Annotated in this window: 52 protein-coding genes and 1 tRNA gene (1 of these 53 only partly in view); 12 read left to right on the forward strand and 41 right to left on the reverse strand. The window is 73.9% G+C overall.

Annotated features, from left to right (window positions below; translation table 11 throughout):
* Positions 1-57 precede the first annotated feature (57 nt).
* From ACFVQ3_RS05775 to ACFVQ3_RS05800, 6 genes are all read right to left on the reverse strand, one after another.
* Entirely contained in the window at positions 58-2145 is a 2088-nt protein-coding gene (locus tag ACFVQ3_RS05775; RefSeq protein ID WP_387636203.1) for a M3 family metallopeptidase, read from the reverse strand.
* 54 nt (positions 2146-2199) lie between these two features.
* Positions 2200-2823: a GNAT family N-acetyltransferase gene (locus tag ACFVQ3_RS05780; RefSeq protein ID WP_387636205.1), complete on the reverse strand. Its 624-nt coding sequence runs from the start codon at positions 2821-2823 to the stop codon at positions 2200-2202.
* Positions 2824-2949: 126 nt separating this feature from the next.
* Positions 2950-4065, reverse strand: a complete 1116-nt coding sequence (gene ald / locus ACFVQ3_RS05785; protein WP_387636207.1) for an alanine dehydrogenase — start codon at positions 4063-4065, stop codon at positions 2950-2952.
* 207 nt (positions 4066-4272) lie between these two features.
* The gene (locus ACFVQ3_RS05790; protein ID WP_387636209.1) at positions 4273-5478 is read right to left on the reverse strand and encodes an RtcB family protein; all 1206 of its coding nucleotides are present in this window, start codon (positions 5476-5478) and stop codon (positions 4273-4275) included.
* Positions 5479-5614: 136 nt separating this feature from the next.
* The gene (locus tag ACFVQ3_RS05795; RefSeq protein ID WP_387636212.1) at positions 5615-6829 is read right to left on the reverse strand and encodes a lipase family protein; all 1215 of its coding nucleotides are present in this window, start codon (positions 6827-6829) and stop codon (positions 5615-5617) included.
* A 134-nt stretch (positions 6830-6963) separates the two neighbouring features.
* Entirely contained in the window at positions 6964-8181 is a 1218-nt protein-coding gene (locus tag ACFVQ3_RS05800) for an AI-2E family transporter (protein ID WP_387636451.1), read from the reverse strand.
* A 277-nt stretch (positions 8182-8458) separates the two neighbouring features.
* Here ACFVQ3_RS05800 and ACFVQ3_RS05805 point away from each other — a divergent pair.
* A tRNA-Leu gene (locus tag ACFVQ3_RS05805) sits at positions 8459-8543 on the forward strand.
* A gap of 99 nt (positions 8544-8642) precedes the next feature.
* Here the strand turns inward: ACFVQ3_RS05805 and ACFVQ3_RS05810 are convergent.
* The 7 genes from ACFVQ3_RS05810 to ACFVQ3_RS05840 all read right to left on the reverse strand — a co-directional run bounded on the left by ACFVQ3_RS05810 (position 8643) and on the right by ACFVQ3_RS05840 (position 14057).
* Complete coding sequence (locus ACFVQ3_RS05810) at positions 8643-9203, reverse strand: D-alanyl-D-alanine carboxypeptidase family protein (protein WP_387636215.1); 561 nt, start codon at positions 9201-9203, stop codon at positions 8643-8645.
* Positions 9204-9395: 192 nt separating this feature from the next.
* Positions 9396-10844 (reverse strand): LssY C-terminal domain-containing protein, encoded by a 1449-nt coding sequence (locus ACFVQ3_RS05815; RefSeq protein WP_387636217.1) that lies wholly within the window; start codon positions 10842-10844, stop codon positions 9396-9398.
* A gap of 86 nt (positions 10845-10930) precedes the next feature.
* The gene (locus ACFVQ3_RS05820; protein ID WP_387636220.1) at positions 10931-11167 is read right to left on the reverse strand and encodes a hypothetical protein; all 237 of its coding nucleotides are present in this window, start codon (positions 11165-11167) and stop codon (positions 10931-10933) included.
* Positions 11164-12177 carry a DNA-3-methyladenine glycosylase family protein gene (locus ACFVQ3_RS05825; protein WP_387636222.1) on the reverse strand — a complete coding sequence of 338 codons (1014 nt, stop codon included), beginning with the start codon at positions 12175-12177 and terminating at the stop codon, positions 11164-11166. Before ACFVQ3_RS05825 ends, ACFVQ3_RS05820 begins: the two co-directional genes overlap by 4 nt.
* Entirely contained in the window at positions 12174-12824 is a 651-nt protein-coding gene (locus ACFVQ3_RS05830) for a methylated-DNA--[protein]-cysteine S-methyltransferase (protein ID WP_387636225.1), read from the reverse strand. Before ACFVQ3_RS05830 ends, ACFVQ3_RS05825 begins: the two co-directional genes overlap by 4 nt.
* On the reverse strand, positions 12821-13351 hold the full coding sequence (locus ACFVQ3_RS05835; RefSeq protein WP_387636227.1) for an RNA polymerase sigma factor: 531 nt from the start codon (positions 13349-13351) through the stop codon (positions 12821-12823). The genes ACFVQ3_RS05830 and ACFVQ3_RS05835 overlap by 4 nt, the downstream gene beginning before the upstream one ends.
* A 73-nt stretch (positions 13352-13424) precedes the next feature.
* Positions 13425-14057, reverse strand: a complete 633-nt coding sequence (locus ACFVQ3_RS05840; protein ID WP_387636229.1) for a methylated-DNA--[protein]-cysteine S-methyltransferase — start codon at positions 14055-14057, stop codon at positions 13425-13427.
* 134 nt (positions 14058-14191) lie between these two features.
* Here ACFVQ3_RS05840 and ACFVQ3_RS05845 point away from each other — a divergent pair, with 134 nt between their 5' ends.
* The 4 genes from ACFVQ3_RS05845 to ACFVQ3_RS05860 all read left to right on the forward strand — a co-directional run bounded on the left by ACFVQ3_RS05845 (position 14192) and on the right by ACFVQ3_RS05860 (position 17599).
* Entirely contained in the window at positions 14192-15001 is an 810-nt protein-coding gene (locus ACFVQ3_RS05845; protein ID WP_387636231.1) for a metal-dependent hydrolase, read from the forward strand.
* 249 nt (positions 15002-15250) lie between these two features.
* Positions 15251-16231 carry a serine protein kinase RIO gene (locus ACFVQ3_RS05850; protein WP_387636233.1) on the forward strand — a complete coding sequence of 327 codons (981 nt, stop codon included), beginning with the start codon at positions 15251-15253 and terminating at the stop codon, positions 16229-16231.
* A 27-nt stretch (positions 16232-16258) separates the two neighbouring features.
* Entirely contained in the window at positions 16259-17173 is a 915-nt protein-coding gene (locus tag ACFVQ3_RS05855; protein ID WP_387636236.1) for a Gfo/Idh/MocA family oxidoreductase, read from the forward strand.
* 9 nt (positions 17174-17182) lie between these two features.
* Positions 17183-17599, forward strand: coding sequence for a hypothetical protein (locus tag ACFVQ3_RS05860; RefSeq protein WP_387636238.1), 417 nt, complete (start codon positions 17183-17185; stop codon positions 17597-17599).
* Positions 17600-17678: 79 nt separating this feature from the next.
* Here the strand turns inward: ACFVQ3_RS05860 and ACFVQ3_RS05865 are convergent, their stop codons facing one another.
* Positions 17679-17810, reverse strand: coding sequence for a hypothetical protein (locus ACFVQ3_RS05865; protein WP_387636241.1), 132 nt, complete (start codon positions 17808-17810; stop codon positions 17679-17681).
* An 83-nt stretch (positions 17811-17893) separates the two neighbouring features.
* Between ACFVQ3_RS05865 and ACFVQ3_RS05870 the strand changes: the two genes are divergently transcribed.
* Together ACFVQ3_RS05870 and ACFVQ3_RS05875 are read left to right on the forward strand one after the other, a co-directional pair.
* Entirely contained in the window at positions 17894-18358 is a 465-nt protein-coding gene (locus ACFVQ3_RS05870) for a GNAT family N-acetyltransferase (protein ID WP_387636243.1), read from the forward strand.
* An 88-nt stretch (positions 18359-18446) separates the two neighbouring features.
* Positions 18447-18917 (forward strand): hypothetical protein, encoded by a 471-nt coding sequence (locus tag ACFVQ3_RS05875; protein WP_387636246.1) that lies wholly within the window; start codon positions 18447-18449, stop codon positions 18915-18917.
* Positions 18918-19015: 98 nt separating this feature from the next.
* On the opposite strand, the gene ACFVQ3_RS05880 is transcribed toward ACFVQ3_RS05875, so the two are convergent.
* Genes ACFVQ3_RS05880 through ACFVQ3_RS05890 form a run of 3 tightly spaced genes read right to left on the reverse strand, consistent with a single transcriptional unit; the run spans position 19016 to position 25168 of the window.
* A complete protein-coding gene (locus tag ACFVQ3_RS05880) occupies positions 19016-22738 on the reverse strand; it encodes an error-prone DNA polymerase (RefSeq protein WP_387636249.1) in 3723 nt (1240 codons plus the stop codon).
* Positions 22731-24407 carry a DNA polymerase Y family protein gene (locus ACFVQ3_RS05885; protein WP_387636252.1) on the reverse strand — a complete coding sequence of 559 codons (1677 nt, stop codon included), beginning with the start codon at positions 24405-24407 and terminating at the stop codon, positions 22731-22733. Before ACFVQ3_RS05885 ends, ACFVQ3_RS05880 begins: the two co-directional genes overlap by 8 nt.
* Positions 24404-25168, reverse strand: coding sequence for a hypothetical protein (locus tag ACFVQ3_RS05890; RefSeq protein WP_387636254.1), 765 nt, complete (start codon positions 25166-25168; stop codon positions 24404-24406). Before ACFVQ3_RS05890 ends, ACFVQ3_RS05885 begins: the two co-directional genes overlap by 4 nt.
* 317 nt (positions 25169-25485) lie before the next feature.
* Between ACFVQ3_RS05890 and ACFVQ3_RS05895 the strand changes: the two genes are divergently transcribed.
* On the forward strand, positions 25486-26031 hold the full coding sequence (locus ACFVQ3_RS05895; protein ID WP_387636257.1) for a YbhB/YbcL family Raf kinase inhibitor-like protein: 546 nt from the start codon (positions 25486-25488) through the stop codon (positions 26029-26031).
* Positions 26028-26621: a YbaK/EbsC family protein gene (locus ACFVQ3_RS05900; protein WP_387636259.1), complete on the forward strand. Its 594-nt coding sequence runs from the start codon at positions 26028-26030 to the stop codon at positions 26619-26621. Before ACFVQ3_RS05895 ends, ACFVQ3_RS05900 begins: the two co-directional genes overlap by 4 nt.
* Positions 26622-26713: 92 nt before the next feature.
* Here the strand turns inward: ACFVQ3_RS05900 and ACFVQ3_RS05905 are convergent, their stop codons facing one another.
* From ACFVQ3_RS05905 to ACFVQ3_RS05970, 14 genes are all read right to left on the reverse strand, one after another.
* Entirely contained in the window at positions 26714-27664 is a 951-nt protein-coding gene (locus ACFVQ3_RS05905) for a siderophore-interacting protein (RefSeq protein WP_387636454.1), read from the reverse strand.
* A gap of 117 nt (positions 27665-27781) precedes the next feature.
* Positions 27782-29944, reverse strand: coding sequence for an iron ABC transporter permease (locus ACFVQ3_RS05910; RefSeq protein WP_387636262.1), 2163 nt, complete (start codon positions 29942-29944; stop codon positions 27782-27784).
* On the reverse strand, positions 29941-30930 hold the full coding sequence (locus ACFVQ3_RS05915) for an ABC transporter substrate-binding protein (protein WP_387636265.1): 990 nt from the start codon (positions 30928-30930) through the stop codon (positions 29941-29943). The genes ACFVQ3_RS05910 and ACFVQ3_RS05915 overlap by 4 nt, the downstream gene beginning before the upstream one ends.
* 98 nt (positions 30931-31028) lie before the next feature.
* A complete protein-coding gene (locus ACFVQ3_RS05920; RefSeq protein WP_387636268.1) occupies positions 31029-31895 on the reverse strand; it encodes an ABC transporter ATP-binding protein in 867 nt (288 codons plus the stop codon).
* A gap of 100 nt (positions 31896-31995) precedes the next feature.
* On the reverse strand, positions 31996-32865 hold the full coding sequence (locus ACFVQ3_RS05925) for a universal stress protein (RefSeq protein ID WP_387636270.1): 870 nt from the start codon (positions 32863-32865) through the stop codon (positions 31996-31998).
* Between the two features lie 107 nt (positions 32866-32972).
* Positions 32973-35576, reverse strand: coding sequence for an FtsX-like permease family protein (locus ACFVQ3_RS05930; protein ID WP_387636273.1), 2604 nt, complete (start codon positions 35574-35576; stop codon positions 32973-32975).
* Positions 35573-36361 (reverse strand): ABC transporter ATP-binding protein, encoded by a 789-nt coding sequence (locus ACFVQ3_RS05935; RefSeq protein ID WP_387636276.1) that lies wholly within the window; start codon positions 36359-36361, stop codon positions 35573-35575. Before ACFVQ3_RS05935 ends, ACFVQ3_RS05930 begins: the two co-directional genes overlap by 4 nt.
* Before the next feature lie 124 nt (positions 36362-36485).
* Positions 36486-37799: an aspartate--tRNA(Asn) ligase gene (aspS, locus tag ACFVQ3_RS05940; protein WP_387636279.1), complete on the reverse strand. Its 1314-nt coding sequence runs from the start codon at positions 37797-37799 to the stop codon at positions 36486-36488.
* Positions 37800-38077: 278 nt separating this feature from the next.
* Positions 38078-39547: a cation acetate symporter gene (locus tag ACFVQ3_RS05945; protein WP_387636281.1), complete on the reverse strand. Its 1470-nt coding sequence runs from the start codon at positions 39545-39547 to the stop codon at positions 38078-38080.
* Positions 39544-39981 (reverse strand): heavy metal transporter, encoded by a 438-nt coding sequence (locus tag ACFVQ3_RS05950; protein WP_387636283.1) that lies wholly within the window; start codon positions 39979-39981, stop codon positions 39544-39546. The genes ACFVQ3_RS05945 and ACFVQ3_RS05950 overlap by 4 nt, the downstream gene beginning before the upstream one ends.
* A complete protein-coding gene (locus ACFVQ3_RS05955) occupies positions 39978-40775 on the reverse strand; it encodes a LytR/AlgR family response regulator transcription factor (protein WP_387636457.1) in 798 nt (265 codons plus the stop codon). Before ACFVQ3_RS05955 ends, ACFVQ3_RS05950 begins: the two co-directional genes overlap by 4 nt.
* Before the next feature lie 92 nt (positions 40776-40867).
* Positions 40868-42058, reverse strand: a complete 1191-nt coding sequence (locus ACFVQ3_RS05960; protein WP_387636285.1) for a sensor histidine kinase — start codon at positions 42056-42058, stop codon at positions 40868-40870.
* A 476-nt stretch (positions 42059-42534) separates the two neighbouring features.
* Entirely contained in the window at positions 42535-42732 is a 198-nt protein-coding gene (locus ACFVQ3_RS05965) for a YbdD/YjiX family protein (RefSeq protein WP_372441189.1), read from the reverse strand.
* A 10-nt stretch (positions 42733-42742) separates the two neighbouring features.
* Entirely contained in the window at positions 42743-45028 is a 2286-nt protein-coding gene (locus ACFVQ3_RS05970; RefSeq protein WP_387636288.1) for a carbon starvation CstA family protein, read from the reverse strand.
* Between the two features lie 226 nt (positions 45029-45254).
* Here ACFVQ3_RS05970 and ACFVQ3_RS05975 point away from each other — a divergent pair, with 226 nt between their 5' ends.
* Positions 45255-46859 (forward strand): ABC-F family ATP-binding cassette domain-containing protein, encoded by a 1605-nt coding sequence (locus ACFVQ3_RS05975; protein ID WP_387636290.1) that lies wholly within the window; start codon positions 45255-45257, stop codon positions 46857-46859.
* Between the two features lies 1 nt (position 46860).
* Here ACFVQ3_RS05975 and ACFVQ3_RS05980 read toward each other — a convergent pair whose 3' ends face one another.
* Positions 46861-47187, reverse strand: coding sequence for a glycosyltransferase family 2 protein (locus ACFVQ3_RS05980; RefSeq protein ID WP_387636293.1), 327 nt, complete (start codon positions 47185-47187; stop codon positions 46861-46863).
* Between the two features lie 72 nt (positions 47188-47259).
* On the opposite strand from ACFVQ3_RS05980, the gene ACFVQ3_RS05985 reads away from it, so the two are divergent.
* The gene (locus tag ACFVQ3_RS05985; protein ID WP_387636296.1) at positions 47260-47883 is read left to right on the forward strand and encodes a DUF4240 domain-containing protein; all 624 of its coding nucleotides are present in this window, start codon (positions 47260-47262) and stop codon (positions 47881-47883) included.
* Between the two features lie 88 nt (positions 47884-47971).
* Here ACFVQ3_RS05985 and ACFVQ3_RS05990 read toward each other — a convergent pair whose 3' ends face one another.
* The gene (locus tag ACFVQ3_RS05990) at positions 47972-48520 is read right to left on the reverse strand and encodes a hypothetical protein (RefSeq protein ID WP_387636299.1); all 549 of its coding nucleotides are present in this window, start codon (positions 48518-48520) and stop codon (positions 47972-47974) included.
* A gap of 241 nt (positions 48521-48761) precedes the next feature.
* On the opposite strand from ACFVQ3_RS05990, the gene ACFVQ3_RS05995 reads away from it, so the two are divergent.
* A complete protein-coding gene (locus ACFVQ3_RS05995; RefSeq protein WP_387636302.1) occupies positions 48762-49685 on the forward strand; it encodes a ketopantoate reductase family protein in 924 nt (307 codons plus the stop codon).
* A 50-nt stretch (positions 49686-49735) separates the two neighbouring features.
* On the opposite strand, the gene ACFVQ3_RS06000 is transcribed toward ACFVQ3_RS05995, so the two are convergent.
* The 8 genes from ACFVQ3_RS06000 to ACFVQ3_RS06035 all read right to left on the reverse strand — a co-directional run.
* Positions 49736-50185 carry a hypothetical protein gene (locus ACFVQ3_RS06000; protein WP_387636305.1) on the reverse strand — a complete coding sequence of 150 codons (450 nt, stop codon included), beginning with the start codon at positions 50183-50185 and terminating at the stop codon, positions 49736-49738.
* Positions 50182-50436: a MoaD/ThiS family protein gene (locus tag ACFVQ3_RS06005; RefSeq protein ID WP_387636307.1), complete on the reverse strand. Its 255-nt coding sequence runs from the start codon at positions 50434-50436 to the stop codon at positions 50182-50184. The genes ACFVQ3_RS06000 and ACFVQ3_RS06005 overlap by 4 nt, the downstream gene beginning before the upstream one ends.
* Positions 50437-50483: 47 nt before the next feature.
* Entirely contained in the window at positions 50484-51476 is a 993-nt protein-coding gene (moaA, locus tag ACFVQ3_RS06010; protein WP_387636460.1) for a GTP 3',8-cyclase MoaA, read from the reverse strand.
* A 155-nt stretch (positions 51477-51631) separates the two neighbouring features.
* Complete coding sequence (locus ACFVQ3_RS06015; protein ID WP_387636310.1) at positions 51632-52069, reverse strand: molybdenum cofactor biosynthesis protein MoaE; 438 nt, start codon at positions 52067-52069, stop codon at positions 51632-51634.
* Entirely contained in the window at positions 52066-52773 is a 708-nt protein-coding gene (gene narI, locus ACFVQ3_RS06020; RefSeq protein WP_387636312.1) for a respiratory nitrate reductase subunit gamma, read from the reverse strand. Before narI ends, ACFVQ3_RS06015 begins: the two co-directional genes overlap by 4 nt.
* Positions 52774-52776: 3 nt before the next feature.
* A complete protein-coding gene (gene narJ / locus ACFVQ3_RS06025; RefSeq protein ID WP_387636314.1) occupies positions 52777-53535 on the reverse strand; it encodes a nitrate reductase molybdenum cofactor assembly chaperone in 759 nt (252 codons plus the stop codon).
* Positions 53532-55058 (reverse strand): nitrate reductase subunit beta, encoded by a 1527-nt coding sequence (narH, locus tag ACFVQ3_RS06030; RefSeq protein ID WP_387636317.1) that lies wholly within the window; start codon positions 55056-55058, stop codon positions 53532-53534. Before narH ends, narJ begins: the two co-directional genes overlap by 4 nt.
* A gap of 1 nt (position 55059) precedes the next feature.
* Positions 55060-56414, reverse strand: the 3' end of a protein-coding gene (locus ACFVQ3_RS06035; RefSeq protein ID WP_387636320.1) for a nitrate reductase subunit alpha. Its footprint extends 2434 nt past the window's final position; 1355 of the gene's 3789 nt are visible here — the last part of the coding sequence; its start codon lies off the right edge, out of view; its stop codon occupies positions 55060-55062.

Consider the following 56414-nt stretch of genomic DNA (forward strand, 5'->3'; position numbering starts at 1 on the left):
GCGCTCGGTAGTGCCCGCGAGTGCCCGGCCGGGCCGAACGGGTGCCGGTGGCCGGAACTACGCGTCGAGACCGCGACGCGTCAGGAGCGGCGTGATCTCCGGGTCGCGGCCACGCAGGTCCGCGAACGCGACCATGGGGTCGACCGAACCGCCGCGCGCGAGCAGCTTCTTGCGGAACGCGTCGCCGTTGGCCCGGTTGAGGCCGCCGTTCTCCTCGAACCAGGTCACGGTGTCGGCGTCGAGGACCTCGGACCAGATGTAGGAGTAGTAGCCGGCCGAGTAGCCGCCGCCGAACACGTGGTTGAAGTACGTCGTGCGGTAGCGCGGCGGCACGGGCGCGAACCCGACCCCGGCCGCGTCGAGGGCCGCGGCCTCGAACGGCAGGACCTCGTCGACGCTCGTGGGGACCTGCTCGGGGGCGAGCTGGTGCCAGGCCTGGTCGAGCAGCGCGGCCGCGAGGTACTCGGTCGTCCCGAAGCCCTCGTTGAACTGGCGCGAGGCGAGCATGGTCCGGGCCCACGCGGCGGGCATGGGCTCGCCCGTGACGTGGTGGACCGCGTAGGACGTGAGGATCGTCGGCTCCCAGGCCCACATCTCGTTGACCTGCGACGGGTACTCCACGAAGTCGCGCGGCACCTCGGTGCCCGACTGCGACGGGTAGCGCACGTCCGAGAACAGGCCGTGCAGCGCGTGGCCGAACTCGTGGAAGAGCGTGATGACCTCGTCCCACACGAGCAGCGTGGGCTCGCCCGCCGGGGGCTTGACGATGTTGAGGTTGTTCACGACGACGGGCGGCTGGTCGAGCAGGTGGTTCTGGTCGACCAGGTTGTTCATCCACGCGCCGCCCCGCTTGGACTCACGCGTGTAGAAGTCCGCGAGGAACAGCCCGAGGCCGTGGTCGGGCTCGCCGACCGGGCCGTCGAAGACCTCGAACACGCGGACGTCGGGGTGGTAGCCCACGAGGTCGGTGCGCTCGGCGAACGAGATGCCGTACAGCAGGTTCGCGGCCTTGAAGACACCGTCGGTCACGACGCGGTCGAGCTCGAGGTAGGGACGCAGCGCGGCGTCGTCGAGCGAGTAGCGCTCCTTGCGGACCTGCTCGGCGAGGTACGCCCAGTCGGACGCGCGCAGGTCGGCGCCCTCGCCGACCTCGCGGGCGAGCGCGACCTCGAGGTCGCCTGCCTCGCGGCGGGCGTTCGCGACGGCCGCCGGGGCCAGGCGCGAGAGCATCGCGTTGACGGCGTCGGTCGTCTTGGCCGTCGCGTCCTCGGCGATGTAGGCCGCGTGGTGGTCGTACCCGAGGAGCCGGGCGTGCTCGGCGCGCAGGCGCGCGAGGTCGATCACGATCTGGCGCGTGTCGTTGTCGTCGCCCGTCGCGCCGCGCGTCACGGACGCCTGCTGGACGCGCTCACGGGTCTCGCGGCGCGCGAGCGACGCGATGACGCCCTGCTGCGTGGGCAGCTGCATCTCGAGCAGGTACCTGCCCTCGTGCCCGCGCGTCGCGGCTGCCGCGGCGGCCGCCGCGATCGCGTCCTCGGGCAGGCCCTCGAGCTCGGCGGCGTCGTCGACCAGGACGCTCGCGGCGTTGGCGCCCGCGAGGAGCTTGCGCCCGAACGCGGCCTCGAGCGAGGTCAGCTTCCCGTTGAGCTCGCGCAGGCGGTCCTGGTCGGCGGCGTCGAGCTCGATGCCCGACCGGCGGAAGTCGACCAGCAGGGTGTGCAGGAGCCAGGCGGTGTCGGCCTCGAGCGTGAGCTCGCCGGCGTCGACGGCGTCCTGGAGCGCCCGGACGCGCGCGTACAGGCGGGCGTCCATGTAGATCGCGTCGTGGTGCGCCGAGAGCTCGGGGGCGACGACCTCCTCGATGTCCTCGAGGCCGGGCGTCGAGTCGGAGCTCGCGACGTTGTAGAAGACCGTGACCGCACGGGTCAGGAGCTGCCCCGCGGACTCGAGGGCATCGAGCGTGTTGGCGACCGTGGGCGCCTCGGGGTCGGTGACGATCTGCTCGACCTCCGCACGCTCGGCCTCCATGCCGGCGCGGAGGGCGGGGAGGTAGTGCTCCTCGCGGATCGTCGTGAAGTCGGGGAGCTGGTACGGGAGGGTGGACGCCGCGGCGAACGGGTTGGCCGGGTCGAGGGTGCTCGTCATGCGTCCTATCTTCACCCGCCGGGCGCCCGGCTCACGACATCATTCCCCCGCGGGTCAGCGTGCCCGCACCTGCCCCGCGTGGTCCCCCGCCTCGGCGGACGGCCACGGCTCGACCGGTTCGCGCGGGTCGTCGGCGAGCAGCGTCCCGATCCACGCGTCCCGACGCGCACCCCGCTGGACGCCGTGGCCCCGCACCGTGCCCTCGACGCGAAACCCGAGGCGCCATGCGACGCGACGCGAGGCCCAGTTGCCGGTGAACGCGGTCCACACGATGCGGGACAGCCCCAGCCCCTCGGGGTCGAACGCCCAGTCGACCACGAGCCGCGCCGCCTCCGACATGAGCCCCTCGCCGCGTGCCTCGGGCGCGAGCCAGTACCCGATCTCGGCCGACCTCTCGCGCGTCGGCGAGGAGTCGAGCGTGATCCCGACCATGCCGAGCACGGGCCCGTCGGGAGCGTCGGGGCGGCGGATCGCCCACGTGCTCCCGCGGCCCGTGCGCCACGCCTCGGGCACGATCTCCTCGATGAAGGACGCCGCGTCCGTGCGCGCGTACGGGCTGGGCACGGTGGTCCACGCGGCGATCTCCGCTCCCTGGCAGAGCTCGGTGATGCGGTCCACATCCGCAGCGGTGGGCATCGCGAGGTGGACGCGTTCGTTGGCGAGGACGAAAGGTTCCATCCGGACAGCATGCCACCGCACCGCCAGGGCCGACAGGGCATTTCGGGAGGCGGCCCCGCAGCCGGGCAGGATGGGCCGCGCACCCCGCAGCAGGTTCAGCGGCGCACGTCACGCCAGCTCGGCGCGCTACTTCCCCAGCACGTCCTCGACCCGCGACCACGCCAGCCCGAGCGCGACACCGACCTGCTCGTTGACGAGCGTCCCGGCCACGGTCGTCAGGCCGTTGCGGAGCAACGGCACGCTGCGCAGCGCGTCCGTCCCGCCGTCCGCGAGCAGCGCGAGGTACGGGAGGGTCGCGCTCGTGAGGGCGTGCGTGCTGGTCACGGGGACCGCGCCGGGCATGTTCGCGACGCAGTAGAACGTGGCGCCGTGCACCCGGAAGGTGGGGTCGTCGTGCGTGGTGGGGCGGGTGTCCTCGAAGCAGCCGCCCTGGTCGACGGCGATGTCGACGAGCACCGAGCCGGGCTTCATGCGGGACACGAGGTCGTTCGTGACCAGACGCGGCGCCCTGGCCCCCGCGACGAGGACGGCGCCGATCACGAGGTCGGCGGCGAGCACCTCCTGCTCGATCGCGTACGCGCTCGACGCGACGGTCCGCACGTGGCCCGCGAACTCCTGGTCGAGCGCGCGCAGCACGGGCAGCGACAGGTCGAGGACCGTGACCTCGGCGCGCATCCCGACCGCGATCTCGGCAGCGTGCCGCCCGGCGGTCCCGCCGCCGAGGATCACGACGCGTCCGGGCCTGCTGCCGGGGACGCCGCCGAGCAGCACGCCCGCGCCGCCCGCAGGACGCATGAGGTGGTACGCCCCGACCTGCGTCGCCATGCGCCCGGCCACCTCGCTCATGGGGGCCAGCAGGGGCAGGGAGCCGTCGGGGGCCTGGGCGGTCTCGTAGGCCACGGCCGTGGTCCCGGCGTCGAGCAGCGCGGCCGTGCCGAGGGGGTCGGCGGCCAGGTGGAGGTAGGCGAAGAGCAGCAGGTCGTCGCGCAGCAGCCCGTACTCGCTCGGCACGGGCTCCTTGACCTTGCACACGAGCTCGGCCCGCCCCCAGACCTCCTCGGCCGTCCCCAGGACGTGCGCGCCGGCGACGACGAAGTCCTCGTCGGAGATGGCCGATCCGGTCCCCGCACCGGCCTGCACGAGGACCTCGTGGCCCGCCGCGACCAGGTGGTGCGCGCCCGCGGGGGTCAGCGCGACGCGGAACTCGTTGTTCTTGACCTCGGCAGGTATCCCGATCCTCATGCCGTCAGCGTGTCGCGTGCACGCCGTTCGCGCGCGCCGAGGGTGCACGAGGTTCGCCCCCACCCCACCCGACCCGACGCGAAGGCGCCCTCCCACGGGACGGTGCGCTCCGCCGTCGGGCCGGTCCTTGGTGCCGAGAACGGGGTGGAGGTCGCCTCCAGGGCGGGGACGACCTGAACCCCGTTCTCGGCGGCCCGCAGGGGCCGGTCAGTCGCCCTTGACGTTGACGATCTGACGCAGGGTGTGGCGGACCTCGACGAGGTCCGCCGCGTCCTCCATGACCCGGTCGATCGGCTTGTACGCCGCCGGGATCTCGTCGATGAACGCGTCGGTGTCGCGGTACTCGATCCCGGACATGGCCTCACGGAGCTGGTCGTGCGTGAACGTCTTGCGCGCCTTGCTCCGCGAGTACTCGCGCCCCGCACCGTGCGGCGCGGAGTCGAGCGCGAGCGGGTGCCCCTTGCCCACGACGACGTACGACGCCGTGCCCATGGACCCCGGGATGAGCCCCGGGTCACCCTCGCGGGCACGGATCGCACCCTTGCGCGAGACCCACACGTCCTTGTGGAAGTGGTGCTCCTGCTCGGTGAAGTTGTGGTGGCAGTTGATGCGCTCGGCCTCCTCGACCGGGGCGAGCCCCGACCAGGCGTCGAACGCGGCCACGACGCGGTCCATCATCTCCTCGCGGTTGAGCAGCGCGAAGTGCTGGGCCCACCGCAGCTCGCGGATGTACGCCCAGAACTCGTCCGTGCCCTCGACGAGGTACGCGAGGTCCTTGTCCGGCAGGTCGATCCAGTACCGGGTCATGAGCTCGCGCGCGACCGCGATGTGGTGCTGCGCGATCTTGTTGCCCACGCCGCGAGACCCCGAGTGCAGGAAGAACCAGACCCGGTCGTCCTCGTCGAGGCTGACCTCGATGAAGTGGTTCCCGGACCCCAGCGACCCGAGCTGCAGACGCCAGTTCCCCGCGTACCGCGCCGGATCGAACCCGGCCTTGTCCGCGAGCGCCTCGAGCTCGGCGACACGGGTCGTCGCCGAGTCGGTCAGCTGCTGGTTGTAGGAGCCGGCGCTCGTGGGCACGGCCTTCTCGATCGCGAGCCGCAGGTCGCGCAGCGCGGACCCCGCGACGTCGGCCGCCGAGTACTGGGTGCGGACCGCGACCATGCCGCAGCCGATGTCCACACCGACCGCGGCGGGGATGATCGAGCGCAGCGTCGGGATCACGGAGCCGACGGTCGCGCCGAGGCCCAGGTGGGCGTCGGGCATGAGGGCCAGGTGCGGGTGGACGAACGGCATGGCCGACGTGCGCTCGGCCTGCTCACGGGCGCCGTCGTCGAGGATCGAGGCCCAGCTCCAGAGGGTCTTGGTCAGTCGGGTCGCCGTGGTCTTCGACGCCCGGGTGTTCGTGGTCATGGCGAGAACTGTGGCAGGTCGCGGGGTGCGGCGGCGAGCGATTTGCGCCGCTCGTCCGGGGCGGTCGCGCGGCTGCGCCGGGCAGTCGGGGGGTGCGCGGCCGTGCCGGGAGGCCGGGCAGTCGGGAGGCCGGGTGTCAGCAGGTCGACGGGCGCCGACCCGCCTCGACCTCGGCCAGCCAGAGGAACAGCTCGGGAAGGGACGCGTCGGCCGCGAGGGCGTGCGTGATGTCGGGGTAGGTGTGGAGCACGACGTCCGCCCCCTGCGCGCAGAGCAACCGCACGTAGCCCTCGGTGGCTGCCGGGACCACGAGCCGGTCGGCGAGCCCCTGCCCGACGAACACGGGCACGTCGATCGGCCGGCCACCCGCGCTGTTCTCGCGCAGGAGCGTCTGCCACGGCTCGGTCGTGGCCGGGTCGGCCGTGACGTAGCGGCCCACGAGCGGGTCGGCGATGGCGTGGATCGCGCGGGTCTCGGTCAGCAGGCACAGCGCAGCCATCCGCGGCGTCGCCGCCGCGCCGGCGGGCGTCAGGATCGCGTCGATCTCGGCCTTCGGGTAGCGGTCCGCGTACGCGGCCTCGTAGGCGGGGATCGCGAACGACGCGATCGTCGTGCCGGACAGGTTGACGATGTCGTCCGTCATGAGTGCGCTGAGGTTCGCTGCGGGTGCAGCCACCGCGACTCCCCCGAGATCAAGCTCGGGCGCGTAGGAGGCCGCCCGCTCGGCCGCGAAGAGGGCCGCCTGCCCGCCCTGCGAGTGGCCCCAGAGCAGCAGCCGGGCGCTCGCCCCGCTGCCCGGCAGCGACCGCGCGGCCCGTGCGGCGTCGAGCACGGCGTTCGCCTCGGGGACGCCGAGCAGGTACGACGACTCGCCGGCGACGCCGAGCCCCGGGTAGTCGGTCGCGGCGATCGCGAAGCCCGCCGCGAGCAGCTCGTGCAGCCCCTCGATCAGCTCGAAGGGGTCGAGCGCGAGCGACGGCGCGCACCTCGGCGCCGCGCCCGTGGTGGGGTGCGCCCACGACACGACGGTGCGGCCGCCCTCGGGAGCGGGCCGGTCGGGCACCACCACCACGCCCGACACCGCGACGTCCTCGCCCGCGAGGTCTCGCGAGTGGTAGAGGACGCGCCACGCGGTCGTCCCCTCAGGAGCGCTCGTGATCGGCTCGCTCCGGATGACCGTGCCCGGCGCCGCCTCGGTGAGCGGCGCGGGCGGCACGTAGAACGGCGCGTCCGTGGCCTGCTCGGCGCGGCCCTCGACGACCCGCCGGACCGCGTCCGCAGCGAGCAGCGCGAGCACGATCGCCACGGCCGCGAGCAGCACCAGGGCCGGGCGCCGCAGACGCGTTCGCATGGCACCTTTCTACCGCACGGCACGCGGCGCCACGCGCGGTGGCCCCGCCCCGGCCGACGACCGCCGTCGGGAGCCACCCGCCCGGGTGCGGCGGCGCCGTCGGGCCGTCGTCCTGCCCGACGGCGCAGCGCACCTCAGGCGTCGGCCGTCGCCTCCGCCTCGCTCCCCTTGCCGGACGAGCCGCCGTTCGAGGACCGTTCCTTGCCGGACAGGGCGATCTCCTTGGCCGTGGGGATCTCCTTCTCCATGGGCGGGTCCTTGCGACGGAGCCTGCTGAACACCGCCCACGCGACCGCGACGAGCGGCACGGACACGACCGCGCCGAGGATCCCCGCGATGAACGTCCCGGACGTCACCGCGAGCGCGACCACGACCGGGTGCAACGAGACCTGCTTGCCCATGACCAGGGGCTGCAGGATGTGCCCCTCGAACTGACCGATGAGGGCGATGAAGATGCCGACGAGCGCCGCGTTGACGATGCCGTTCGCCGCCAGCGCCACGACCATCGCGATGACCATGGCCGCCGGGGCACCGATGAGCGGGATGAATGCGCCGATGAACACGAGGACCGCGAGGGGCGCCGCGAGCGGCACGCCGAGGACCACCAGGACGATCGCCGCGAGGATCCCGTCCGCGAGGGCGATGATGACCGTGCCACGGGCGTAGCCGGAGAACGTGTACCACCCTGCTCCCCCGGCCAGCGTCCAGGTCTCGCGCGAGCGGGACGGGAGCTGGTTGAGGAACCACGTCCACATGTCCTTGCCACGGGCCAGGAAGAAGACCGTGCAGAAGATGGCGAGGGCGAGGACCGCGAACGCCTCGAAGACCGAGCCCGCGCTCGCAGCGGCCTGGCTCGCGATGTCGCCCCCGTGCTCGGTGATCCACTTGCGGCCGTTCTCGATCCAGGTGTCGACGTCGTCGGACGTGATCGTGACGGGGAGCGGGCCGTGCTCCAGGAAGTCGAAGATCTTCTCGATGCCGGTGTTGAACTGCCCCGCGAGCTTGTCCCACTGGCCCGCGACCGACGTGACGACGTAGGTCAGCAGGCCGCCGAGCACCAGGAAGGCCGAGAGGAGCGCGAGCCCCGTCGCGAGCCCTCGCGGCATGATCTTGGCGTACCAGTCCGTCACGGGATTGAGGACCGAGGTGATGACCAGGGCCAGGAAGACCGCGATGAAGACGATCTGCACCTGAGCGGTCGCGAAGAAGATCAGGCCGACCGCCGCGACCAGCAGCAGGATCCGCCAGGACCAGCCCGCGCTCGTGCGCAGCCAGGCCGGCACCGAGTCGTCGACCCCCACGACCGAGGGATTGCGGCGGGCGCCCGCGACCTTCTTGGCCGCGGGACTCAGCCCGGCCAGGTGCTTGACGGACGCCGCCGGGCGGTCGGCCCCGCTCCCCGGGCTCGACGCCGTGACGTCGTCGGGTCCTGCGTCCTTGTCCTCAGCCACGAGCACCTCATCCGCTGTCGGTACGACGATGAAACCACCCCTGACCTGCACCGACCGGTGCGACGGGTCCAGGGACGCTCCCCAGTCTGCCCCACGGGCCGGATGCACGCTCGGTGCCCGAAACGTGTTATGTTTTTCCCCGCAAGGCCCCTGGCGGGAACGCCGGGACCTGACACCTGTCCGGGTGGCGGAATGGCAGACGCGCTAGCTTGAGGTGCTAGTGCCCTTTATCGGGCGTGGGGGTTCAAGTCCCCCTCCGGACACTCGTTGAGACAGCGAACGGCGAAGCGGACCAGGGAGACCAGGTCCGCTTCGTCGTTTCTGCATGTCTCGGCGTTCCCACCGTGGAGACCCTCGTGCGCTCAGGCGCGGTACACCCAGTGCCACGGCTCGCGCGGCGTGTCCTCGACGAAGCCGAAGCGCTCGCCGTTGGTCCGCATCCAGGCCTGCGCCTTGGCGTCCAGGTCCAGGTCGACCGCGAGGCCCCACCCGTGGGCGCTGGTCCCCGGCTCGGCCGCAAGACCGCCCTGCGTGTACAGGCCCTTGCGCTGGGCGACGTCGACCTGCGCCTCGTAGGACCGGTACGAGTCCGTGATGCCGATCTGGACACCGTCGCGAGCCGCGGCCGACATGAGGGACTCGAGCGCCTGCCCTGCCGGCGCCCAGAGACGATGGCCGGTCGTCCCGACCTCCTGCAGTGCGGTCCGCGGGACCTTGCCGTTGCCGTAGACCGCGAGCTCGCTGGGGACACCGTCGACCGTGCGCGCAGGGCTGACGGCGGTCGACTCGTCGACCACGGTGCTGAGGACCTGGTCGAAACGCACACCCGAGTCGGCGACGACCGGCGTCCGAGCGGCCTCCGCGGTGCGGAACGACGCTTCGATGTCGGCCACCCGCTGCGCGATCGACGTGATGGCGTCCATGTGGGCCCTTCCCTTCCTCCGTGCGACGGCATGATGCCCGGGGCCTCCCGGCGGGCCGCTCGCTGGAGTCCTATGCACGGTCCGAGGAGGTCTGCGGGCTCGGGCCACCGTCGGTGGCTGCTGGCGTCACCCTCGGCGCACTGGTGCGTCACCCTCGGCGCACTGGTGCGTCACCCTCGGCGGGGGTGCGCGTCACCCTCGGTGGCTGCGGGCGGCTCGCCTCTCGAGCCGCAGCTCGCGACGGCTTCTCGCGTACGCCGCCGCGTCCCGGCTCGAGAGCGTGAGCAGCATCAGGATGTCGAGCGCCACGGTGAGCAGGGTCGTGCGGATCGTGATCTGGTTCCCGGACACGGCCCACCCGACGAACGACGACGTCGTGCTGAACGCGGCGAGCACCATGACCAGGTCACGCGCCCAGTTACGACCCTTGAAGACGCGCCAGGCCAGGAAGAGCTGGAACAGGGCGACGAGCGAGAGCAGCACCACGACCAGGGCGAGCAGCGGCCCCGACGCCTGGTCGATGTCGGCCTGGGTCACGTCGCCCCCCAGGAAGAGCGAGCGCAGCGTCTGGTCCCAGTGCAGCGCGAGGTTCGCGAGCCAGATCAGGTCGGCCACGACCCCCAGCACGACGAGCAGCGCACCGACCGTGGTCGCCGCGGGACGCCGCGCCGGGCGCTGCCCGGTGCCACCCTCCGGTCCGGCCGCGGTCGTCGCAGGGACCGCGACGCCCCGGACGTCCGCGACCGGGAGGTCGCCGTCGGTCCGGATCGCGTCGCCGCCGCCGTTGCGCGCGTGGTACCCGGTCGAGAAGTCCTCGATGACCTCGACCTCGACCCCCACGTCGGCCCCGAGGAGGGTGGACACGACGTGGTCGCGCTCCTGGTCGGTGTCGGCCTCGATCTTGTGCGTGACCTGGAGCGTGAACAGGGAGAAGCCCACCGAGCGGTCGTACGTGCCCGCCGCGAGCCAGTCGACGCGCCGTCCGCCCGGCAGCGGCCAGCCCGGCGGGCAGCGCCAGAACCGGATGTGGTGACGGCGCGAGGGGTTGCCCTCGACCTCCTGCTGGTACGCGAAGTCCTGCTGGCGCCCGAACAGGAACAGCGGGCTCACGGGCGCCTGGTCGTAGCTGCGACGGCTGAGCGTCGCCGCGACGATGCGTCCGCTCGAGGCGAGCGTGACGTCGTCGGCAAGGGTCCACCCGGCGGCCTGCATCGCCGCCCGGACCTGCCCCTCCTCGCCCAGCAGCGCAAGGTTGACCGGGTCGCCCAGCAGCCCGTTGGCGGTGCGCGTGCGGCCGATGAAGTACTCGGGCACGTAGAGCGTCGTGAGGATGCGGTGCAGGCGCGGCAGCGCGAGGTAGGCGATGACGAGCCACACCGCGACGACGTACAGGATCGCGAACCAGCCGAGGTGGATCGACTCGCTCAGCACGAGCCAGGCGAGCCACACCGCCGCGAGGCCCGCGAAGACGAAGAAGAACCCGTCGCCCAGCTCGACGAGCCGGCGGCGCAGACCAGGTCTGCCAGGCGGACCGGCCGGCACGTCAGCGGCGTCGGCGGCGACCTCGAGGGGACGGCCGGTGGGCACGTCGACGCGCGCAGCGGTGCTGCGGGCGGCGTCGGGCGCGCTCTCGCGGGTCACGCTCCCACCCTAGGTCGCGCAGATCCGGGCCGCCCGAGGGGCGCCCCGGTTCGCCGCTCGGGCGGAGCGCGCCCGGGCACCAGGTCTCAGACCGAGCAGTCGCAGACCGGGTTGAACTGGACGACCTCGTCGCCGAGCTCGGGGTGGGCCCATGCCTGGGCCTCGGCGAGCGAGGCGAAGCGGCGTCCGGCGAGGCGGCCGTTGGCGAACAGGACGCCCGCCTCGATCTGGTCGCGCACGTCGTCGGGGTCGGTGCTCGTCGTGCCCGTCGTGCTCGTCGCGTCCGGCGTACCGGTGCGCGTCCCTGCCGTCGTCGTGCTCATGGGTCCTGCCTCCCGTCGGTGGTGGTCCTTCTCCCAGTATCGCGCCCTTCGCGCGGGGGTCGGTAGGCCGTGTGCGTCCAGAGGTGGAACAGCGCGTAGGCCCGCACGGGCGCCCAGGCCCGCGCCGTGGCGGACGCCGCGCGCGCGTCGATCCCGCCGAGGGCCTTGCGCAGCACGAGGTCCCCGGGCACGAACCCGTCGCGGTCCCCCAGCACCTTGACCGACAGGTAGTCCACGGTCCAGGGCCCGATGCCCGGCAGGGCCAGCAGCCGGGCGCGCGTGTCCGCGAGCGCCGCCGGGTCGCCTGCCGTGTCGGGCTCGAGCGTCAGCCCGTCGGCGCAGGCCGTGGCGAGCGCGAGCAGGGTCCGGGTCCGGGCGCCCGTGATCCCGACGGCGGCCTGCAGCTCCGCGGCCTGCGCCCCCGCGAGCGTGCCCGGGTCGGGGAAGAGCCGCAGGTCCGCCGTCTCGCCGGAGGCGGCGGCAGCGGCGCCCGGGCGCCCGTACGCTGCCGCGAGCCGCCCGGCGAACGTCCGGCACGCGGCGAGCGAGACCTGCTGTCCCAGGACCGTCGTGACCGCGGCCTCGAACCCGGAGGGGTGCCCGACGACGCGCAGGCCGGGGCGTGCGGCGAGCAGGGGCGCGAGCACGGGGTCGGCGCCGAGGACGGCGTGCACGGTCGCGAGGTCGGCGTCGGCGTCGAACCAGCGGGCGACCAGGGCACGGACCTCGTCGGCGGCGGGCCCGCTCCCCCGCACCTCGATCTCCTCGGGCGTCAGTCGCACGGTCACGGCCGTCGTGCCGGAACGCGTCTCGACGAGCCGTGCGACCTCTCCGCGCGCGGCGTCGGAGCGGACGACCCGGTCGACGCCCGGCACGGCGTGGGCGACGAGCGTCGCGAGCGCCGAGGCCGCGTCGAAGGGCTGGGCCACGGGCACGCGCCGCGCCCAGGCCCCCGCCTCGGGCGCGCCGGCTCCCGGGGCGGTCGCGACGCCGTCGGGCAGGGGGGTCACGCGGCCCTCTCCAGGGCGAGCAGCAGGCGCTTGGCCTCCGCGCCGCCCGCGTAGCTGCCCGACGTACCGTCCGAGCGGACGACCCGGTGGCACGGCACCACGAGCGGCAGCGGGTTCTTGGCGCACGCCGTCCCCACGGCCCGCACGGCGCGCGGGCTGCCCGCGGCGACCGCGACCTGCGCGTAGGACTCGGTGCGGCCGTAGCCGATGTCGCGCAGGTGGGTCAGGACCTCGCGTCGGAAGGGCCCCGAGGCCATGGTCAGGTCGAGCGGCAGGTCGAACGCGCGGCGCTCGCCCGCGAAGTACTCGTCGATCTCGGTCGCGAGCCGGTCGAGGCGCCCGGGGGCTCGCAGGACGCGCGGGCTCACGGTGCGGGCGATGCGGTCGAGGACGGCGTCGTGCCCCTCGACCGCGAACGCGATGCGCACGACGCCCGCGTCGGTCGCGGCGAGCAGCAGCGTGCCCACGGGGGTGTCGAGCGTGCGGTAGGCGACGTCGAGCAGGCCCGACGACGCAGCGCCCGCCGCGAGGCGGTCGTGCAGCCGCGAGAGCGTGGCCCGGGAGTCGTCGGCGGGCGCGGCCCCCTGGTCGAGGGTGGTGCCGAGGGTCGCGAGGAAGGCGACGTCGTCGAACGAGGTGTCGCTCATGAGGCCTGTCCTTTCGAGGCGGGGGCGGAGGAAGGGGCGCCGGCGGGCGGGTAGGTGCGTCGCAGCCTCGCCATGCCGTCCGAGGCGGCGCGGCGCGCGGCCTCGGCGCTGCCGCCGAGGATCGCGGCGACCTCCTGGTAGGGCAGCCCCGCGACGTGGTGGTAGGCCACGGCCTGGCGCTGCTTGGGCGGCAGGGCCGCGAGCGCCCGCCACAGGTCGTCGTCGCCCTGCTCGACGCCTCGTTCGGGGAGACCGTCGCGGCTGGGCTCGTGGGTGAGCTCGGCGACGTCGGGCACCGCGATCGGGGCGCGGGCCCGGACGCGGGTGACGTCGATCGCCTTGCGGTGCGCGATCGTCACGAGCCAGGCCTCGACGTTGGCCCCCTCGTCGAGGCGCGGGTAGGCCTTGAGGGCCGACAGGAAGGTCTCGGACCACGCGTCCTCGGCGTCCACGGGGCCGAGGACCGCGCGGCACACCCGCAGGACCGTGGCGCCGTGCTCGGCGACGACGCGTTCGAAGGGCTTCACGTCGGGAAGACGGCCCGGGCGCGCGGAACGTGAGGTCGGTGGGGCACGGCCGCGCGCGGCACGACGACCAGCATCAGAACAGCCTGCTCGCGCGCGTCTCGTCGGACTCCTCGAGGGCCAGGAGGAACCGCTTGCGCTCGAGCCCGCCCGCGTACCCCGTCAGGGAGCCGTCGGCCCCGACCACGCGGTGGCAGGGCACGACGATGCTCAACGGGTTCTGGCCGTTGGCAGCACCGACCGCGCGGGCCAGGTTCCGGTCGCCGAGCGCGAGCGCGAGGTCGCCGTAGGAACGCGTCTCTCCGTACGGGATCTGGGCGAGCAGCGCCCAGACCTTCTTCTGGAACCCGTCCCCGACGGGGGCCAGGTCCAGGTCGAATTCGCGCCGCGTCCCCGCGAAGTAATCGCCGACCTGGACGCGGACCTCCTCGAACGCGTCGTCGTCGCGCTCGCCGAAGGTCTCGCCCGTGGGGCGTCGCTTGTGGGCGTCGAAGTACAGCGCGCGCAGCCCGTCGGCCGTGCCGACCGCGGTGAGCTCGCCCACGGGCGAGTCGAAGACGGCGTGCCGCACCGTCCGCTCGGCCTGCGCCGGCGTCCCGGGGGTGCCCGGCTCTGTCTCGGGGGTGCCCGGCCCCTCGGGCCGGTCCAGCAGATCCGACACGGCCGTGCCTCCCGTCCTGGTCGTCGCCTGCTCGTGGTGGTGTCTCATGCACTGTAGACGCCGGGGTCCGACAAGACGTGAGGTCGGGTGTCGGTCCCTGGCGGGTAGGGTGTGCTGTCGCGTGGGACAGACCGCGCGAAACACGCCAGCTGGACGAACACGACCGACGGGACGAACGCATCATGATGGGTGGCCACCACGCCGCCTGCGGCGCGGCCGCATGGGTGGCGGTCACCTCGACCGCCCCGTACACGCTCGGCATCTACCCCGTCTCGGACGTGGGCGTCATCACGGGCGCGATCGTGTGCGCCGGCGCAGCTCTGCTGCCCGACGCCGACCACCACTCGGGCACCATCGCGCACTCGCTGCCGCCCGTCTCCGAGGGCGTCGCGAACCTCGTCGAGACCATCTCCGGTGGGCACCGTCGCGGGACGCACTCGATCCTCGGGATCGCGGTCTTCACCGCGCTCGCGTGGCTCGCCGGGCTCGTGACGTACGAGTCGGACACGTTCGGGACCGTCGCGGTCGGGGCGGGCGTCGTCGCGATCCTGCTCGTCGCGTTCGCGCTCAAGGCCCTCAAGCTCACGCGCGGCGGCAAGCTCGGGCCGTGGATCGGGTCGATCACGATCGCCGTGCTCGTCGCGCTCCTGGCCCCCGAGGAGTGGAACTGGCTCCCCGTGGCGGTCGGGCTCGGCGTCACGGTCCACATCGTCGGCGACGTCATGACCACGGGCGGGTGCCCGCTGCTGTGGCCGATCACGTTCAAGGCGCCGCGCTGGGTCCGCCGGACCAACGTGCTCAACGACATCTGGCGCCCGGGCGGCAACTTCGCGCTGCCGGTCCTGGGCAACGCCGGGTCCGTGCGCGAGTGGCTGTTCCTGATCCCCGTCACCGCGTACGCCGTCGCGGGTGTCGTGTGGTCGCTGCTGACCCAGATGGGCCTCGACACGAGCGGCACGTACACGCTGCTCGTGTCCTCGTTCGGGGGCTGACGCCTGCCCGTCGGGACTGCTCCCCCTCGACGGTCCCGGGCGACCGTCGATAAATCCGTTGCCCGCCCTCGCCACCGGGTGCGAGGGTGGGCTCGTCCGCCGGAGAAGGTCCGGCGCGAGCGCGCAGCCAGGGGCTGCGAGAAGGAGAGGTGTCGTGATGACCGTCGTCGTCGTTCCCCACGCCTCCACCTTCCCGAGGAGCCCCGGCCGCTGACGCCGGCTCCTCACCTCACCCGAGGAGCCCCACCCGTGCACGAGCACATCGACCTTCCCGCACCCACCCGCTCCACCGACGCGTTCGACACGTTCGACACGTTCGACGCAGAGGCTCTCGCCGCCTTCCACGACACCTCGTCCGACGGCGCCCGGCGTCGCACCTCCTTCCTTCGCGATGCCGTCGAGGACGACGAGCCCGCGCTCGACCCCGACCAGCGCTGGTCCACCTGGTCCAGCGTCGAGAAGGGCATGCGCGGCCCCGAGCCCCGACCCGGCTGGGTCGTGACCGCCGACGCCGCGATCGACACCGACCTCGGCGTCCTCAAGACGGGCAAGGAGGCCGACGTCTTCCTGCTCGAGCGCGCCGTGCCCGACGACCCCGGTCAGTTCTCGCTGCTCGCCGCCAAGCGCTACCGCAGCTCCGAGCACCGCGCCTTCCACCGGGACTCCGCGTACGTCGAGGGCCGCCAGGTCCGGCGCTCGCGCGACCGGCGCGCGATCGAGCGCAAGTCCTCGTACGGGCGCGAGGCGGCGGCCGCGCAGTGGGCCAACGCCGAGTTCGCGGCGCTGACCATGCTGTGGTCCGCCGGCGCCCCCGTCCCGTACCCGGTCCAGATCGACGGGACCGAGATCCTCATGGAGTTCGTCGGGGAGCACGCGAGCAGCGGCGAGATCGACGGATCGCCCGCGAGCCGGGTCGCGGCCCCTCGCCTGGCCCGCGTGCGACCGGACGCCGGCACGGTCGAGGCGTACTGGGACCAGCTCCGCGGCGCCATGGGCATCCTGGCCGCGCACGGGTACGCGCACGGCGACCTGTCACCCTACAACGTGCTGGCCCAGGGCGGGCGCATCGTGATCATCGACCTGCCGCAGGTGCTCGACCTCGTCGCGAACCCGCACGGCACCGACCTCCTGATGCGCGACTGCCGGACGATGTGCGCGTGGTTCCGCTCCCGGGGGCTCGACGTCGACGAGGGAGAGCTGTTCGCCGAGCTCATCGCGCAGGCGTGGTGACCCCTGCCGGTCCGGGAGAATGACCGGATGACCCGGACCGTCCGCATCGCACTCGTCGGGCTCGACTCCTCGCACGCCGACCAGCACGTGCGCCTGCTGAACGTCGAGCAGCGCTTCCCCGGCGCGCGGGTCACGGTCCTCGCGGACGACGACCCGCAGCGCGTCGCGGAGCTCGCCGACCGGAGCGCGGCGGCGGGCGTCCAGGTCCGTGCCGGTGGGCCAGACGACGTCGCGTCCGTCGACGCGGTCGTCGTCGCCCACCGCGCGGGCCGCCTCCACCACGCGGCGGCCCTGCCCTTCGTGCGGGCCGGGCTGCCGGTGCTGGTCGACAAGCCGTTCACGGCCTCGGTCGCCGACGCCGAGGACCTCGTGACCACGGCCCGGACGAGCGGGTCCGTGCTGTCCTCGTGCTCGGCGCTGCGCTTCGTGCCCGACGTCGCACGGCTGCGGGCCGCAGCCCTCGCGCACGGCGAGATCACGACGCTGACCGTGTCCGGGCCGGCCGACCCGGGCTCGGCCCACGACGGCCTGCACTTCCTCGGCATCCACCTGGTCGAGGCGGCCCGCTCGCTGCTCGGGGGCGACGCCGACCTCACGTGGGGGGAACCCGCCGTCGGGCACGAGGACGACGCCCTGACCGCGACCGCGACCGCCACGACGGGCGGGCGCGACGTCGTCGTGCGCCTGCGGTGCGTGAACCCCGCGGCGCGTCCCACCCAGCCCTTCCACGCGGCCGTGTCCACGACGGGCGGGACGGTCGAGGGAGAGCTCGAGGTCGGGCCGGACTACCTCGAGCCCGTGCTCGCGCACTTCCTCGCCCAGGCCGCCGGGACGGTCGCCCCCGACACACGCGCCCAGCTCGTGGGGCCGGTCGCGCTCCTGGCCGCGGTGCAGGCGGCGGCCCACGCACCATCTCGTGCAGGTTCGACGCACCCGGCCTAGCGTGAACGGATGACCACACCCGCCTCCGACGCGACCGCCTACGACCACGACGACGTCCAGCGGTTCCTCAACTCCTACGGTGTGGCGCTCGCGGCCGGCGACCTCGACACGATCGCCGAGACGTACGCGTTCCCCGCGCTGGTCGTGACCGACGAGGCCTCGGTGCTCATCAGCGAGCCCGACACCGTGCGCGAGTCCTTCCGCGGCGCGGCCGAGAGCTACCGCGAGCGCGGGCTCGTCGGGGCGGTCGCGCAGATCCGGTCGCTCGGGACCACGAGCGCGGGCCTCGTGTGGGCCGACGTGCGCTGGAGCTACCGCGACGAGTACGCGGCCGAGGCCGACACCGAGAGCTTCCGCTACCTGCTGCGGCGCGGGCGCGACACGTTCACGATCTGCGTCGTGGTGCCCGTCGACCCGTTGGCGTGAGGCAGGGCCGCTGCCCGCCGGGCGAGCTGCCGACCGGCGGTGCGGGGAACCGCCGTCGGCACTGCTGCGGGAGCCACCGTCACGGCCAGGGGCGGACCGAGAGCCCCGACAGGTCCGGGACCACCCACCGGCCGTCCGCGTGATCGAGCTCGACGACCGCCGCGACCGTCCGGCCGTCCATGGGGAACGCGCCCAGGATCCGCGGGACCATGCCTCCGGGTGCTCTGTCGTGCGGCTCCCGCACGACCTCGACACCCTCCACGACCGTGCCCGTCCCCGACTAGGCTCGACCGCATGATCCTGCGTGCCTACGACGAGTCCGACGCGGAAGCGACGCTCCGCGTGTTCCTCCGAGCCGTGCGGGTCACGGCGAGCAAGGACTACTCGCCCGAGCAGATCGCGGCCTGGGGGTCGGACGACATCCCGCTCGACGTCTGGGCGGTCAAGCGCCTGCAGACCGACACTGTCGTCGCGGTGGAGGGCGACGAGGTCCTCGGCTTCAGCGACGTCGACGAGCGCGGCTACGTCGACATGATGTTCGTCGACCCCACGGTGACCCGGCGAGGCGTCGCCTCGGCGCTGCTCGACCACGTGACGCGCACCGCCCGGGAGCGTGGCGCCGTCGAGCTCACGACGTACGCGAGCCTCACCGCGCGCCCCTTCTTCGAGAAGCACGGGTTCGTCGTGGTCGAGGAGCGTCAGCCCGTGCTCCGGGGCGTGTCGCTGACCAACTTCAGCATGCGCAAGCCGCTCACCTGACCGCCTCTCGGTGCATCACCGCCGACCCCGAGGTGCTCCTTCCAGGTAGCGGGTGCAGCCGCGCCCGCCCACCGAAGGAGGGGGCACCATGGCACTCACGACCAGCGCGCTGACACTCGTCGGCCGACGGCACCCGGCGGTCTTCGACCTGCTGGGCAACCCGTACGGTCCGTTCACCGGCTCCCGAGGGGCCGAGGTCTTCCTCAACCCGCAGCCGCTGCCGCCCGGACCGCCGGACGGGATGCGGACCGGGTTCCACGCGGGCGCCGCGCTCGTCCAGCTCGCGTTCACCGCGCACCACCTGCACGTGGGCTTCGACATCGACGTCGACGACTGGTGCCCGACTCCCCCGCGCCGCCCCAAGCTCCCGCCGTGGCCCGGACCTCGCCCGCGCCCGTGGCGCTTCGAGGCGGTCGACGAGAGCTGGGGCGTCGACTACGTGCTCGGCCTCGCGGTCTCGCTCGAGGTGTCGGCCTCGGTCTGGGAGGGCTTCGCCGGGGCCGACGTCCTGGGCGGCGTCCACGGCCGGGCGCTGGAGATCGGGGCCAAGCAGGGGTAGGTGACGGCCCGTCCGGTCGAGATGCGGCCATCTGGGGTTCGTCCGCCGCGACGACCCCAGATGGCCGCATCTCGACCGGGGCCCGAGCATGCCGGCGTCTACTGGAAGTCCCGCGACCGGGATGCCACCTGCAACGACAGCGGCGCGAGGTGCTCCGCGAGGAGGTTCGTCGCACCGTCGGCGCGTTCGAGGCGACCCCGCACCACGAGCGCGGGAGACGACCGCGCGACCCGCCGGAACCGTTGCCACAGCCCGGGCGTGCAGATGACGTTGAGCAGCCCCGTCTCGTCCTCGATCGACAGGAACGTCACCCCGCCCGCCGTCCCGGGGCGCTGCCGGTGGGTCACGACCCCGCCGACCGCGACCCGCCGACCCGCCTCGTGCACGATCGCCTCCGCGACCGTGACGACCCCGGCCCGGCGCAGCCCGGGGCGCACGTACTGGGTCGGGTACGAGTCGGTCGAGACGCTCGTGGCCCACACGTCCGCGACCGCGGTCTCGACCTCGCTCATGCCCGGCAGCGTCGGCGCCTCGACCCCGACCGAGACCCCGGGCAGCGTCCCCGGGCCCTCCTGGGCGAGCGCCCCCGCGGCCCACAGCGCCTCGCGCCGGGCCACGCCCAGGCACTCGAGCGCGCCACCCGTCGCGAGCGCCTCGAGCTGGGCCGTGGTCAGGTCGACGCGCCGCACCAGGTCGCGCAGGTCCATGAACGGACCGGCGGCGCGCGCCGCGACGACCGCCTCCGCGACCGGGTCCCCCACCCCGCGCACGCTGCCCAGGCCCATGCGCACCGCGAGGGACAGGTCGGGGTGCGCGGCGCCGTCGGGCGCGGCGGGAGCACGCGGGGCGACAGGACGGCGGTGGGGCGCGGCGAGGCCCGGCCGCACGTCCCTGCCCGACGGCGCCCCCGCCCCCGCCCTCCGGCTCGCCGACGCGCGGGGCAGCCGCTCGACCCCCGCCTTCACGCCCGACGCGTTGACGTCCGGGCGCTGCGCCGTGACCCCGTGACGGCGCGCGTCCGCGACGAGCGACTGCGGCGAGTAGAACCCCATGGGCTGCGCCGCGAGCAGCCCGGCGTAGAACGCGGCCGGGTGGTGCACCTTGAGCCACGCGCTCGCGTACACGAGGTACGCGAACGAGTAGGCGTGCGACTCGGGGAACCCGAAGTCGGCGAACGCCTTGAGCTTGTCGTAGATCTGCTCGGCGACGTCGGGCGCGACACCGTTCCTCGCCATGCCGTCCAGGAGCCGCCCGTGCAGCGCCTCCATGCGCTCGACCGACCGCTTGGAACCCATCGCACGGCGCAGCTGGTCGGCCTCGGCCGCGCTGAAGCCCGCGACGTCGATCGCCATCTGCATGAGCTGCTCCTGGAACAGCGGCACGCCCAGCGTCTTGGCGAGCGACTTCTCGAGCAGCGGGTGCAGGAACGTGACCGGCTCCCGGCCGCGCGCCCGGTTGATGTACGGGTGCACCGAACCGCCCTGGATGGGACCGGGGCGGATGAGCGCGACCTCGATCACGATGTCGTAGAACGTGCGGGGCTGCAGGCGCGGCAGCGTCGCCATCTGGGCGCGCGACTCGACCTGGAACACCCCGACCGTGTCCGCCGCGCACAGCAGGTCGTACACCGCCGGGTCGTCGTCGGGCAGCGAGTGCAGCTCGAGGGCGAGGCCCTCGTGCTCGGCGATCAGCTCGAACGCGACCCGGATCGCCGTGAGCATCCCCAGCCCCAGCAGGTCGAACTTCACGAGCCCCGCCTCCGCGCAGTCCTCCTTGTCCCACTGCAGGACCGTGCGCCCCTCCATGCGTGCCCACTCGACCGGGCACACCTCGATCACGGGACGGTCGCACATGACCATGCCGCCCGAGTGGATGCCGAGGTGCCTCGGGAGCCTCAGGAGGCGCTCCGCGAGGCTCAGCACCGGGCCCGGGATCTCGCCCTCCTCCGCGGCCGACGGGGGACGGCGTGCGGGCACGACGTCGTGCGGGTCGTCGGAGCGCAGCGTGGGGTCGTCCCGCCGGTCGCTGTCGTCGTGGGCCAGCGGGTCGACGACGCGACCCGACAGGTCCGGGGTCCAGTCGGCGTGACCCGCGTGCGGGCGGTCGGGGCGGCGCCGCGGGCGGCGCGGCTCGCGCTGCCGGGGTTCACCGGTCCCCCAGACCTCGGCAGCGCGGGCGTCCTTCGCCGCGGTGCGGGTCACGACGGCGGGCGGGCCGGCGGGCCGCGCACCCCCGGCCGGGGTGGCCCCGGCCCTGCCGGTCCCAGGGGCCGGGCCGTGCGCCCCGCGCGCGGCGATCGCCTGGTCGCGGACCGCCCGGTCCGCCGCGGGCGACGACGGGTCGGGCCCGCGCAGCGACCCCCAGCGCTCGATCGACTTGCTCCATGCGTCCTGCTGCCCGACGTCGTGCCCGAGGGCCCGCGCGGCGTCGCGCACCGCGGACCTCGGCCGGTACGAGATGACGTTGGCGACCTGCGCCGCGTGCGTGCGCCCGAACCGCTCGTACACGTACTGGATGACCTCCTCGCGGCGCACCGACTCGATGTCGACGTCGATGTCCGGGGGGCCGTCGCGCTCAGGCGCGAGGAAGCGCTCGAACAGCAGGCCGTGCTTGACGGCGTCCACGGCCGTGATGCCCAGCGCGTAGCAGACGGCCGAGTTCGCGGCCGAACCACGCCCCTGCGCGAGGATGCCGCGGGCGCGGCAGAACTCGACGAGGTCGTACACGATGAGGAAGTACCCCGGGAAGCCGAGCTGCTCGATGATCTCGAGCTCGTGGTCGATCTGCCGCCACGCCCCGGGCTCGTGCTCGGCGCCGCGCGGACCGTAGCGGTCGGTGCCCCCGCGCTCCACGAGCACGCGCAGCCACGACCTCTCGTCGTGACCGGCGGGCACCGGGTACGGCGGCAGCTCGGGGGCCACGAGCCGCAGGTCGAACTGGCACTCGGCGCCCAGCTCCGCCGCGGTCGCCACGGCCTGCGGGTGGCGGCGGTGCCGGTCGAGCATCTCGGCGGCCGAGCGCAGGTGCGCGGTGGGGGCGCCGGGCAGCCAGCCGTCCATGTCGTCGAGCGACGAGCGCGCACGCACGGCCGCGAGCGCCCCCGCGAGGGCGGCGTCGCGGGGGCGCGCGTAGTGCACGTTGCCGGTCGCGACGAGCGGCAGGCGTGCGTCGGCGGCGAGCTCGGCGAGCGCGTCGCACAGGTCGCTGTCGCGGGGGTCGCCGCCGTCGGTGACCTCCACGGCCACGTTGTCGGCGCCGAAGGTCTGCACGAGCCGGTCGAGCTCGCGCCGGGCGGCCCGCGGCCCCTCGGTGAGCAGCGCAGTGCGCACCGCGCCCTTGCGGCAGCCCGTCAGGACGAGCCACTGTCCGTCCGACTGCTCGCCGAGCCGTTCGAGGCGGTAGTCGGCCGCGCCCTTGGTGCCCGTCGCGAGGTGCGCGGTCGCGATCGCGCTCGACAGGTGGCGGTACCCGTCCGGGCCGCGGGCCAGGACGAGGAGGTGGGACGCGCGCGGGTCGGGCACGCCCGTGGGCGCGTCCAGGACGGGGGCCGCGCCGGGCGTGGGCGCGACGGGCAGGTGCAGCTCGGCACCGAACACGGTCGGCAGGGACACCGCGCGTGCGGCGGTCGCGAAGCGCACGACCCCGTACAGGCCGTCGTGGTCCGTCACGGCGAGCGCGGACAGCCCCAGGTGCGCGGCCTCGGCCGCGAGCTCCTCGGGGTGGCTCGCGCCGTCGAGGAAGCTGAACGCGGAGTGCGCGTGCAGCTCGGCGTAGCGGGGCGCCCTGCGCCCCCCGGCGCCCGGCTGGGCGGCCCTAGTCATAGACGGCCTCCACGGTCCAGGCCCCCTGGGCGCTCGCGAGCAGCACGCCGCGCCCGTCGTCGAGCAGGACCTGGAGGTACGCCCGACGGCGCGGCGTCTCGCTCCACCAGCGCTCGGCGAGCGGCCACGGCCCGGCCCAGCCGAGCACGCGCCTGCTCGCCCCGGCGCGCGGCGTGAGCCACCGCACGGTCGCGGGCGGCGCGCTCATCACGAGGCGCACGTCGACGCGGACGGGCGCTCCGGCGTCGTCCAGGACGGTGACGTCCTCCGGGACGTCCAGCACGAGGGCGGGCGCGGGCTCGGGCAGGCGCCCCGGCCACGGCAGGTCCGCGCGCCGTGGCGCGGGGGCCGCGTCCCCCCAGGGTGCGAGGTGCACCTGGTCGTGGACGTCGCGCCCGCCCTGCGTGACGACGCTCAGCACGCCGTCCCCGCCCAGGAGGCCCTGGACGCGGCCCAGGGCGCGCTGGGCGCGCGCGTCCTCACCGCTCGAGGCACCCCACAGCCGCGGCTGCTCGACCCCTGCGGCCACGACCTCCTCCGCGGCGATCGCGAGCCGCACGAGCGGCGAGGGCCGGTCCTCGGGCAGGTCCGGCAGGTCGTCGTGGCCGGCCTGGGCGTGCTCGTCCCGGCCCGCCCTCCGACCCCGGCGCTGCCCCAGCGTCACGCGCGACGCCGTGAGCCACCCCTCGAGCTGCCAGCGCACGCGGTCGGTGATGCGGGCCGCGGTGAGCCCGCCCATGGCGCCGTCGTCGCAGCGCCAGGTCCGTTCGAGCTCGCGCCCGTCCTCGGTGCGGGCCGTGATGCGCAGCCGCCCGCACGACGCCGAGCGCTCGACGAGCTGGGCGTGCAGGTCCTCGGCGAGGCGGCGGGCCGCGAAGGTCGCGACGTCGACGCGCTCGGCGGGCGGGTCGAGCTCGCACCCGACGGCCACGTCCGCCTCGATGCGGCGCCTCGCGGGCGGGCGCAGGTCCTCGCCCTGCGCGAGGCGCTGCGCCCAGGCCCCCAGGTCGCCGAAGCGGGACAGGACGCTCGCTGCGGGCAGCGCCGCGAGGTCCGCGAAGGTCCGCACGCCGAGGCGGCCCAGGAGGTCGACGAGCTGCGCGACGGGCTGCGCGTCGCCCACGACGACGTGCGCGAGCTCGCCCAGCGGGCGCGGGGCCAGGTAGGCCCGGGAGGTGCCCGCGGGCACGACGAGCGAGGCCCGCGCGCCCAGCACCGCGGCCAGGATCCCGTCGGCGACGCCGACCTGGCTCTCGTGGCCCGTGTCGGCCGCGACCCGTTCGACGAGCACCTGTGCGAGGCGGTCCTCGGTGCCGTGGTAGCGCGCGGGGCCGCCCGAGGGCAGGAGCAGCAGGCCCGGGCGCGCGACCTCGATGCCCGCGACCACGGTCTCGGCGGCGAGCGCGACGGGCTCGAACTCGCGCGCGTCGCGCGCGTCGTCGGCGTCGAGCAGCGCGAGCCCGGGGCAGCACTCCTGCGCCCGACGGCGTCGCATCCCCCGGCGCACGCCCTGCGCCCGCGCGGTGGCCGAGACCGCGAGGACGCGGCGACCGTCGTGCGTGGCCGCGGGCACGTGCGCGGGGACCTGGGCCGCACCCATCGCGGCAACGACCGGCCAGTCCGGCACCCACAGGACCGCGGTGCGGGTGGCCGTGCTCTCGGCGCTCATCCGACGAGCCGGAGGCCGGGCGGGGTCTTCTCGACCTGCCGCGGGTTCTTCACGACGCCCCCGCGCAGCGGCAGCTCGACCTGGCGCTCGATGCCTCGCGCGGCGCCGGCCCGCCCGCTGCGCTGCACCGTGAGCCGGCGTCTGCGCAGGTACCCGGCGCCGTTGTCCGTGCCCGACCACGTGCCCTCGCGGACCGTGAGGACCACGTGCGCCCCGGCCCAGGGCTGCGCCGCGACGAGGAGGTTCCCGCGCTCGCGAGCCCGGGAGGTCAGGCGACGGCGGTCGGCGTCGGTCAGCGCGGCCTGCGGCCCGACCACGACGACGTCGATCCCGTCGAGCAGGGCCGCGACGGCGGCCGCGGCGTCCGGTCCGGGCGACGGGACCAGGGCGACGCGCCCGAGGTCGAGCCCTGCCTCGGCGGCCGCGAGGACCCCGAGGCGCGGGAAGCCGACCATCACGGTCCAGGCCCCTGTGCGCGAGGCCTCGGACAGCAGCGCGAGCAGGAGCGAGGTCGAGCCGTCGACCACCACGGCGGTGCCTCGCTGGAGCCCGCCGAACGGGAGCAGGTCGGCCAGCTCGTCGGGGACCGGGAGGAGCTTCTCCTCCCCCGTGCTCCCTGGTGCACGCCGGGCCGAGAGCTCCGCGCGGCGCAGCACCGACCGGGCCAGGAGCGCCCGTTGAGCGTGCGTGGACCCGGCAGCCGTGACGGTGGCCGCAGGGCTGCCCAGGGTCTCCCGGAGGGTGTCGTCGACCAGGGTCATGACACCTCCTGCACGCTCGAAAGACATTCGAACAGGTGTTCGAACACTTCCAGTACACGCGCTCGCCGAGGGGGTGTCAACTCGTCTCACCCGGTCGGCAGCAAGGGTCGATCAGAGGTTGAGGGTTCTGTCGTGGCGCAACGCTCAACCCTGGATGCAGGCATTTCGGAAGTCTCGATCAGCGCTTCAGACTTGGACCAAAGAGCGCGAGATACCAACGATCCTGGGGTCTCGAAGCCAGCACAGGAGACGGTGTGAACCCTCGACCTACGCATGAGCCCCTGGCCCCCCGAGCGCCCACCGGGCACGATGGACCGATGAACCTCGCCGACCGTCCGCTCGCCCCCGACCCCTACTCGCTGCTGCCCCCGGTGCCGCTCTTCACGGTGACGAGCGACGACGTCGTGCAGGGAGAGCCCATGGCGCGCACCCACGCGGCCGAGGGCGACAACCGGTCGCCCGAGCTCGCCTGGAACCACTTCCCCGCAGCCACGCGCTCGTTCCTGGTCAGCTGCTTCGACCCCGACGCACCGACCCCGGCGGGGTACTGGCACTGGACCGTGGTCGACCTCCCGGTCGCCACGGTGGCCCTCGCGCAGGGCGCGGGCTCCCCCGGCGGCGGCTACCTCCCGCAGGGCGCGTTCCAGACCCGGCACGACGGCGGAGGTCCCGGCTACCTGGGCGCCGCACCCCCGCCCGGGGACAGGCCGCACCGGTACGTCTTCGCGGTGCACGCGCTCGATGTCGAGAGGCTCGACGTGACCCCCTCGACCCCTCCCACGGCGATCGCCATGGCAGCCCTGTCCCACACGATCGCGCGCGCGACCATCACGCCGACCTACCAGGTCCTGGTCACGGCATGAGCCACGGCACGAACGGCCCCACCACGTTCCCGACCCTGGGCGACCTCGCCTGGGTCCCGGCGACGGACCGGCCCGACCTCCTCGCGCCGCCCGTCGCACTGGCCCTCGCCCGTTGGGCCGCGCAGGACCCGCGCGTGGCCGAGCAGGTCGCGGTCGTCGAGATCGACCCGGACCTCGCGGACACCGCGACGCTCAACGCGGCGCACGACCTGCCACCGGTCGTCTCGGCGAACTGCGTCCTGGTCGCCGGACGGCGCGGGGGCGACGAACGGATCGCGGCGGCCGTCGTGCGCGCCACGACCCGGGCCGACGTGAACTCGCGCGTGCGGTCGCTGCTCGACGTGCGCAAGGCGTCGTTCCTGCCCACCGACCGGGCCGTCGCCGAGTCGGGCATGGAGTACGGCGGGATCACCCCGGTCGGACTGCCGAACGGCTGGCGCGTGCTGCTCGACGCGCGCGTGGCGACCGACGGCGAGCCCGCGCTCGTCGGGAGCGGGCTGCGCCGGTCCAAGCTGCTGCTGCCGGGCGCGCTGCTCGCTCGGCTGCCCGGGGTCGAGCTGGTCGACGGGCTGGGCGTGCCGATGGGGTGAGCGGGACCGGCCTCGGCCCTCGGCGCGGCCCCGTGGGCCCTCGGCCCGGTCTCGCGGCCCTCGGCCCTCGGCGCGGTCTCGCGACGCGGCCCTCAGCCCTCGGCGCGACCCTCGCGCCAGTAGCCCATGAACGCGACGGAGCGACGGTCGACGCCGCGCTCGGACACGAGGTGGCGGCGCAGCGTCTTGATGACCGACGCCTCGCCCGCGAGCCACGCGTAGAGCTCGGCGCACGCGACCAGGGGCGTGCCGTCGTCGTCCACGGGGACCTCCCAGAGGATGTCCGTGTCGATGTCGACGTCCTCGAGCTCGGCCGCCTCGGCGGCCCCGCCCGGGTGCTGGACGAGCCCGCGGGCCGCGCACGTGAGCGAGTGCGTCGCACCGCAGACGTTGCGCTCGAGCAGACGGTCGGCGGCCTCGCGGACCGCGGGGACCAGCAGATCGCCGTGCGCGCGCCCCTCGCGGGCCAGCCACGTGACGTTGACGCCCGCGGGGGCCGTGACGGGCAGGACGTCCCCCTCGTACGGGACCTCCAGGAAGACCTCGCCGACCTCGTCGGCGGGCAGGGACTCCAGGATCGAGGCGATCGCGGGGACCGCGGTCTCGTCGCCCGCGAGGAGCAGCGCGTGGCTGCGGACGGGACGGGAGAACTCGACGCCGCCGTGCGCACCCGTCCACAGGCCGTTGGGGCCGAGCAGCACGATCTCGCTGCCGGGACGTGCGGCCAGCGCCCACCGGGACGCGGGACCCGCGTCGCCGTGCAGGACGAGGTCGATGTCGACCTCGAAGGCCTCCGGGCGCACGGCCCGCACGGTGTAGGTGCGCAGCGGGTTGCGACGCTCCTCGGGCTGCGCACGCCATGCGGAGTACCACTCGCCCGTGCGGACGAGGTGCTCGTAGCCGCCGTCGGGCGCGGGGAAGACGAGCTTGATGCGCTGGTCGAGCCCGTTGTCGGCGAACTCGTGGAGGTCGCGGCCCGTGAAGGTCACGCGCAGGAAGCTCGGCGAGAGCTTCTCGACCCGTCGCACCTGCACGTCGAACATGCGGAACGGGGAGATCTCCTGCTCGGTCACGACACTGGTCTGGGTCACGTAGGCGAGCCTAACCAAACATCGGGGCGGGGTGAACCCCCGAAGCCGAACGTGTGGTCGGGATCACTCTCACGCCTCGCGGCCGCGGCTGCGCCACAGGAGCCACACGAAGTAGGGCGCCCCGATGAGCGCGGTCGTCAGACCCGCCGGGATCTGGGCGGGCGCGATGACCGTCCGCCCCACGGTGTCGGCCACGCTCACGAGCACGGCCCCGAGCAGCATCGCGACCGGGATCACCCGACCGTTGCGCGATCCGACGAGAGCACGAGCCGCGTGCGGTGCGACGAGCCCCACGAAGCCCACGACCCCGACCGCGCACACCGCCGCGGCCGTCAGGACCGCGCTGGCCCCCAGGAGCAGCAGGCGCGTGCGGTCCAGGCGCAGGCCCAGGACGCGCGGGGTGTCCTCGTCGAGCGCCAGGACGTCCATCTCGCGCCGGTGGAGCACCGCGACGGGCACGACCACGAGCAGCGCCAGGACGACGGGGACCACGTGCTCGAGCGTCCGCCCGTACGTCGACCCGGACAACCACGTGAGCGCGACGTTGAGGTTCCAGGGCGCGACGACCACGATCACGAGCGTCGTCAGGGCCGTGGCACCCGTGCTCATGCCGATGCCGATGAGCACGAGCCGGTCCGAGCTCAGCCCGCCCCGGTACGCGAGGCGGTACACGATCGCGAACGTGCCGAGCGCGCCGACGACGGCGGCGAGGGACATGCCCATGATGCCGACGCCGGGAACCAGCAGCACGACCCCGACGGCCCCCAGCCCCGCACCCGCCGTCACGCCGAGCAGACCGGGCTCGGCCAGCGGGTTGCGGCACACGGCCTGCACGACGGTCCCGGCCAGGCCCAGCGCGGCCCCCGCGAGGATCGCCGCGAGCACGCGCGGGACGCGCTGGTCGAGCACGAAGCTCACCTGCTTGCCCGCCTGGTCCGCAGCCCAGTTGAGGACGTCCCCCGTGAGCAGGAGCCGGTCGCCCAGCAGGAGCGCGGCGACCGTGGCCGCGACCAGGAGCGCGGCGAGGACGGTCACCACGACCAGGGCCCGGCGGGCACCGCGCGGCCGGACGTGCGCGGCACGGGTCCCGGCGGCGGGGCCGGAGTCCTTGAGCCGGCGCGCGAGCCACACGAGCACCACGGCCCCGAACACGGTCGTGATGACGCCCGTCGGGACCGCCACGCCGTACGTGCCGGGCAGGACGAGGCGCAGCAGGACGTCGGCACCGAGGACCACGATCACGCCGGCGATCCCCGACAGCGGGATCAGCACACGGTGCCGGTTGAGCCCGGGGACCTTGCGGGCCACGAGGCGCACGACCACGGGAGCGCACAGGCCGACGAAGCCGACCGGGCCCGCGACCGTGACGGCCGTGGCCGAGAGCAGCACCGCGAGCAGGATGGTCACGACGCGCGTCGCGCGCACGTCGATCCCGAGGACCGTGGCGGTGTCGTCGCCGAGCGCCAGGAGGTCCAGGCGGTGGGCCACGAGGAGCAGCCCGCCGAGCCCCACGACCACGAGCGGGGCCGCGAGCACGACCTGCGACGTGCCGGACTGGACGATCGAGCCGCTCCCCCACGCGAACAGTCCCATGGTCTCCTGCTGGAACAGCACGAGCAGCACGGTCGTCAGCGAGTGCAGCGCGAGCGTGATCGCCGAGCCCGCGAGGATGAGCCGGGTCGGCCCGGCGGCGCCGCCGCGGGCCAGGACGAGCACGAGGCCGGACGCGGCGAGCCCGCCGATCAGGGCGAGCGTCCCCGAGAGGTAGAACGGCAGGGTCACGCCGATCACGGCCGCGCCCACGACCGCGACGTACGCGCCGGCGTTGACCGCGAGCGTGTCGGGCGAGGCGAGCGGGTTGCGCGCCACGGACTGCAGCGCGGCACCCGCCGCGCCGAGCGAGACGCCCACGAGGAGGCCGGCGAGCAGGCGCGGCACGCGTGAGGCGACCAGGACGGCCGCGGCGGTCCGGTCGGCGTCGGCGTCACCGCCGGTCACGAGACGCAGCAGGTCCCCGAGCCCGACGTCGGCCGTCCCCTGCGTGAGGTGTACCCCGGCCAGCACCAGGACCGCGAGGATCCCGACGACGAACGCCGAGGCGACCGTCACGCGGAACCGGAGGCGCGAGCGCCCCGGGGGGACCGGCCGGACCGGCGGGGTGAGGAGTCCGGAGGCGTCGTCCGGGACCTCGTGCCGGGCCGTCGAGAGTCCCCCCGGGGCGCTCGTGCTCACTGGGTCAGTGCCGCGACGAGCGCGTCGACGTAGGCGTTCGCGGACGCAGGCCCGCCGAACATCCAGATGCCGTCGGGGATGCGGTGCACGTCACCGGCCACGACGAACGGGAGCTGCTCCCAGATCGCGTTGCCCGCCAGGCCCTCGGCGAACGGGTCGGCCTCGGAGTCGCTCGCGGCGTAGACGAACTGGACGTCGCTCAGCGCGGTCAGGCCCTCGACGTCGGTCTGCGCGAGCCCGTAGTCGGGGTCACCCTCGCCGGTCCACGCGTTCGCCAGGCCGAGCTCGGCGCCGACTGCGCCGAGGAACGAGCCGGGCGTGTACATGCGCACCGAGACGGTGCCGTTGTTGACCCAGCCGTCGGCCATGACGTACGAGGCGCCCGCGACCCCGGCCCCCTCGAGGGCCTTCTTGCCCTCGGCGACCTTGGCGTCGAAGCCCGCGAGCAGCTCGGTGCCCTTCTCGTCGGTGCCCGTCGCGGTTGCGAGGGTCTCGACGGTCTGGCGCATGTACCCGATCGGGTCGGTGCCGTCGGACCCGCGCAGCGTCACGACGGGTGCGATGTCCGCGAGCTGGTCGATCACGTTGTCGGGCGTGTCCGTGGTGACGGCGATGAGCTGGGGCTCGAGCGCGGAGATGGCGTCGAGGCTGGGCTCGCCGCGCATCCCGACGTCGGGCGTCGACGCGTCGAGCGCGACCGAGGTGTCCCACGTGTTGTAGCCCTCGACGTCTGCCTGGCCCACCACGTCCACGCCGAGCGCCAGCAGGTTCTCGGTCAGGCCCCACTCGAGCGAGACGACCTCGGTCGCGGGGGCGTCGAGCGTCTGCTCGCCGCGCTCGTCGGTGAAGGTGACGGGGCCCGCGTCGGAGGCGGGGGCCTTGGACGCGCCGCCGGCGTCCGCCTCCTCGGTGGTGCCGCACGCGGTGAGGGTGAGCGCTGTCACGAGCAGGACGGCGGGCAGGCCGGTCCGGAGGGTCTTTCGCATGGGGGTCCTGTGTCCTTGAGGTGCTGCCCGCGCCGGGAGGCGGGGCTCGGTGGGCTGCCGCACCGGGATGCGCGGCAGCACGGTGACGGCCCGGGTCGTCAGGGGACGACGGCGAGCCTGCGGGTCGTGTGCCGCCCGACGGGTGCGGTCTGCACCGTGCCGGTCAGCGGGTCGTGCGTGACCTCGATGCGGATGCCGTAGGTCTCGCTGAGGGCGTCGGCGGTCAGCACGTCGGCCGCCTCGCCCGCTGCGCGGACGACGCCGCGCTGGAGCAGGACCACGTGGTCCGCGACCGCGGCCGCCTGGTTGAGGTCGTGCAGCACGACGCCCACGGCCACGCCGTGGTCGTCCGCGAGGTCGCGCATGAGGTCGAGGATCTCGACCTGGTAGCGCAGGTCCAGGTAGGTCGTGGGCTCGTCGAGCAGCAGCACGCCCGTGTCCTGCGCGAGGCAGGTCGCGAGCCACACGCGCTGGAGCTCGCCGCCCGACAGCTCGTCGACGCCGCGACCGGCCATCGCCGCGACGCCCGTGACGTCCATGGCCCAGGCGATCGCGCGGGCGCCGTCGGGGTCCGTGGAGCGGAAGCGCGCCCGGTGCGGGTGGCGCCCGTACCCGACGACGTCGCGCACGCTCACACCGTTGGGCGTGGGCCTGCTCTGCGAGAGCAGGGTGACGCGACGCGCGAAGTCCTTGGGGTGCAGCGCGAGGGCGTCGGGGACGTCGGGCAGGCTCACGGTCCCCTCGACGGGCTTGTGGAGCCGGGCGAGCGAGCGCAGGAGCGTCGACTTGCCGCTCCCGTTGGGGCCGATGAGCGCGGTGACCTGTCCGGGGAGCAGGCGCAGGGACGCGTCGTGCACGACGGCGGTCCCGTCGTAGCCGAGGCTCAGCCCGGTCCCGGCGAGGGCCGGTCGGGCGGTGTCCTGGGCGGCCGTGGCGTCGTCGGCTCCCGGTAAGGTGTGACTCACAGAGGTGAGCCTAACCAAACATCCCGACCGGGTGAAAGCCCAGGGCTCGCATCAGGACCGAAGATGTGGTCGGGATCACTCCGACCGCCGGGGACGCGGCTCAGCGCACGATCGTCACAGGACAGTGCGCCTCGCGCACGAGCGAGTGGCTCACCGACCCCAGGACCAGGGCCGCGAACCCTCCCCGCCCGCGCGACCCGACGACCAGCCGCTCGGCACCCTCCGAGGCCCTGACCAGCGCAGGAGCCGGCTGCGCCTCCACGGTCGACCCCTCGACCTCGAGCTCCGGGTACTCCTCGTGCACCTGCGCGAGCGCGGCCGCGAGCAGCCGCTCCGCCCCGTTCTCGGCACGCTCGCGCGGGAACTCCGCAGCCATGTAGCTCTCGAGATGGGCCGAGGCGCGCGTCCACCACGCGACCACGACCCGCAGCGACGCACCGCGCGACGCAGCGACCTCGGCCGCGTGGCTGAGGGCACCGGTCGCGTGCGTCGAGCCGTCGACCCCCACGACCACGGGCAGGTTCACGTCCCGCAGCGCCTCGACGTCCCCGTGGACCACGACGACCGGGCAGTGCGCGTGCGCGGCGACCGCGAGCGCCACCGACCCGCCGAGCTCGCCCCGGACCCGCCCGTGGTCCCCCGACCCGACGACCACGACCGAGGCGTCGAGCGACGTGCCGACGAGCGTCGCGGCCGGGGTCGTGTACTCCACGGTCGCCTCGGCCTCGATGTCGGGCTCGACCTCGAGCGCCTGGACCCGGCCTCGTTCGGCGAGCGCTCGTGCGCCGGCCTGCGCGTTCTCGCCGCCACCGGGCAGCGAGGGCTCGAGGTGGGTGTCGTGCGCGTCGCGGGCGAAGACGACCTCCAGACGGGCGCCACACCGTCGGGCCTCGCGCGCGCCCCAGCGTACGGCGGAGGTCGCGGAGGGCGACCCGTCGTAGCCGACGACGACCGGTCCGACGGTGGACATACGTCCATGGTCACCCCGTCGGCGGCCCGGCGCGAGGGCGGGACCTGCCGCGGGGGCGTGGTGCGGCCGCGCACCTTGGCGGGTCGCGGCCGCACCACGCCCCCACGTCACTCTCGCAGCCCGATGCTCTCGACGGGTCGACCTCTCAGGGCGGCACGGGTCGGCAGGAGCATCGAGAGGTACCCGACGGCGCCCGCGCCCGCGACCGTCGCGAGGTACGCGACCGGAGAGAGGGCGGGCACCGCCCGCTGCCCCTCGCTCAGCCCGAGGCTCACTCCGGCCAGCGGCGGCAGCAGGATCACGGTCGCGACGACCACGGCGACCCCGACCACCACGCCCGCCTCGATCCTCATCATCCGCAGGACCTGACGGTCCCGCGTCCCGACCAGGCGCAGCAGCGCGAGCTCGCGCCGCCGGTCGGCCGTCGACATGACCAGGGCGTTCGCCACGTTCAGCGCGACGTACCCGAACAGCACCACGAGCAGGATCATCGAGGTCCACGTGTTCGCCTCGAGCGCTGCCTTCTCGGCGGCGACCAACGACGCCCGGTCGGCGAGCACGACGCCCGGGTACGGAGCGGTCGCCCGGCCGAGGGCCCCCGCGAGCATCTCGACGTCGGTCTCCTTCTCGGCTACCACGAGCAGCGAGCCGTCCAGCCCGTCCCCCGACGCGGGCAGGACCAGGTCGCGCGGGAGCAGCGCGTCGCCGAACCCCATGCCGCGCCCGTAGAGCGCGACGACGACGGCGTCGACCCGCGTGCCGTCCGCGAGGTAGAGCTCGACGGTGTCCCCGAGCCCGGCCCGGGCCTTGCTCGCTCCCGTGACGCTGAGGGCGACCGACTCACCCTGCAGGTCGTCGGTCGAGCCCTCGCGCACGTCCAGGTCGATCGCGGCACCGAGGTCCGACGGGTCGACCCCCTGGACGCTCAGGGCCTCGGCAGAGAGTGTGCCGTCCGGCTCGGCGAAGCGCACGAGGGCCTGGCTCCGCACGGTCGGGGTCACCGAGGAGACGCCGGGGACGCGGGCGACCTGCCCGGCGAGGTCGGGCGAGAGGCCCGTACCGCTGCTCGCGAGCACGAGGTCGGCACGCAGCCCGTCCGCCACCTGGCGTTCGGTCTCGGCCACCTGCGCGGCCCCGAGCGAGACCTGCACGACCGTCATGGTGATCGCCAGCACGAGCGGCACCACGGCCCCCGCGAGACGCCGTGAGCTCGCCCGGGTGTTGCGGCCCGCGAGGTAGGTGCTCGCGTGCGGGCTGCGCCGCAGGAACGGCTCGACCAGCAGCACGAGGGCGTGCACGATCCGCGGGCCCAGGAGCGCGACCGCGATCACGAGCACCACGCCGGAGAGCGCGGCCCCCGCGAGCGCGTCCTCGCCCGCGACGAACGCGGGCAGCATCGACAGGAACACCCCGCCGACGACCAGGACCACGCCGAGCACCGTGCGCGTGACACCCAGCCGCGGGATCTCCACCGCGGCCTCGCCCAACGCCTCGACCGGCTTCACCGTGATCGCACGCCGGGCCGACATCCTCCCCGCGAGCCACGCGACGCCCACGGTGAGCACCACGGCGATCACGACCGGCAACGGCCCCACCGCGACCGGGTAGTCCGCGGAGACGACCCCGGCACGGACGAACAGGCCGTGCAGCACGCCGACCGCGGCGATACCCAGGAGCGCCCCGGGGACCGCGGCCGTCGTGGACAGCACGAGCATCTCGGCGGAGATCATCCGGCGGACCTGGCGTGGGGTCGCACCGACCGCCCGGAGCAGCGCGAGCTCACGGCGTCGCTGCTGCACCACGAGCCCCAGGGCGCTCGCGACGACGAGGACGACGACCATGAGCATGATCCCGCCGAAGCTGCCGGCGATCGCGACCAGCGTGGTCGCCGAGCCCGAGGCGTCGGCGAACTCGACGGATCCGCGGGCGTCGCCCGTGCTCACGGTCAGCCCGGTCCGGTCGCGCACGTCCGCGGCGAGCGCCCGCACGTCCGTCCCGTCGGCGGCCAGGATCCCGACGGCGTCGACCTCGCCCCGGGCATCCGTCGCGCCGGGCAGGCCGCTCGTGCCCTGTGCTGACGCGAGGTCTGCGACCTGCTCGTCGATGAAGAACACCACGCCCTGCCGCAGAGCACCGGTCCCCACGGGCGGGGACACGGTCCCGGTCACCCGGTACTCCCCCGGCGTCGAGCCCACGGTCAGGGTGACGTCGTCGCCCACCCCCACGGCGAGCCGCACGGCCAGCGCGCCGTCGAGCACGACCTGGCCCGGCGCCGTCGGGCCGCCGCCCTGCACGAGGGCGAACGGACCGAGCGTCGCCGAGGACCACCCGTGGCCCACCGGCGGGCGCCCGTCGATCGCCCCGACCAGGTCGCCCGACGACCCGACGGCACCCAGCCGCACCTCGACGTCACCGACCGCGCGCTCGACCCCGGGGATCGCGGCGAGCTCGTCGACCGCGGACGCGGGCAGGCGCACGCGGCCGCCGAAGGGCTCGTCGTAGTCCACGTCGACCACGAGCGACTGCTTCGCGGTCACGACCAGGTCGGCGCCCGCGTAGCGCTCGGGACCGATGCCCTGCCGGATGCCCGACTCCATGAGCAGCCCGCACGCCGCGACGAGCATCGCGCTCAGGAACAGCGCGACGAACGGGCCCACGAAGCTCTTGCGGCGTGCGCGCAGCGTGCTCAGCGCGAGCCCCAGCACGCTCACCACTCCCCGAGGTGGGTCATGCGCTCGGCGACCTGCTCGGGGGTCGCTCGGACGAGCTCGCCCGCGACCTGCCCGTCGGCCAGGAACACGACACGGTCCGCGAACGAGGCCGCGACCGGGTCGTGGGTGACCATGAAGACGCTCTGGCCGAGCGTGTCGACCAGGTACCGCAGCAGCTCGAGCACGTGCTTGCTCGTGCGCGTGTCGAGGGCTCCGGTCGGCTCGTCCGCGACGACGACGTCGGGGCGCGTCACGAGCGCCCGCGCGATCGCCACACGCTGCTGCTGACCGCCCGAGAGCTCGCTCGGACGGTGGTCCAGGCGGTCCTCGATCCCGACGCGGGCCGCGATCTCGCGCAGCCAGGTCGGGTCCGCACGCTCGCCCGCGAGACGCAGCGGCAGCCCGACGTTCTCCGCGACCGTCAGCGACCCCATGAGGTTGTAGGCCTGGAACACGAAGCCGATGCGGCCCCGGCGCAGGGTCGTGAGCTCGTCCTCGGTCAGCGTGGACAGGTCGACGCCGCCCAGGTGGACCGAGCCGCCCGTCGGCCGGTCGAGGCCTGCGGCACAGTGCAGCAGCGTGCTCTTGCCCGAGCCCGAGGGGCCCATCACGGCCGTGAAGCTGCCCCTCGGCAGGGACAGGGACACGCCCCGCAGGGCGTGCACCGACCGCTTGCCCGCCGTGTACGTCTTGGTGATCCCTGCGACCTGCAGGGCGTACGGCGAGACCGCCGGGGCATCCTTGGTGGATGCCCCGGCGGTCCGCCTGGTCGTGGTCGTCCTCAACTCGAAACCCCCGTCGTGGCGTGAGCCTCGAACGTAACGAGCGGGGGACGAACCGGACCATCCGGCCCGTCCCCCGGGCGGGGTGGGGTTGTCCCCCGTGCCGGAGCCCGGATCGTCACAGGCTCTAGGGCGCGAGCCGGTGCAGGTCGCGCGGGAAGAGCGCGACCTCGCGGACGTTCGCCGCGCCCGTCAGGCGCGCGGTCCACCGTTCGAGGCCGATCGCGAATCCGCCGTGCGGCGGCATCCCGTGCGCGAACGCCTCGAGGTACGTCGCGTACGCGGCCGGGTCCTCCCCACGGGCGGTGATCGCCGCGACGTAGTCCGTGTACCGGTGCAGGCGCTGACCGCCCGTGACGAGCTCGACGCCGCGGAAGAGCAGGTCGAAGCTGTTGCTCCACCGCGCGTCGCCGAGCTGCGGGTGCGTGTAGAAGGGACGCTTCGCCATCGGGTAGCCCTCGACCGCGAGGAGGTCGCTGCCGTGCTCGGCGAGCGCCCACCGCCCCAGCGCACGCTCGTGCTCGGGGGCCAGGTCGGGCTCGTCCGCTCGAGCCCCGACGAGGGCCAGCGCCTCGGCGAAGTGGATCACGGGGATCTCGTCGGGCACGACCGGCACCACGAAGCCGTGCTCCGCGACCGCGGACCCGGCGTGCTCGTGGACCGCGGCGACCATCCCGGCCAGGGTGTCGCGCAGGACGGCCAGCACGTCGCGGTGGTCACGGACGAAACCGAGCTCGACGTCGAGCGAGACGTACTCGGCGAGGTGACGCACGGTGTCGTGCGGCTCGGCCCGGAAGACCGGTCCCACCTCGTACACGCGCTCGAAGACCCCGACGAGCTGCTGCTTGAAGAACTGGGGGCTCTGCGCCAGGAAGGCGGGCCGGCCGAAGTAGTCGAGCGTGAACACGTCGGCCCCCGACTCGGTCGCCGACCCGACGATCTTGGGCGACTGCACCTCGGTGAAGCCCCGCGCGTCGAGGGCCTCACGGAACCCGCGCAGGGACGCGGCCGACACCTCCCACCGTGCGCGCTGCGCGGGGTGCCGCCAGGCGACCGCGGCGTGGTCGAGCATCGTGGAGAGCCCCACGTCGAGCGAGGGGCGCCACAGCTCGACGGGCGGGGTCGAGGCCGGGTCGGTGAGGAGCACGACGGTCGGCGAGGTCACCTCGACCCCGCCCGGAGCCTGCGCGTTCGCCGTCGCCAGGCCCGTGACCTCGACCACGGTCTCCTCGGGCGGCACGACCTGCCCGTCGCCCGCCCGCACGACGACCTGGGCCAGGCCCGACCGGTCGCGCAGCACGAGGAACGTGACGGTCGCGAGGGCGCGACGCCGGTGCACCCAGCCACGGAGCGTGACGGGCGTGCCGGGCGGGAGGGCGGGCAGGTCGACGGCGAGGGTCCGAGGTGCGGTCGAGGCTGTGGGTGTGGTCGGCGGTCTCATGGTTCCTCCAGCAGGCGAAGGCCCTGGAGGAGCGGGCGGGGGCTAGGTCGCGGTGCCACCACTCCTTCGCCGGGAGGTCCCGGCCTCTCGTCGGTCCGCCGGACGCGCGGGGGTCGTGCGCCCGGCGCGAGGTCCGGGCCGAGGGTCGTCACGCCTCACGTCCACCGGCTCCGACGATACCCACGGACCGCGAAGGCGTCGCGGGGATATCCGGAGCCGGTCGTCGAGTGCGTGGTTCGGCTGCGACTCGCCGGGCGTGTCGCCGCCGAACCACGCACTCAGCGCTCTGGAGCCCGCTCGGGCACGTGCAGCCGCCGCAGGAAGCGGTCCGTGCGGGGGTGCGGCCCGCGCCGGTCACGCAGGGACACGACGACGGTCGTGGCGGTCGCGAGCGGGATCGTCCAGGCCGCGGGCTGGGCCAGGAGGCTGCGCGCGAGCCCGTCGCCCGGACCGAGCGCCGAGGTCACGAGGAGCGCCGCGGCGCACAGCGCGCTGCCGACGACCATGCCTGCGATCGCGCCGCGCGCGGTGAGGCGCCGCCACCACACGCCCAGCAGGATCGTCGGGGACAGCGCCGACGCCGCGAACACGAACACCGTCCCGACGCTCGTGACGAGCCCCTGCGGGATGGTCACGAGCGCGACCGCGAGGGGCACGAGCGTGCACGCGACCGCGGACCAGCGGAACGAGCGGACCGTGCCGCCGAACAGGTCCTGGCTCACGACCCCCGCGAGCGAGACCACGAGTCCCGACGACGTCCCGAGGAACGCGGCGAAAGCTCCGGCGATCACGAGCGCCGAGAGCAGCTCGCCGCCCACGCCCGGCACGAGCCGGGACGGCAGGACGAGCGCGACGGTGTCGGCGACGCCGGGCTCGGCGAGGTCGGGAGCCACGACGCGGGCGATGAGGCCCATGGTGCTCGAGACCATGTAGAACACGCTGATCATCCCGATCACCACCACGGTGGTCCACCGGGCCGAGACGCCGTCGGGGCTCGTGTAGAAGCGCACGAGGACGTGCGGCAGGCCGATCGTGCCGAGCAGCAGCGCGAGCAGCAGCGAGACGGTCGTGTACGTGTCGTACGAGCGCGGCCCCGCCTCGGGCGGGAAGACCTGCGCCGGGTCGAGCGTCAGGTCCTGCCCGCCGAGCACGACGAGCAGGAAGACCACGGGGACCGCGAGCGCCGTGAGCTTGACCCAGAACTGGAACGCCTGGACGAACGTCACCGAGCGCATGCCGCCCGCGGCGACCACGGCGCTCACGACCGCGGCCACCCCGACCGACCCGACCCACGGCGGCACGGGTGCCACGGTCGTGATGACGAGGGCCGCGCCGTGGAGCTGCGGCACGACGTACAGCCACCCGATGACGAGCACCAGGACGCTCGTGACGCGTCGGGCGGCGAGCGAGTCGAGCCGTGCCTGGACGAAGTCGGGGATGGTGTAGGCCCCGGAGCGACGCAGGGGCCCGGCGACGAACAGCAGCACGAGCAGGTACCCCGCGGCGTACCCGACGGGGAACCAGAACGCCTCGGCCCCCGAGAGCAGCACGAGCCCGGACAGCCCCAGGAACGTCCCGGCCGACAGGTACTCGCCGCTGATCGCCGACGCGTTCCACACGGGCTGCACGGTCCGGGACGCGACGAAGAAGTCGCTCGTCGTCCGCGAGATCCGCAGCCCGTAGAAGCCGATGAGCCCCGTCGCGAGCAGCAGCAGACCGATCGCGACGAGCGGCAGCGCCGAGCTCACTCGTCGTCCACCAGCGCACGGAAGCGCCGCTCGTTGCGGGCGGCGGCCAGCGCGAACACGAGCGCGAACGCCCCGATGACCGGGTAGAAGCCGTACGCGTGCAGGAGCCACGGGAGCGGCACTCCGAGCACGTGCACGTCGCCCAGCGTCGGCACGGCGCTCATCGTGACCGTGAGCAGCGTGACCACGGCCAGGAACGACACGACGCACGCGAGCGCGAGCCGCAGCTGGGTCCGCGCGAGGCTGCGGGCGTACACGGCCGCGGGCTCGCTCCCGCCGTCGGGCCCGGGCGTGTCCTGGGCGCCCCCCGGCATCCCGCCCGACGACGCCTCCTCCCCCGCGTCCGGCGCGGCGGCCCGCGCGGCGGACGGGGTGGGAGACGGGACGTCGGTCGAGCGGACGACGACCCGCGGCGGCGGGTCCTCCGGGCTCATGGACGCCCTCCGGGACGGCCCAGGAGCGCGTCGCGCACGGCCGGAGCCATGCGCCGGCTCACGGGGACCTCCTGCCCGGCGACGACCACGACCGGGTGCGCACCGCCGAGGCGGACCGCCGTCACGGCGGCGCGGTCCACGAGGTACGAGCGGTGCACGCGCAGGAAGCCCGCCGCGGCCCAGCGTTCCTCGAGGTCGGAGATGGGCTCGCGCACGAGGTAGCCGTCCGTGTCCGTGACCAGGCGCGAGTAGTCGCCCTGCGCCTGGACCCACCGCACGGCCGAGCGCAGCACGACGCGCGTGGTCGTACCGACCGTGACGGCGATGGTCTCGTCGGTCGGGGTGACCTGCGCGGGTGCGGCGGACCTCTCCGCGTCGCGGGCGGCGGCGCCGCCCGTGCCGCCCGCGACGCGCGACGGCGCGCCCTCCGCGATGCGGGACGCGGCCGCCTGGACCGCGACGGCCCGCTCGACCGCGCGGGCCAGGCGCTCGCGCCGCACGGGCTTGAGCACGTAGTCGACGGCCTCGACGTCGAACGCCTCGGTGGCACGGGCCTCGTCAGCCGTCACGAACACCACCGCAGGCCGGACCGAGAACCGCGACAGCGCCCGGGCGAGGTCCAGCCCCGTGAGGCCCGGCATGTGGATGTCGAGGAACGCGACGTGCACGGGGTGCTCGGACAGCCAGCGCAGGGCCTCGGCGCCCGACGCGACGGGGTGCACCGAGCGCACGTGCGGGTCGCGGCGCAGGAGCGCGGTCAGCTCGTCGAGGGCCGGGCGCTCGTCGTCGGCCACGAGGACGTCGACGCCGTCGGGACGCGGACCTGGGACCTTCGCGGGCCCGGCGTCAGGACCCGTGGGCGGTGCGAGGTGAGGGACGGGGTCGGTCACGGCCTGCTCACCTCGGTCTCGTGCTGGGGCTGGGACTTCGGGACGCGCATCCGCACGAGGGTACCCGCGCCCTCGTTCGTCTCGATCTCGAGCGCGTGCTGGTCGCCGTAGAGCTGGCGCACGCGCGTGTCGACGTTGCGCAGCCCGACGTTCGTCGCACGCGACCCCGTCGCGAGCAGGGTCCGCAGCGTCTCGGGAGACATGCCGACGCCGTCGTCCTCGACCGTGATCTCGGTCTGGGTGCCCTCGTCGCGCGCGCTGATGACGATCCGCCCGCCGCGCTCGCGCGGCTCGAGGCCGTGCCGGACGGCGTTCTCGACGAGCGGCTGGACGCTGAGGAACGGGATGACGGTCGACAGGGACTCCGGCGCGATCTGGAGCGTCACGGTCAACCGGTCACCGAACCGCGCGCGCTCGAGCTCGACGTACGAGTGGATGCTGCCCAGCTCGTCGGCGAGCGTCGTGAAGTCCCCGCGGCCCCGGAAGGAGTAGCGCGTGAAGTCCGCGAAGTCGAGCACGAGGTCGCGCGCCCGCTCGGGGTCGGTGCTGATGAAGGACGCGATCGCGCCGAGCGAGTTGTAGATGAAGTGCGGGCTGATCTGCGCGCGCAGGGCACGCAGCTCGGCCTGGGCGAGCGCGGTGCGCGACGCCTCGAGCTCACCCAGCTCGAGCTGGGCCGAGCACCACTGCGCGACCTCGCCCGTGGCCCGCACGAGCGGCGGGCGCACCCGCGTCGCGAACGCGACGACGGCTCCGGCCACGACGCCGCCCGCGAGCACGGGCGCCCCCACGGCCTCCGGGGTGCCCGACGACGGCTCGCCGCCCGCGTAGACCTGTCGCCTCCCCGTCTCGACGGTCCGGGCGCCGACACGCTGCGCCTCGGCCCGGAGGGCGGCCGGTCCGTCGAGGGCCACGACGCCGTCGGCCGTCACGACCGCGAGCGCCTCGCAGCCGAGCAGGGTGCGCAGGTGGCGGGCAGCACGTCCGACGTCGTCGCCCTCGAGCCCGTCCCGCAGGTGCTTGGCCGCACGGGACGCGAGGTGCAGCGTGCTGAAGGTCGCGCGCTCGGAGTCGCTGCCGAGCTCGCGCGTGCCGCGTGCCAGCCGCCACGCGAGGACCAGCGCGGCGGTGAGCAGGACGCCGACGACGAGGCCGACGACGGCCCCGGTGAAGACGGGTCCGGACATGTCGCGATCCTATTCCGGAGAGACGACGCCGAGGGTGACGAACCGGGGTGCCGGTGGTGACGGACGGACCGCCGAGGGTGACGGGCCAGACCGCCGACGGTGACGCTCCCGGGCGCCGAGGGTGACGGGCCGGACCGCCGACGGTGACGCTCCCGGGGGCCGAGGGTGACGAGCACTGGTGTCGTGGCGACCGCGGAGACGTGTCCACGGAGGTGAGCGGCGCCGTCGGGCGTGCACACCAGGCGGTGTCACGTGCGGGCCGACGGCGACGGGCGTACTGCCGAGGGTGACGGGATTCCGCCCAGGGTGTCGCCACGGGGCGCCGAGGGCGACGGGATACCGCCCAGGGTGTCGCCACGGGGCGCCGAGGGCGACGCCGTCGCACCGCATGCGGGTCACGGCGGGCACGGGCGTCACCCTCGGCGGGCAGGAGGGTCACCCTCGGCGGGCACGGGCGTCACCCTCGGCGACCGGGGTCAGCAGCAGCGGGCGCCCGGGTTGCGGTCCTGGTCGTCCATGCGCTGGCGCCAGAACTGGCGCTCGGTCAGGACGGGGACGTCGGGCCCGTGCGCGGCGCGGCGGTGCTCCACGTACACCCGGTACGCGTCGTCGCCCATGAGCTGGCGGACGTACCAGGCCGTACCCCTCGCCGCGCGGGCGAGCGCGTCGCGCACGGGCCCCACGTCAGTGCCCCGCGCCCGAGGACACGGGCCGCTTCTCGGGCGGGAGCTGGGCCCACTCGGCCTCGATCTCCTTCTCGGTCGCCGTGGTCAGGAGACCCGCGGGGGCGAAGCGACGCGAGGCCACGGGCTGGTCCTCGTGGTTCTCCCCTCCGCCTGCACGCAGCGCCTTCACGGTCGTGACGAGGGCCGAGACCATCACGACGATCGCGAGGACCACGAAGATGATCGACAGCGTGCCCTGGACGAACGTGTTGCGCACGACCGCCTCCATGGCCTCGACCGACGTCGCGGTGCCGAACGAGGTCTCCCCCGCGGCCAGCGCCTCCTTGAACGCGTTGTGGTTGGCCCAGTACCCGACGGCGGGGACGGGCGAGAAGATCTTCTCGAACGAGGCGGTGATGGTCACGACCGCGGTGAACGCCAGGGGCACCGCGACGATCCACAGCCAACGGAAGTACGAGCGTCCGCGCTTGGCCACGATCGCCAGGACGACCGCGAGCGCGATGGCCGCGAGGAGCTGGTTGGCGATGCCGAACAGCGGGAAGAACGTGTTGATCCCGCCGAGCGGGTCGGTGACGCCCAGGTAGAGGATGCTCCCCCACCCGGCGACCATGACCAGGGTGCAGAACCACACCCCGGGCCGCCAGGTCACGTCCCTGAACTTCGGGGCGACGTTGCCGAGCGAGTCCTGGAGCATGAAGCGCGCCACGCGCGTCCCGGCGTCGACGGCCGTGAGGATGAACAGCGCCTCGAACATGATCGCGAAGTGGTACCAGAAGCCCATCATCGCGGCGCCGCCGAAGAGCTGCTGCATGATGTGCGCGAGGCCCAGCGCCAGGGTCGGCGCACCACCCGTGCGGGAGACGATCGACTCCTCGCCCACGGCCGCGGCGGTCGAGGACAGCATGTCGGGCGTGAGGTTCACGCCGGCCAGGCCGAGGGAGTTGACGAACGCGACGGCGCCCTCGATGGTCCCGCCGGTCGCGGCCGCCGAGGCGTTCATCGCGAAGTAGATGCCGCGGTCGAGCGAGATCGCGGCGACGAGCGCCATGATCGCGACGAACGACTCCATGAGCATGCCGCCGTACCCGATGAAGCGCGTCTGGCGCTCCTTCTCGAGCAGCTTGGGCGTCGTGCCCGACGCGATGAGGGCGTGGAACCCGGACAGTGCGCCGCACGCGATCGTCACGAACAGGAACGGGAACAGCGACCCGGAGAACACCGGCCCGGTCTCGCCGCTCGCGAACTCGCTGACCGCGGGCACCGAGATCTCGGGACGCACGATCACGATCGCGCCCGCGAGCATCACGATGACGCCGACCTTCATGAACGTCGACAGGTAGTCGCGCGGGGCCAGGAGCAGCCACACGGGCAGGACGGCCGCGACGAAGCCGTAGATGATGATGCCGATCGCGATGGTCGTGCGGTCGAGGTGGAACAGGTCCGCACCCCACGGGGTGTTCGCGACCCAGCCGCCGCCGACGATCGCGGCCATGAGCAGCACGAAGCCGATGATCGAGACCTCGGTGATGCGTCCGGGGCGCAGGTAGCGCAGGTAGACGCCCATGAAGAGCGCGATCGGGATGGTCATCGCGACGCTGAAGACGCCCCACGGGCTCTCGCCCAGGGAGTTCACGACGACGAGCGCGAGGATCGCGACGATGATCAGCATGATGAGCAGCGACGCGACGATCGCGGCCGTGCCACCGATGCGACCGAGCTCCTGGCGGGCCATCTGGCCGATCGTGCGGCCGCCGCGGCGCATCGAGAAGAACAGGACCACGTAGTCCTGCACGGCGCCCGCGAAGATGACGCCGACGATGATCCAGACCGTGCCGGGCAGGTAGCCCATCTGTGCGGCCAGGACCGGTCCGACGAGCGGCCCTGCCCCCGCGATCGCGGCGAAGTGGTGCCCGAAGAGCACGCGGCGGTCGGTCGGGACGTAGTCCTTGCCGTCCGAGCGCACCTCGGCGGGGGTCGCGCGCCGGTCGTCGGGGCGCGTGATCCAGCGCTCGATGACCTTGGAGTAGAAGCGGTACCCGATGAGGTAGCTGCAGACCGCGGCGAACACGAACCAGATCGCGTTGACGGTCTCGCCGCGCACGATCGCGAGCATGACCCAGGCCACGCCGCCGAGCAGTGCGATGCCGGTCCAGAGCAGGACCTTCTGCCAGGTCCAGCGAGGCTTCAGGGCGGCCTCGGGGACCGCGGTGGGCGGGAGCGTCGGATCGGGCGAGAGCCCGTCGTCCGAGGCGGTCTCCGCCGTCGATCGGATGTCTGTCGTCATCGGTTCTCTCTCCCAAGGTCGCGTCGTTGCGTCCGACCGGGAAAGGCTAGGGACGACGACGGGCCGTGATCCAGGTCACGTCGACGGACGGTCGAGGTGTGCGACGAGCGGTAGGCGACGTGCGACGAACGGTCGCCGAACGGCGGTCGGCGACCGCCCGGACGGGCGGTCCGCGTAGTGTTCTCCCGTCGTGCCGACCTCCGGCACGGTGCCCGAGAGGACCCCTGTGAGCCTGATCCGCCTGAACGCCGTGAGCATGCAGTTCGACGACAAGGTCGTGCTGCGCGACGCCTTCCTCAAGCTCCGCGAGGGCGAGCGCGTCGGGCTCGTGGGCCGTAACGGCACGGGCAAGACGACGTTCCTCGAGCTGATCCTCGGACGCAAGGAGCCCACCTCGGGGACGGTCGACGTCAACCTCGGTGTGAGCATCGGGTACTTCTCGCAGTTCTCCGAGCTCGCGGGGCACCGCAGCGCGGCCGAGGAGCTCAGCGAGCTGTTCGCGGACGTCCACTCGACGCAGGCGCGCCTCGACGCGATCGGCGAGCGCCTCGCCGAGCCCGACCTCATGGACGACGGCGGCGACGAGATGACGCGGCTCCTGACCGAGCAGGCGGACCTGTTCGAGCGCATGGACGCGCTCGACGGGTGGTCGTACGAGAACACGATCGACACGGTCCTCACGCGTCTCGGCTTCGACGCCGGACGCCGCGACCTCCCGGTCGACCAGCTCTCGGGCGGCTGGCGCAACCGTGCGGCGCTCGCACGGATCCTGGTGCAGCGCCCCGACGTGCTCCTCCTCGACGAGCCCACGAACTTCCTCGACCTCGACGGCGTGCGCTGGATCGAGAGCTGGCTCCAGTCGTACCCCGGCGCGGTGCTCGTGGTCTCGCACGACCGCCAGTTCCTCGACGGCGCGGTCAACCGGATCGTCGAGATCGAGAACCGCCGTCTGCACGAGTACGAGGGTGGCTACTCGGACTACGTGCACGCCAAGCAGTCGCGGATCAAGACCATCGAGCGCCAGTTCGCGCACGAGGAGGAGCTGCTCGCGTACGAGGTCGAGGCCAGCGACGCCCGCAAGCAGGCCGCGAAGGACAAGAGCCGCGGCCTCAGGCGCAAGCTCGCCGACATCAAGAAGCGGCAGGCGCCTCGCCCGGTCGACCAGATCATCACGACCATCTACGCGGACCTGCACGTGAGCGAGCGCCTGGTCGAGGTCGAGGGACTCACGAAGGGCTTCGGCGGCGACCCGCTGTTCAGCGACCTGACCTTCTCGCTGCACCGCGGGGACCGCGTGGCGGTCGTCGGCGCGAACGGGTCCGGCAAGTCGACGCTCCTCGACGTGCTCACCGAGGTCACGCCACCCGACGCCGGGCAGATCACGTGGAAGAAGAACTCGACGTTCGTCTCGTACAACCAGGTCGTGGCTGACCTCGACCTGGACGACACGGTCGCGCACGCGGTCAGCGCCGCCCCCGGGACCCTCGCGTATTCGGCGACCAAGAAGAACGTCAACAGGTTCCTGACGATGCTGCAGTTCTCCGAGATGGAGCTCAAGCAGAAGATCGGGACGCTGTCGGGCGGGCAGCGCGCCCGCGTCGCGATCGCGCAGTGCCTGCTGTCGGGCGCCTCGGTGATCGTCCTCGACGAGCCGACCAACCACCTCGACCTCACGAGCGCGCAGGTCATGGAGCGCGCGCTCGCGCACTTCCCGGGCGCCGTGGTCGTCGTGAGCCACGACCGCTACTTCATCGACAAGGTCGCCGACCGTCTGCTGACGTTCGACGGCGCCGGCGGCGTCGTCGAGACGGCCGCGAGCGGCGCGCTCTGACTCAGGGCTGCGGGACGGGCCCGACGGCCCGAGCCGTCCCCGCCCGGGTGGTCGAGGACCAGTCGCTCCCAGGTGCAGAGCCGCGCGGTCGACGCCGCCTCCTGTGCCAGGAGCACCGCGCGCAGATGCTGCCCTGACGGAGCACGGACCCCCAGCCCTCCTCGGCGAGCACGTCCAGGACGGCGCGGGACCGGGCGTCCGTCGAGCCGTCGTCGACCCCGAGGACCTGGTCGGGTGCGCGGGTCTGTCGCAGCACCGACTCGACGGCCTCACGCACAAGGTCTCCCTGGTCGAACCCGGTCACGACCACGCCCACGGTTGCTCGCACGCGACGATGCTGGCGGCCTCGCTCCCACGCTCGCCCGAGACCGTGTCGGTGGCACCCCCTACGTTCCCTGCCATGGACCACGACACCTTCTGGCAGATCGTCGACGACGCACGGACCCGGGCAGGCCGAGGGGCCGACGACCGCGGCGCCGAGGACGACCCCCTCCCGGACGCCCTGACCGCCGTGCTCGTCGAGCGGCTGTCGCCCGACGAGATCCTCGCGTTCGCCGCCGTGTCCGACGAGGTGAGCACGGCGGCATATGCCTGGCCCGTGTGGGGCGCGGCGTACCTGATCGAGGGCGGGTGCAGCGACGACGGCTTCATGGACTTCCGCGACGGGCTCGTCCTCGCCGGGCGCGACGTCTTCACCCGGACGGTCGCGGACCCGGACTCGCTCGCGGAGCACCCGGTCGTCGTCGCCATGGCGAGCGACCAGGGCTGGTTCGGTTTCGAGTCGCTCGACTCGCTCGTGGGCGACGCCTGGACCAAGGCCACGGGGCGTGACGACGAGGACTACTACGAGGCCCGCGACACCGCCGCGCCGTCGGCGCCCGCGGCCACGGGCACGGGCACGGGCACCGACGGCAGCGAGACGCCGGTCGGCGCCTCGACCGACCCGGCCGGCGAGAGGTGGGACTTCGACGACGAGGACGAGAACCGCCGTCGGCTCCCCCGGCTCGCGGCGCTCTTCGCCTGACGGACCCGACCGCCCGCGGGGTCCTCAGCCCGCCGCCGAGACTCCTTCTCAGCCGTCCTCGGGCGCCGTCAGCCGTCCTCGGTCAGCGTCAGTCGTCCTCGGGCGCCGGGAGCAGGCCTCCCAGGGCCGCGGCAGCGGCGCCCAGGACGAGTCCCACCCGTAGGTGCGGTGCGCGCACCCCGCGGGCGCGCATGCGCTCGCCCCAGCGGTACGCGCCCTTCTCCCCGACGACGGCGAACGCGGTCGTGGCTCCGAGGAGGACGGCTGCCCCCACGGCGATCGCGACCTTTCCGCCCGGGGCGATCTCGACCGGTGTGAGGTCGTGCAGCGTGTTGTCGGGGACGTCGTCGGGCGTCTGCTCCCAGGGCGCCGACGTGCCAGGGAGGTCGGTGCCCTCGGTGCCCCGCAGGGCTCCACGGACCTTGCGCACCCCGTCGATCGCCTGGCGGCCCTCGCTGGTCTGCAGGAGCACCGCAGCCCCCACGACCCCGCAGGCGGTCTTGAGGAGCGCCCGGGTGCCGCGCCGTTCGACGAGGTCGGGCACGGTGTACCAGGCAGCCGTCATGAGCCCGTAGGCCGCTCCGGCCCGCGTGTCGAACGTCCATGGGCGGGTGGTCTCGGTCTGCTGCACCGGCATCGCTTCGTCCCTGCTGTGCATCGTCTGCACGCTCGTCCGTCCCTGAGGTCCGTCGGCCGGCTTCGCCGGCGCCGTGCTCACGGGCTGTCGTGAATCACCAACGAGGTGCCTGTCCGGTTCGTTCCACCTCCCGTCGTCCGAGGCCCGTCACGCGCAGGCGTCGCGGACCGGTGACCACTCTCACGCTCGCGGGGCGCACGTCTGCGACCGGCGCTGCCCGCACGTGTGGTCTCCTGGGGCGATGAGCGACGGGACGACGGAGACCACGACGGTGCACGGCACGCTGCGGGAGGTCGCCGTGCTCGGCGCCGGAGGGGTCGGCGGCCTGGTCGGGGCGCTGCTGGCCCGCACCGGTGACGTGGCGGTGACGTTCGTGGCCCGCGACGAGACGGTGAGGTCCTTGCGAGAGCGCGGGCTGCGCGTCCGCAGCGAGCAGCTCGGTGACGTCGAGGTCGCCGTCCGGGCGACGGCACGCCTCGACGACCCGGTCGACGTGCTGCTCGTCGCGGTCAAGGCGACCGGCCTGAGGGACGCCCTCGACCGCGTCGCCCCCGAGGTGCTCGGGGACGCCGTGGTCGTGCCGCTGCTCAACGGCGTCGAGCACCTGGACGTGCTGCGCGCCCGGTACGGCTCCGAGCGGGTCGTCCCTGCGGTGATCCGGGTCGAGGCGACGCGTGTCGCACCGGGAGAGATCGTGCACGGCAGCCCGTTCGTGGAGATCGACCTCGCCCCGGGTGACGCGCCGACGGACGCGGTCGACTCGGTGCGCGACCTCCTCGCGCGCGCCGGGATCACGGTGAGGCTGCGGGCCGACGAAGCCGCCCTGGTGTGGGCCAAGCTGTCGTTCCTGGCGCCGCTGGCCCTGCTCACGACCCGGCACCGCGCGACGATCGGCGAGGTGCGCACGGCTCACCGGGACGAGCTCGAGGCGCTGGTCGCCGAGGTCGCGGCCGTCGCGACGGCGTCGTGCGCCCCGTCGGACCCCGCGGCGTCGCTGACCCTGTACGACCGGTTCCCCGCCGCTGCCCGCTCCTCGATGGAGCGCGACGCCGAGGCGGGACGACCGCTCGAGGTCGACGCGATCGGCGGCGCGGTGGTGCGTGCTGCCGAGCGCCACGGTGTCTCGGCGCCGCTCACGGCCCGGCTCGTCGCCGAGCTCTCCTGACGTCGCAGAGCTCTCCTGACGCTGCCGCCGTCACGCGCAGCGCGCCGCCGCTACCAGTCCGCAGGCACGACCCAGTGCCGGGGCGCGCGCTCGTGCTCCAGGAGCCTGCGCTGGGCGCGGCGGCAGTGCAGCGCGCGCTGCTCGGCGGTCAGCCCGTCGAGCCAGGCGAGGTACCGCCGCTCGAGGACCCGGAACCGCGCTCGTCCGAGGGCGAGCACGGTGATCGAGGCCAGCCAGTGGGCCGCGAGCATGGCGCCGAGCAGCAGCGCCGCCACGGGCAGCGAGAGGACCGGGTGGGCCTGCAGCCCGCACCACAGGACGACGATGACGGCACCGAGCTGGCTCACGCTCGCGGCGAGCAGCCACCCGCTGGTCAGGGGTCCGTGCAGACCGGCCCGGTCGCGCCGGCACGGGACGAAGGTCGACCGGTGCGCGTCCAGGGGCGGGTAGGTCTCGGGGACGTCGGCCTCGCTCGCGGGGGACCTCGCCATCTCGCTCACCCGCCGGCGAAGGGTGGGAGGACGTCGATCGTCACCGGGCCGGCGACGGGGGCGGCCGCGGACTCGGGGCGCAGCGCACGGCCGTCCTGCAGGTAGGAGCAGACGACCTGGACGCGCCGCATCGGCTCGCCGTGCCGACGCGCGCTGACGCGGAGCGCAGCGGCGGGGCTCTCGGTCTCGATCACCTCCTCGTCGAGGCCGTTCGCCGCGGCGCGGGCCGCGGCGTAGTAGCGCAGGGTGATGGCGGGCATCTCGTCACTCCTTGTCGTGCGGGGTTCGGTGCGGTCTCGGGCGGGACCTATCCCCCGATCGCGGACATGCCGCGCTCGGGCTGGCGGAAGCGGGCGCTGCCGATGGTGTGCCCGGCGGCCTTGGTGCGGACCGCGAGGCCGAGCGCTGCCGCGATGCGGTCGTCGTCGGCTCCTGCGCGCAGGAGCGTCCGCAGGTCGGTCTCCTCGCGCGCGAACAGGCAGCTGCGGAGCTGACCGTCGGACGTGAGGCGGATCCTGTCGCACGCCCCGCAGAAGGGCCGGGTCACCGACGCGACGATGCCGACGACCGCGTCGGTGCTGTCGACGGTCCACCGCTCGGCCGGGGCGGCCCCGCGTGTCGGTACGGGTTCCAGGTCGAACGCTCCGCTGAGCGACGCGAGCACCTCGTCGGCCGTGACCATGCCCTCGCGGGTCCAGGTCCGGCCGGCGTCGAGCGGCATCTGCTCGATGAACCGCAGCTCGTACCCGCGGTCGAGCGCGAACCGCAGCAGGTCGACGGTCTCGTCGTCGTTGACGCCTCGCACGAGGACGGCGTTGAGCTTGGTCCCGGTGAAGCCGGCGCGGTCGGCGGCCGCGAGCCCGTCGAGGGCCTGATCGAGGCGGTCGCGCCGGGTCAGCGTCGCGTACCGGTCGCGCCGCAGGGTGTCGAGCGACATGTTGAGCCGGCCGAGTCCCGCGTCGCGCAGCGGACCCGCGAGCGCCGGCAGCCGCAGACCGTTGGTGGTCATCGACACTTCGGGGGCGCCGGGGAGCGCGGCGAGCCCGGCGACGATCTCGACGATGTCGGGGCGCAGGAGCGGCTCGCCGCCCGTGAGGCGGATCTCCTCGATGCCGTGCCGGACCGCGACGGCCGCGACGCGGGTCGTCTCGGCGACCGTGAGGAGCTCGTCGGAGGGCAGCCACGGCATGCCCTCGGCGGGCATGCAGTAGGTGCATCGCAGGGAGCATCGGTCGGTCAGGGAGATCCGCAGGTCGCGGTGGCGCCGCCCGAACCGGTCGACGAGGCCGGGGGCGTCCAGTCGGTCCGTGCCCGACGGCGTCGCGCGCCGAGGCGACCGACCTCCCGTCGGCGTCGCGCGCCCGGGGAGCGCACGGCCGGACGCGACGCGCTCGGCGGGGGCGGCGCCGTCGGGCAGGAGGTCCTTGACCGTCCGCTCGACCGGGGGCGCGACGCTCACAGCGCCCCGACCCACTCGTGCGTGCCGTCGGCGAAGACCTGGCGCTTCCACACGGGCAGCGCCGCCTTGATCTCCTCGACCAGCTCGCCGCACGCCGCGAAGGCCTGGGCCCGGTGGGCCGAGGACACGGCTGCGACGAGCGCGACGTCCCCGACCGCGAGGTCCCCGACGCGGTGGGACACCGCGACCCGGACCGCGCCCGAGCGGGCCGCGACGCGCGCCGCGATCTCGCCGATGAGGCGGTCCGCGTCGGGGTGGGCCTCGTACGTGAGGGCGGTGACGGACCGGCCGGCGTCGTGGTCGCGCACGATGCCCGCGAAGGTCACGACGGCCCCGGCGTGCGCGGACGCCACCGCCTGCTCGTGCTCGGCCACGTCGAGGACGTCCTCCCCCACGCCTGCGAGCGCCACGCGTACGTCCGGGACCGCGCTCATGCGCGCACCTTGCCCCGCCCCGCGGTCGCGGAGCGCTGCCGGTAGACGACGTACGGCCGGGCCAGGTAGGCGATGGGCACGGACCAGACGTGCACGAGCCGCGTGAAGGGCCAGATCGCGAGGAGCAGGCACGCGAGCACCGCGTGCCAGCCGTAGACCGCGGGTGCGGAGGAGATGAGCGACGGGTCGGGCTGGAGCACGAAGAGCTGGCGGAACCAGACCGAGACCGTGCCGCGGTACTCGTAGCCCGAGCCGAACACGTTGATCGCGACGGTCTGCCACATGCCGACCGCGATCTCGACCGTGAGCAGGAGGTACAGGACCCGGTCCATGGGGGTCGTGACGATGCGGATGCGGTCGGAGACGTAGAAGCGGCGCAGCAGCAGGATCACGAGGCCCGCGCACAGCAGCACGCCTGCGACCGTCCCGGCCGCGACCGCGACGACGTGGTAGGTGTGGTCGGAGATCCCGAGGGCCTGGGTCCACGAGGTCGGGATCAGCAGCCCGGCGGCGTGGCCGAGGATCGCGAACAGCGCCCCGAAGTGGAACAGGGGCGAGCCCCAGGCGAGCCAGCGCTTCTCGAGCACCTGGCTCGTGCGGGTCGTCCAGCCGAACTGGTCGTTGCGGTACCTCCACACGTGCCCGACGACGAAGATCGCGAGGCAGACGTACGGCAGCACCACGAAGAGGAGGGTGTCCCACATGAGTCAGCGTCCTTCCGGGGCGCAGGTGAATTCCGGGGGGCCGAAGGGCGCGCCGGGCGTGTCGGTCCAGCTCGCTCCCCCGTAGGGCGTCGAGGCGATCTCGAGCCCCGCGTCGTCGCTGGGCGGGCCGGTCAGCGCGAGCTGGTCGACCTCGCCGCGCTGGCGCTCGGACACGGGCCCCAGGAGGTCGCTCACGGCCTCGAGGACCTCGCGGTAGTGCGAGCCGCGGTCGGCGAGCGAGCGGCGGATGAGCTCGATCCCGCCGCGGTGGGTCCGCAGCGGCGCCTCGCCCGCCCCGGTCCCGGCGCGCGAGGCGAACTCGAGCACCATGGGCAGGTAGTCGGGGAGCTCGGCGTCGTCGGGCGCGAAGCCGCACGCGCGGTAGCGCTGCTTGAGGGCGAGGAGCGCCATGCCGCGCTGGCGCGTGTCGCCGTGCAGGTAGTAGCTGAGGAACAGCGACGACTTGCGGCGCAGGTCGAACGTCTCGACGTAGTGGGCCCGCGCAGCGCGCGGCTCGAGCCGGGAGTGCTGCGCCCAGAAGGCGCGCAGGTGCGCCGCGGGGGCCGAGTCGGGCAGGGCCGCGACGGCAGCGCCGAGCTCGTCGGCGTCGGCGTACCAGGCGTCGTCGGGGTAGGCCAGCAGGAGGCTGGCGAGCGCGAGGACGTCGGCCCGGGCGGGCACCTCGACGAGGTCCTTGCGCCGCGAGCGCCGCAGGAGCGGGATGATCGCGCGCCTGCCCGACGGCGGAGCCTGGGTCGTCATGACGGCCTCCGGACCTGCAGGGGCACCGAGACGGGGCCGCCGCGCGTGGACGCCGCGCTCATGCCCGGTCCGCCCGGGTTGTCGAGCGAGCAGCCCGAGGCCCACGACGCCATCTCGGCCGCGTCCTCCTTGTGCGCCGCGGGGATCACGTACCGGTCCTCCATCTTGGCGATGGCCAGGAGCCGGTAGAGCTCCTCGACGTCCTCGGCCGTGTACCCGACCTGGGCGAGCAGCGCCTCGTCGACCTCCCCGTCGAGCGTGCGGCGGCGCATGTGGCTGCGCATGGCCGCGAGCTTCATGAGGACGCCCGCGACGACGTCGACGTCCCCGGCCGAGAAGAGGCTCGCGAGGTACTCGAGCGGGATGCGCAGCGACGCGATGGTGTGGAACACGTCGTCGGCGTCGGCGTCGTCCTTGCCGAGCTCGGTCGTGACGTCCAGGACGGGCGAGAGCGGCGGCACGTACCAGACCATGGGCATGGTGCGGTACTCGGGGTGCAGCGGCAGCGCGACCTTGAACTTCTGGATGAGCTTCCAGATGGGCGAGCGCTGGGCTGCGCCGATCCAGTCCTCGGCGATGCCCGCCGCCCTCGCCGCCGCGATCACCTCGGGGTCCGTGGGGTCGAGGAAGACCGAGCGCTGCGCGTCGAGCAGGTCCTTCGGGTCCTCGACGGACGCGGCGGCCTCGACGGCGTCGGCGTCGTAGAGCACGAGGCCGATGTACCGCAGGCGGCCGACGCACGTCTCGGCGCACACGGTCGGCTGCCCAGCCTCGATGCGCGGGAAGCAGAACGTGCACTTCTCGGCCTTGCCCGTCTGGTGGTTGACGTAGACCTTCTTGTAGGGGCACGCCGAGACGCACATGCGCCACCCGCGGCACGCGTCCTGGTCGACGAGCACGATGCCGTCCTCGACCCGCTTGTACATGGCCGACGACGGGCAGGCCGAGACGCACGCAGGGTTGAGGCAGTGCTCGCAGATCCGGGGCAGGTGGAACATGAACGTCTGCTCGAACGAGAGCTGGACCTTGTCGACCATCGAGGCCAGGTTGGGGTCCTTCGACGCGATCTGGGGTGAGCCGCCCAGATCGTCGTCCCAGTTGGGCCCCCACGTGATCTTCATGTCCTTGCCCGTGATCGCGCTCTTGGGGCGCGCAACCGGGATCTGCGGCGAGTTCGCCGGTGCGGAGATCAGCTGGTCGAAGTCGTACGTCGCGGGCTCGTAGTAGTCGTCGAGCCCCGGCAGGTCCGGGTTCGCGAAGATCGACGCGAGGCGGCGCAGCCGTCCCCCCGAGCGGAGCCGGAGCCGTCCCTTGCGGTCGAGCTCCCACCCGCCGTGCCAGCGGTCCTGGTCCTCGTACCCGCGCGGGTACCCCGTCCCGGGCTTGGTCTCCACGTTGTTGAACCACACGTACTCGACGCCGTCGCGGTTGGTCCACGTCTGCTTGCACGTGACCGAGCACGTGTGGCACCCGATGCACTTGTCGAGGTTCATGACCATCGCCACCTGCGACATGACCCGCATCTCAGTACTCCACTTCCTGGTTGCGGCGACGGATGACCGTGTACTCGTCGCGCTGGTTGCCGGTCGGCCCGTAGTAGTTGAAGGCGTAGGTGAGCTGGCCGTACCCGCCCAGGAGGTGCGTGGGCTTCATCATGATCATCGTCAGCGCGTTGTGGATGCCCCCTCGCTTGCCCGACGCCTCCGCCTTGGGCACGTCGATGTTGCGGTCCTTCGAGTGGTACATGTAGACCGTGCCCGTGGGCATGCGGTGCGAGACCACGGCCCGGGCCACGACCACGCCGTTGCGGTTGACCGCCTCGATCCAGTCGTTGTCCGCGATGCCCGCGGTCCGCGCGTCCTCCTCCGAGATCCAGATCGTGGGGCCTCCGCGCGAGAGCGCGAGCATGTACGGGTTGTCCTGGAACTGCGAGTGCATCGACCACTTGGAGTGCGGCGTCAGGTAGCGCACGGTGACCTCGGTCGAGCCGGGCTCGCTGAAGCCCTGGTGGCCGAAGTGGCGCGCCATGTCGAGCGGCGGCCGGTAGACCGGGAGCTGTTCGCCGAGCTCGGTCATCCAGTCGTGGTCGACGAAGAAGTGCTGGCGCCCCGTGAGCGTGTGCCACGGCTTGAGCCGCTCGACGTTCACCACGAACGGCGAGTAGCGCCGACCGCCCTGCTCCGAGCCCGACCACTCGTAGCTCGTGAAGACGTTCTGCGGGCCGGTCAGGGTCTGGGCGAACGTGACCTGACGGTCGTGGTTCTCCTCGGCCAGGTCTGCGAGCGGCTTGCCGACGCGCTTCTCGAGGACTTTGAAGCCCGCGACCGAGACCGCCCCGTTGGTCGTCCCCGACAGCGCGAGGATCGCCTCGCACATGTGCGCCGCGGTCTCGAGCGACGGGCGGCCCTTCGCGACGCCGTCCTTGCGCACGCCGTTGGCCTTCGCGAGGAACTCGACGGCCTGCTCGGGGACGACGGTGACGCCCTTGGTCGTGGTGCCGACCTTCGAGATCAGCGGCCCGACGGCGCGCATCTTCTCCGCGATCTGCGTGTAGTCGCGCTCGATCACCACGAGACGCGGCATGGTCACGCCGGGGACGGGCTCGCACTCGCCCTTGCGCCAGTCGAGGACGACGCCTCCGGGCTGGGCCATCTCGTCCGGGGTGTCGTGCGTGAGCGGCGCCGCGATGACGTCGGTGCGCGTGCCCAGGTGGGTCTTGGCCAGCTCGGAGACCTTGTCGGCGAGTCCCAGGAACGCGTCGTAGTCGGTCCGCGCCTGCCACGGCGGGGCGATCGCCGCGTTGAGGGCGTGCACGAACGGGTGCATGTCCGTGGTCGAGATGTCCTGCTTCTCGTACCAGGTCGCCGCGGGCAGCACGA

The sequence above is a fragment of the Oerskovia sp. NPDC057915 genome, assembly GCF_042887685.1.
Taxonomy (GTDB): Bacteria; Actinomycetota; Actinomycetes; order Actinomycetales; family Cellulomonadaceae; genus Oerskovia.

Bases quoted from the DNA above. Each gene is read 5' to 3' on its own strand.
- ACFVQ3_RS05995 (WP_387636302.1), top strand. From the start codon at position 48,762: ATGAGCGACGGGACGACGGAGACCACGACGGTGCACGGCACGCTGCGG.
- narI (WP_387636312.1), bottom strand. From the start codon at position 52,773: ATGTGGGACACCCTCCTCTTCGTGGTGCTGCCGTACGTCTGCCTCGCG.
- ACFVQ3_RS05900 (WP_387636259.1), top strand. From the start codon at position 26,028: ATGAGCCACGGCACGAACGGCCCCACCACGTTCCCGACCCTGGGCGAC.
- ACFVQ3_RS05780 (WP_387636205.1), bottom strand. From the start codon at position 2,823: ATGGAACCTTTCGTCCTCGCCAACGAACGCGTCCACCTCGCGATGCCC.
- ACFVQ3_RS05895 (WP_387636257.1), top strand. From the start codon at position 25,486: ATGAACCTCGCCGACCGTCCGCTCGCCCCCGACCCCTACTCGCTGCTG.
- ACFVQ3_RS05790 (WP_387636209.1), bottom strand. From the start codon at position 5,478: ATGACCACGAACACCCGGGCGTCGAAGACCACGGCGACCCGACTGACC.
- ACFVQ3_RS05905 (WP_387636454.1), bottom strand. From the start codon at position 27,664: ATGTTCGACGTGCAGGTGCGACGGGTCGAGAAGCTCTCGCCGAGCTTC.
- ACFVQ3_RS05985 (WP_387636296.1), top strand. From the start codon at position 47,260: ATGGACCACGACACCTTCTGGCAGATCGTCGACGACGCACGGACCCGG.
- ACFVQ3_RS05870 (WP_387636243.1), top strand. From the start codon at position 17,894: ATGATCCTGCGTGCCTACGACGAGTCCGACGCGGAAGCGACGCTCCGC.
- ACFVQ3_RS05795 (WP_387636212.1), bottom strand. From the start codon at position 6,829: ATGCGAACGCGTCTGCGGCGCCCGGCCCTGGTGCTGCTCGCGGCCGTG.
- ACFVQ3_RS05950 (WP_387636283.1), bottom strand. From the start codon at position 39,981: ATGAGCCCGGAGGACCCGCCGCCGCGGGTCGTCGTCCGCTCGACCGAC.
- ACFVQ3_RS05860 (WP_387636238.1), top strand. From the start codon at position 17,183: ATGACCACACCCGCCTCCGACGCGACCGCCTACGACCACGACGACGTC.
- ACFVQ3_RS05960 (WP_387636285.1), bottom strand. From the start codon at position 42,058: ATGTCCGGACCCGTCTTCACCGGGGCCGTCGTCGGCCTCGTCGTCGGC.
- ACFVQ3_RS05875 (WP_387636246.1), top strand. From the start codon at position 18,447: ATGGCACTCACGACCAGCGCGCTGACACTCGTCGGCCGACGGCACCCG.
- ACFVQ3_RS05775 (WP_387636203.1), bottom strand. From the start codon at position 2,145: ATGACGAGCACCCTCGACCCGGCCAACCCGTTCGCCGCGGCGTCCACC.
- ACFVQ3_RS05990 (WP_387636299.1), bottom strand. From the start codon at position 48,520: ATGCCGGTGCAGCAGACCGAGACCACCCGCCCATGGACGTTCGACACG.
- ald (WP_387636207.1), bottom strand. From the start codon at position 4,065: ATGAGGATCGGGATACCTGCCGAGGTCAAGAACAACGAGTTCCGCGTC.
- narH (WP_387636317.1), bottom strand. From the start codon at position 55,058: ATGCGGGTCATGTCGCAGGTGGCGATGGTCATGAACCTCGACAAGTGC.
- ACFVQ3_RS05830 (WP_387636225.1), bottom strand. From the start codon at position 12,824: ATGAGCGACACCTCGTTCGACGACGTCGCCTTCCTCGCGACCCTCGGC.
- ACFVQ3_RS05915 (WP_387636265.1), bottom strand. From the start codon at position 30,930: ATGCGAAAGACCCTCCGGACCGGCCTGCCCGCCGTCCTGCTCGTGACA.
- ACFVQ3_RS05890 (WP_387636254.1), bottom strand. From the start codon at position 25,168: ATGACCCTGGTCGACGACACCCTCCGGGAGACCCTGGGCAGCCCTGCG.
- aspS (WP_387636279.1), bottom strand. From the start codon at position 37,799: ATGAGACCGCCGACCACACCCACAGCCTCGACCGCACCTCGGACCCTC.
- ACFVQ3_RS05865 (WP_387636241.1), bottom strand. From the start codon at position 17,810: ATGGTCCCGCGGATCCTGGGCGCGTTCCCCATGGACGGCCGGACGGTC.
- ACFVQ3_RS05925 (WP_387636270.1), bottom strand. From the start codon at position 32,865: ATGTCCACCGTCGGACCGGTCGTCGTCGGCTACGACGGGTCGCCCTCC.
- ACFVQ3_RS05840 (WP_387636229.1), bottom strand. From the start codon at position 14,057: ATGAGACACCACCACGAGCAGGCGACGACCAGGACGGGAGGCACGGCC.
- narJ (WP_387636314.1), bottom strand. From the start codon at position 53,535: ATGACGACCCAGGCTCCGCCGTCGGGCAGGCGCGCGATCATCCCGCTC.
- ACFVQ3_RS05845 (WP_387636231.1), top strand. From the start codon at position 14,192: ATGATGGGTGGCCACCACGCCGCCTGCGGCGCGGCCGCATGGGTGGCG.
- ACFVQ3_RS05820 (WP_387636220.1), bottom strand. From the start codon at position 11,167: ATGAGCACGACGACGGCAGGGACGCGCACCGGTACGCCGGACGCGACG.
- ACFVQ3_RS05855 (WP_387636236.1), top strand. From the start codon at position 16,259: ATGACCCGGACCGTCCGCATCGCACTCGTCGGGCTCGACTCCTCGCAC.
- ACFVQ3_RS05810 (WP_387636215.1), bottom strand. From the start codon at position 9,203: ATGGACGCCATCACGTCGATCGCGCAGCGGGTGGCCGACATCGAAGCG.
- ACFVQ3_RS05885 (WP_387636252.1), bottom strand. From the start codon at position 24,407: ATGAGCGCCGAGAGCACGGCCACCCGCACCGCGGTCCTGTGGGTGCCG.
- ACFVQ3_RS06005 (WP_387636307.1), bottom strand. From the start codon at position 50,436: ATGCCCGCCATCACCCTGCGCTACTACGCCGCGGCCCGCGCCGCGGCG.
- ACFVQ3_RS05970 (WP_387636288.1), bottom strand. From the start codon at position 45,028: ATGACGACAGACATCCGATCGACGGCGGAGACCGCCTCGGACGACGGG.
- ACFVQ3_RS05880 (WP_387636249.1), bottom strand. From the start codon at position 22,738: ATGACTAGGGCCGCCCAGCCGGGCGCCGGGGGGCGCAGGGCGCCCCGC.
- ACFVQ3_RS06015 (WP_387636310.1), bottom strand. From the start codon at position 52,069: ATGAGCGCGGTCCCGGACGTACGCGTGGCGCTCGCAGGCGTGGGGGAG.